We start from the raw sequence: 57,671 nt of genomic DNA, 5'->3' as shown, positions 1-57,671 counted from the left end.
GCTTTATATATCCGAGAGACTGTATTTTACCCTCTATAATTATCTCACTTTCGCCGGAAAGTATCGGCAGAGCAAAAAGCAGCCCGCTTATGAACTGAGAAGAGACATCGCCCGGTATCATGTATCTTCCGGGTATAAGCGGGCCGGAAACAACGGGACAAGCTGTGCCTTTTCCGCAAATTTTTGCTTCATGCTCCTCAAGCGCCGCCCACAGAGCGTCCATCGGTCTTTCAGGAAGCTTTCCCGATAGACTAAACCGCGCTTTGCGACTGAGCGCGCAGACAATCGGAGCGATAAACCGATAAGTGGATCCGCTTTCTCCGCAATCAAGAACTCTGTCTGTTATATTCCGGGAAACAGGAATAATACGTATTCCACCGTCTTCTATTCGTATATCCGATCCGAGCGAATTCAAGCATCGGATGGTGGCATTTATATCCTGAGAAACAGCTTCGCATGGCAAAAACAGCTCCTTTGTGCCCAGTCCGGCGCATATAAGCAGTCTGTGTACATGGGATTTAGAGGATATGGCGGAAACATTTCCGCTCAAAGCTTTGGGCTCTATGGTTATAGTCATGGTTTTACCGCTCCAATCCAAGCCGCAGAAATTCCTTTGCTTCCAAAAGCGAAACGCTTTTAAGCTCGCATACTCCAATATCCCGCGGAATAACAAGCGTCAACCGGTCTGAACTCCTTTTTTTATCGGAAAGTACAGCCGCAAAAAGCGATTCCGTATCATATTCGGTCGTAAGCGGAAGGCCGTATCGTCTCAATGAGTTTTCTGTTTCATCAAGGCAGGACACGGGACAAAGCCCTTTTTTTACACAAGCTTTAGTTATAACCATCATGCCGATTGCGACCGCGTTTCCGTGAGGAATCATATATCCGCTGCATTTTTCCACAGCGTGGCCAAAGGTATGACCGAAATTCAATATCTGACGTTCTCCCGCTTCACGTTCGTCAGCGCAGACGATATCACGCTTTATTTCAACGCAGCGCGCAATGATATCTTCAGATGTGTCGCCCGTAAAATCTCCGAGCGATGTGATAAGAGCCGCGTCGCGTATGATTCCGTATTTTATGACCTCGGAATATCCGTTTGAAAGCTCGTTTTTCGGGAGAGTGGACAAGGTCTCAGGGTCGCAGATTACCATATCCGGCTGATAGAAAGCGCCGGCGAGGTTTTTCCCTTCGTCAAGATCGATCGCCGTTTTCCCTCCGACGGACGAATCCACATCTGCCAAAAGCGTGGTCGGTATCTGGATCAAACCAATCCCGCGCATATATGTCGCGGCGGCAAAGCCCGCGAGATCTCCCGTGACGCCGCCACCCAAGGCAAAAACGGTGTCCGTGCGGGTCAGCCTGCTTTCAGCCATGAAATTTAACAAACCGATATATGTCACTGCATTTTTGAACTGTTCTCCGGCAGTAAAAACATATTTTACCGGTTCAAAACCTGCCTTCCGGAGAGAAGTGTCGAGCATATCGGAATAAAGCAAATTTACATTGCTGTCGGTGACGATCACGGCTTTACCCGGTACACGGACCTCTGCGGCAAATGTTCCGGCATAGAGTAAAAGTTTTTTTTCGATTCTGACTTCATATTTTTTAGAGGGCGTTTTGACAGAAATTATTTTCATTTTCCGTCGACCTCTTCTTTCTTTTTACGTCCTTCATCTAAAAGCCTGCACATTGTATCCGTGTCATCTGAAGCAAGCGCATTTCGATACTCATTGAGAGACGCGATTATAATATCCATCTCATTCAGCAGATTATCTTTGTTTTCATAGAATAATTCAGTCCACATGCCCGGGTTGAGCCATGCGACACGCGTAAGATCCTGATATGAACCGGCGGAAAAGCCTTTGTGTTCGAGTGCGGTCGGGCTTTTTATATACGCATTTGATACAATATGCGCAAGCTGAGAGGTAAAGGCGATAAGCTTGTCATGCTTTTCCGCGGTCGTAACGGAAACCGAAGCAAAGCCGGCAGGCATTACGGCTCGCTTGATGCGTTCAAGCAGATCAATGTCTTCAAATGTACGCGGTACGACGACCATACAGGCGCCTTTAAACATATTCTCACTGCTGTTTTTGAATCCCCGGCGATGCGTACCCGCCATAGGATGACCGCCCGCGAATTCAAAGCCAAATTTCACCGCCAATTGGAATCCAACCTCGCAAATCCTTCTCTTTGTCCCGCAGCAGTCCATTACAAGCGCGGATTTTGAAATAAACCCCGCGTTTTTATCAAGCCAGACCGCGGCTGATTTCGGCGAAACCGCTATCATGATCAGGTCGCAGGAAATAAGTTTTTCTGACGTCAGCACACCGTCAATCGCTCCGGATATGCCGGCGAATTCCTGAATGGAGCCGTCAATATCATAACCGAAAACCGCCGCGCCCGCTTTCTTGTATGCTTTCGCAAGAGAGCCTCCTATCAGACCGAGCCCAACAATACCGATTGTCATTCTGCCAGTGCCTCCCTCACTTTTCGTACCTTACATGCTATGTGATCGAACTGATCCGGAGTGACGGACTGCGCTCCGTCGCATAACGCGTGTTCGGGATCGTTATGCACCTCAATCATCAATCCGTCCGCGCCGGCCGCGGCCGCGGCGACCGCCATTGTTTCCACAAAACGCGAAATGCCTGTCGCATGGCTCGGATCGACGACAACCGGAAGATGCGTCAGCTCATGAAGAGCCACGACCGCGGACAAATCCAGAGTGTTTCTGGTATAGGTTTCAAATGTACGGATGCCTCTCTCACACAGAATGATGTTTTCATTTCCGCCTGCCATTACATATTCCGCACTCATAAGAAGCTCCTTGAGCGTATTTGCGAGGCCGCGTTTAATTAAAACAGGCTTTTTTGTCCTGCCAAGCGCTTTAAGCAGATCGAAATTCTGCATATTCCGCGCGCCGACCTGTACTACATCAACGTTTTCGAAAAGCTCAAGATCGTTGATGTTCATTATCTCTGAAACAATAGGCAGCCCGGTTTCTTTTTTCGCTTCAAGAAGCAGGTCGATCCCTTCCGCGTGAAGCCCCTGAAAATCATACGGCGAAGTGCGCGGTTTGAAGGCACCGCCGCGCAAAAGGCCTGCGCCTGCGCTTTTTACTCTGTTTGCAATCTGGAGAATTTGTTCCCGTGACTCTACGGAGCAGGGACCGGCTATTATCTGAAAGTTACCGCCGCCGATCTTTACACCCGCTATATCAATCACGGAGGGATCCTCATGAAATTTGCGGTTTGCTTTTTTGAACGGTTCGCTGATGCGTTTGACCGTATCAATAATTGAAAGGCTTTCAAGTAAACCGATGTCCACCTTGCTGGTATCTCCGATCAAGCCTATAATTGTGTGAAATTCTCCCTGAGAGATATATGTTGAGAGACCCATTCCTTTGAACCACTGGCAAAGGCTTTCCATCTGTTCCTTTGTGGTTCCGTTTTTCAATACTGCAATCATTTCTTTCTCCTTTCAGAAATAAAAATCGGCTGTGCAGTGATTCTGCACAGCCGCGATTCTTTTCAATCATTATTAGAATCTATCTTATGGCAGTACAAATCACTTCTTTCGGTTGTCCCAAAAGAAGTAATAAAAGTATACAGTTGCCATATTGAGCTTCTTCATAATAATGCGTTTTCTCCGCTTGCTATTTTGTAATGACATCAATTTTATAAATGCATCCGTCATTATAGTATATGCTGCGGCAATTGCGCCGCAATAACTAATAAGGGCAGTATAACATACGGTTTATCGCTTGTCAATAATTTTTTTGAATTCAATTAAATAAAAAAACGGGTAATTCCAAAAGTAAAATCCACAATGAAATTTACTTTGGAAATCTTTACTGAAAGCGCCCGAAGACCGAAAGTATGATATATTGCAATTATTTAACTTTTATGATATACTGTCCCGTATAATTATATACGGAGGAATGTAAATTTGTGCGGTTTTGCAGGTATATTTAATAATAACGGACTCGGTGGCGCTGAAGAAACAGCTTTGGAAAAAATGTCAGAAACGATTTCATACCGCGGTCCTGATGAAAATGAATGTGTTATGCTTGATAAGATCGCTTTCGCTTTCAGAAGGCTGTCTATAATCGACCTCGCCGGCGGCACTCAGCCGTTTTTCCTTGAAAGCGACGGGATTTGGGGCGTTTTCAACGGTGAAATATATAATTACCGCGAATTAAGAACAGAGCTTTCCGCAAAGGGGCGTTCTTTCCGCACTAATTCCGAAATTGAAGTAATATTGACGCTTTACGCAGAAGAGGGCGATTCATTTATCACAAAGCTGCGCGGAATGTTCGCGCTGTGCTTTTACGAGACGAAGACCGACCGGATATTTTTAGGACGCGACATGTTCGGTATAAAGCCGCTATTTTATAATGAATCCTCGTCCGGTATCACCTTCGGAAGCGAAGCGAAGATATTTCGTTATGCCCCCGCTTTTTCGGGCTATAAGATAGACAGCGCTCTGCTGCAGCATTATTTCACATTTCAGTTTGTTCCGGAGCCGGACACCCTCGGCGGAATAAAATCGCTTCCGGCGGCGTCATATCTTGTATACGATTCCTCAAAACCCGAAGCGCAAAAGCTTTCAATAACGCGTTATTTTGACCCGATGTTCAGGCCTGACAAATCAAAAAGCTTCGAATATAAAGCGGACGAACTCAGGGATATCCTCGAGACCTCCGTTAAATACCATATGATCAGCGACGTTCCCGTTGGCACATTCCTGTCAAGCGGAATTGATTCTGCCATTATTACAGCCATATCAAGCAAGCTCAATCCCGGAATAAAAGCCTTTACGGTCGCCTTTGGCGTAAAGGAATATTCGGAAATTGAAGACGCGGCAAAAATCGCGCGCCATCTTGATGTCGAGCACATAAAGCTCGTGGCGGATGTGGAGGACTTCAAAGACGCATTTGAGGATGTCGTATACCATCTTGATTCCCCGGTGGCCGATCCGAGCACGGTGGCGATATATCTGATCTGCCGCGAAGCGTCAAAGCACCTGAAGGTCGTTCTTTCCGGTGAGGGAGCGGATGAGCTGTTCGGAGGATACAGAGTCTACGCGGAGCAGAAATGGTCGCGCAGGATTTATTCGCTGCCCGGCTTTTTGAAGAAATTTTTAAAATTTCTTGCCGATTCTCTGCCGGAAAACGTCAAAGGCAAGCAGCTTCTGATTCGCGGAACAACGCCGATTGAAGATCGTTACGTCGGAAATGCGTTTATATTCACCGAGGAGCAAAAGCGATCATTTTTAAAGACTTATGATGAAAATGTACGGTTTTCTCAGCTGACGCGTCCGTATTATGAAGCCGCCCATGCCGCTTCGCTGCCGCCGATGTCGGAAATGCAGTACATAGATATGTATACCTGGATGCGCGGAGACATTCTTGTAAAAAGCGACCGGCTGGCTATGGCGCACGCGCTTGAGGTAAGAGTGCCGTTTCTTGACCGTGAGGTTTTCCGCGTTGCATCATCGCTGTGCGAGAACGAAAAGCTTAAGAGAAATACAACCAAATATATTCTAAGATACGCGTTCCGCGATTTGATCGACGAAGAGACCTTTATGCGTCCGAAGCTCGGATATCCGGTTCCCGTAAGAAAATGGCTCCGTAACGAGCTTTACGGCTGGGCGCGTGAAATACTCGAAAGCCCGTATGGCGACGAATACATCGTCAAGTCAGAGGCTTTGAAAATGCTCGACAAGCATAGGGACGGAACAAAGGATAATTATCGAAAAATATGGACGATCCTCGTCTTTAAAACCTGGTATAAGCTTTATATTTCGGACGAAGCGTATAAAAAAGCCGGGAATGACGCGGAAAGCCGGCTGGTAAAAATACCAACTTAAACAGAAAACGAAACAACACGAAAGGAATAATTTAATCAGATGCTTCAGGTAAACAACATTTCAAAATATTACGGCAAAACACTTGCCAATGACAATTTGAATTTCCATCTGAATGACGGACAGATAGGAATTTTGCTCGGCCCGAACGGCGCTGGAAAGTCGACGCTTATTAAATGCATTGCCGGTCTTTTGCGCTTTAATGGCAGCATCTCGGTAAACGGTTTCGGCAATAAAACTCTTGAAGCAAAACGTCTTCTCGGTTACATACCGGAAATGCCCGCCATTTACGATCTTCTGACAGTGTCGGAGCATATCGAGTTTATAAAACGCGCATACAGAATGCCGGATGACGGCGGTTATTCCGCTTCATTATTGGACAGATTTGAGCTTTCAGATAAAAAGGACAAACTCGGCAAGGAGCTTTCGAAGGGCATGCAGCAAAAGCTGTCCATATGCTGCGCTCTGACCCATCGTCCGCGCGTCATAATTTTCGACGAGCCGATGGTCGGACTGGATCCGCACGCCATAAAAGAGCTCAAACAGGTTTTCAAGGAGTTAAAATCCGACGGCGCCACTATTTTAATATCGACTCATATGATCGACAGTGTTGAGAATTACTGGGACGTGACTCATATCATGTTAAAAGGCAGGATTGCCGCGCTGCGAGTCAATTCAGAGGCGGGCGCGGACAAAGATCATGAAATTTCTTTGGAAGAGCTTTATTTTCAGATAACCGAAGGCACCGGTTCCGCCGCGCGAAACGACGGAACAGTAACGGGGTGACGAAGTGAAAGACGCTTTGTTTTATCTTGTAGTTACAAGATTCAAAAATAAATTGCTGGAAATACTGCGAAATCCTAAGAAGCTGATATACGCCATAATAATGATCGCATTAATGGTTATGGTAATTGTAATGCCGACATCAAGGGAAAACGGGGAAAGCCCGCGCGATATGCGTGAGCTCGGAGCCGGAGTGGCGGTTGTATGTACTCTGATCTTTTATTTACTTATTAAAAACGGCTTTGGCAGAGGCGGCGGGATTTTCACAATGCCGGATGTAAATCTGGTTTTTACCGCTCCGATAAAAAATCGCAGCGTTTTGTTTTACGGTCTTGTCCAGCAGATGGGAACATCCCTTTTGCTCGGATTATTTATCATATATCAATATGCCTGGATGCATAACGTATATGGTATAACGCCAATACAGTTGATTGCAATACTGCTTTGCTATTCGGCTACGGTATTCGTCGGTCAGCTTTGCGCCATGACTATTTACGCCATGACCTCCTCCGATGATAAACTGCGCCGTAAAATACAAATTGTTATATATTCACTTCTCGCGTTATATGCCGCTTACGGAATAATAACGCTTTTAAGCAATCCTTCGTCTCCCCTCACCGGACTTGGAACATGGGGAGGAAGCATATACGCATATCTCTTCCCGGTTTCAGGGTGGCTTGCCGGAGCCGTTTTCGGTGTCTTGGCTTCGTCTGTTTATGCGGTGATCGCGGGAGTCGGAGCGACTGTAATTTTTATTGTCGGAGCGTTGGCAGTCTTTTCAACCGCGCAAAGCGATTATTATGAAGATGTAATCAGTACGGCGGAAAACATGCAGAACGCCATACTCGCAAAAAAAGAGGGAATGATCGGAGAAGCTGTTCCCCGAAATATAAAGCTCGGCAAAACAGGCATTGGATCGGGAGAGGGCGCAGAGGCATTTTACTATAAACACAAGCTTGAAAACCGGCGCGGACGCGTGTTTATCCTTGATTCTGTTACCCTTATATTTGCCGTTGTGACAATAATATTCGCCGTCATTATGAAGGAACAGGGCATAATCGCCGTATTTTCTTTCTCCACCTATATGCAGATCTTTTCCGCTTTCAGCGGAAGATTTCAGAAGGAATTGTCGAAGCCGTATATATACCTCGTGCCGGAGCCGCCCTTTAAAAAGCTGCTCTGCGCAATTCGCGACAGCCTGCTGGGAGCAGTGGTGGAAGCCGTCGTCGTATATATACCGGTTTCTGTCATACTTGGTCTTTCACCGGTGGAAGCATTGTCTTGTATTGTCGCCCGCATATCGTTTTCTTTTATCTTTATTGCCTGTTCGATCCTCGCTTCCCGCGTCTTCGGATCGGGAACAGGCGCGGTAGGAATGATGATGTTCAAAATTTTTATGATGCTTGCCATAGCGGCGCCCGGCATTATTCTTGCCATTGTGCTTTCATCACTCAGCGTTGTGATAGTTTCAGCCACGGTGACTTCATTTGCCGCGATATCGCTTATTAACTTTCCGATTGCGCTCGGCGTTATGTTCTTATGCCGCGATATGCTTCAATACGCGGAAATAAACGGATAGGAAAATAAGGAGTGTCGCTCCTTTACAAGCCGGGGATAATTTTACTCGCTATGTAAAAGTTTTGAATTTACGATAATTTTCTTTTAGGGAAATAACAGAGAATAATTGCCGGAGGCGCATTAAGCGTTTCCGGCAATTATGATTTCCTGATAAGTTCGGTAAAAGTAAACCTGAGTTGTTTTACTGCTTCCCGTTTAAAGACATTTTTTGTACATGGTTCCATCTCCGATATACAATTTCCGCAATCCATGAGCTCGGAATTATCTTTCCGAAAAAGGCAAGAACTCGGTTCAGACCGCCCGGTATATAAATGCCCTTTCCGGACAGCGCGCGGTCGAGAGTTTTACGTGCGACGATTTCAATAGGGTTTGTGGTGGCGCTGCCCCAGAAGCCCTGCGCGGCAATGCCTTCCATTGCTTCCTTTGTTGTGACCATTCCTCCGGGGCAGAGAGTGAGCACATTGACATTCTGGCTTTTCAGTTCCTGCCGCAGTGATATCGCAAAATCAAGAAGAAACCGTTTGGACGCGGCATAAGTCGCTTTCAGGGGCATTGGAAACATAGAAGCAAGACTGGATACAAACACTATTATAAATTGTCTGTCCGGTCTGCGGCGCTCCAAAACAGAATGGGTTATGCGAAGCGTCGCCGCATTGTTGAGTGATACGATCTTTACGAGCTTTTCACGTTCGCGTCCCGCAAAGCTTCCTTCAAAATCCAGACCGGCAATGTTTAGCAGCATATCAAAGCGAATGCCTTGGCCGTCAATAACCTCCAGCAATTCGTCAACGCTTTGAGAATCGGTAAGATCACAGGCTTTCGTGGCGACTGTGGCGCCGAATTGCCGCTCCAGTCCGCGCTGGATGCAAAGCAGTCCGTCGTTGTTTACATCTGTCAGAAAAAGCTTGTATCCGCGTCGGCTGCATTCGGTGGCAAGAACACGTCCGAGACCACCGGCCGCGCCGGTAATAAGTACATTCATGTCAGTCCTCCTTCACTGTAATTAATTCCGCAAAGGCGTTCGCTAAGTGCGAACAGTCGGTTTGCATTTTCAGATGTAACCTGTCTGCTGTAAGTTTGCTCTTTACATAGGTAATAATAAAGTCCGTCCGGAGGTTCTTTCTGCGCGCAAAGAAACGCATAAGTTTCTGCGGGTACCGACGGCGGTACACCATGATGCTTGCGCAGTGTCCATATGAAATTGACAAGTCCGCCGGTTTTCTTGTTGCCAATGTCGGTGTTTACAAGCCCGGGATCAACTACATAAGCATGAATACCGGAAAGCGCGTAACGGTCATTCAAGCCTTTTGCGAACAATATATCGCAAAGCTTTGATTGCTTATAAGCAGTCAGCGGATTGTAGCCGTGCCGGAGCATTATATCATCCCAATGCACTTTTATTCCCTTATGGGATCCGCTTCCGGTCATAAATACCCTGCCGTTCGTTTCCTGCAGGAACGGAAACAGCTTATTGGTTAATAAAAATGCGGCAAGGTAATTAAGCGCGAATTGCTGTTCATACCCCTCGTCCGTAGTCGTATACCAGCTTCGGACACAGCCCGCATTGTTTATAAGCGCATATAATTTACCATTGCAGTTTGAATTAATATATTCGGCGATTTTTTCAGATAACTGCAAAATTTCTTTTTGTTGCATAAGATCAGCTTGAAAATAAGTAATATTTGCGGCAGGATTCTCCGATAATATTATTTCTTTTGCCCGCTCGCAATTTTCTTTGCTGTGGCCTACGCCGATAACCATGAATTTCTGCCGGGTTAAAATACGCGCGATCTCCAGACCGATACCGGAGGTCGCTCCGGTTATAATAATTGTATTCATTTATTCACCTCTGAAAGCTTGAGCATTAGGTTTATATGATAAGGAGGCTACTGTACAAACCAGCCCCAGGCGTGCCAGAAGCCCAAAGCGCCGGAGGAGAGCATTGATACAATCATACCTAGGACAAAGCATGAAGCGAATATTGCAAGAGAGAAAAGCGTAATGCTTCTGATACGACGCTTGGTTTTTGTACAAAGCTGAGGATGGATCGCAAGCGGAGGCAAAGCTGCGTTCCCGGAAGCGAGGGATATGGCGTTATGATGAAAGCGGACATAAGCACGTATGATCTGACGTACAAACAAGGCAAAGTAAATACATCCCGCTGCCGCAAGCACAGCCAACGCGGCTAAGGAGAGGGCAAAAATCAAACCGCATCCGTAGGGCATGACGGGAATAAGAGAATAGATATTGAATCCGCCGAAAAGACAAATTGAAATCGCGGCGAAAGACAGAGAAACAGAGGCCAGAATCGCTTCCCATGCAAAAAGTAAAGCAATAAATATTCCTGCAAAAATATCTGCGAAAGCCAATCCGATAATTGTCGGGATTTTTTTACTGTAATTTTTCTCCGCTTTTGAATTGCTTTCGAACTGGGAGGCCAATGTTACGGGATTACCCAGTTTTGCGGAAATTTCTTCTTCGGAAAAACCGTCAGCGATTTTAAAAGCAAAATGCTGTTCATACTCAGAAATGATATCATCGGTTTCTGCAACATTGTTCTTTTTAAGCTCACTCATGAGCATATTCAAAAATTCATTCTTTTTCATTTGTATTTTCCTCCAAAAAATTTTCAATTGTTTTTGCAAACTTCAGGTATTCATCCCGGCCATTTTCATATGTTTCCCGCCCGAGCTTGGTCAAGGCATAATATTTACGGGGAGGGCCTCCGCTTTCTTCCTGCAGATAGGTGGAAAGCAGGCCGTCGCTTTTTAGTTTCCTTAAAATAGGGTAAACCGTGCCGTCTGCTATGTCGATGTGATCGGACAGAAATTCCGAAATCTCATATCCGTAACAGTCATGCTTTTTTAACAGTGACATTACGCATAGCTCAAGCACACCCTTTTTATATTGTGTGTTCACGTATACTCTCCTCTTTCAAAATCAGTAGCGGCTAATGATTACTATTACATTATATTCAGTAGTATGGAATTTGTCAATAGCTTTTTAAATATTTTTTACTTTTCTTTTATGCTGTACTTCATGAACTCTATCTCTATTTTTTTAATCCATAAAAAAGCTCATTTGGAAAAAACTCAAATGAGCTTTATGAGAATATTGCGGGACTTTTCTCAAAGGGTCATTAAGAGGGGATTACGGAATCCATATATTATGTATCGGGGTACTTATGTTTTGTTAATCTGTGGGAATAAACTCAATGCCGATCTCATGTGCAGATTTTTCAGCAGCTGAGCCTGAAGGAGCATAAATTATATAATTATTTATATATTTATTATTCCAGTCATTAAAATAAATGACTGTATCTTTTCCGGATACAAAAATGTAAATCTTTTTATTAACATCAAAACTTGGATGATATATGGGAAGATATGGCATTATAAAGAATTTCAAAGAAACGGGCAGTCGATACTCATTAAGGCCGGAATTACCGAAAGAAGAATGCGAGCATGATTCAAGAGACTTATTAAAAATGAAATTCTTGAGAGAAATGCAACCCCAAAAACATTTATTAGGCAGCGTTTTTAAAGCAGAAGCGGAAATATCAACGCTTTTCAACGATTTACAATCTTCAAATGCAGATTCTCCGATGGAAACAAGAGATTTAGGAAACACTATGCGTTCTATATTATTATTGTCGTAAAACAGACTTGTCGGTATGCATTTTACTCCCTCCGGAATGATTATCGATTTTTCTTTAGTTGGAAATGACAATAGATTTCCGGCAAAAACGTTATACTGATTAGAATTTTTCATGTCTTCAATAAACTTAGTGCCTTCAAAAGCAGATATATTAAGATACGGGATTGAATTGGAGAAATTTATATCATTTAGTTTTTGGCAATTAAAAAAGCATCTATACTCAACATACATTAATGATTTGGGCAATTTTACGGATTCAAGAGAAATGCAGTCGGAAAAACTTTCATGTCCGATGCTTCTGATTGAATCTGGAAAATCGAGCCTTTTAAGTGAAGTGCAGCCGGAGAAAGCAGAAGAGAGTATTTCAAGCGTTTTCTGGCCAAACTCTATCTTTTCAAGAGACGTACAATCATGAAATGAGAAGTCATAAATACACCTTATTCCATCAGGTAAAGAAATTTCTTTTAGGGAAGAACAGAATTGAAAAGCTGATTTCCCTATATAGATTATAGATTTTGGCATTTCAAAATCCTTGAGCTTTGTGCAACCGTTGAATGCACCATCTGCGATAATAACAACTCCATCCGGGATTTTTACTGATTCAAGATTTGAACAACGTAAAAAAGAACATTGACCTATAAATCTAACATTATTACCAATTATTACCTGTTTTATTGATTGATTATCCGAGAAAGCTCCATATGAGATATACTTTACATTATCCGGTATGACAACCGTCTCATCCGCACCTTTATATTGGCAGAGAATCCCGTTCGCGGATGTTATAAAATCATTATCGGTCTGTTCGTTTAAACCCCAGGGAGCGTCATTGTATCTAATAAATGATGAAGTAGCAAGATATTTATATGAATCTATATTCATTGGATGTTTTAAAATATCAATATCTCCTACAACAAATTTGTGTGTTAAGGGGAATTTTGATACCGTAATATTGGCATGATAAGAAAATGCAAATTCTCTGATTATTTCTATAGAAGAAAGATCAATCGACCGGAGCGAAGTACAAGAAGAAAAAGCATATTCATCGATTTCTTTGAGCTTTTCACAATTTATATTTATTAGATTACAACAGCCCAAGAAAGCTTCGGGGCCTAAATATTCACAGCTTTCGGGGAGTGTGATGGTTTCGACGGTATATGGATATTTTGAAGAGACAGTGCAACATATTTTTTTAATCCCTTCCGGCATCAACATATTTTTACTATAAGAAACATTTGATTTAATTAACAGTCCGTTGCCTGCTATGACATAAAAACCTTTCAATGAAGAATACCATGGTGTATCTGAAAATGCGTCTGCACGAAAAACATCGAGCTTTTTCGGTATGGTTACAGATGAAAGAGACGAACATGAAATAAACGCTTGGTGACCAATGTATTGGAGCGATTCAGGCAGATTGGTTGACTTAAGCTTACTGCATTCTCTGAATGCGGAGTTTCCGATTTTGAGAAGGCCATCCGGAAGGACAACCGACGACAGTTCTGTTCCGGAGAAAGCAGATTCTTCTATATATTTGAGTGATTCCGGAAAAACAACGCTTCTGACCGGTTTATTAAAAAAAGCATAGCTCGCAATACAGGTTATGCCTTCCGGAATGACAACATCTGAATCGTCACCATTGTATTCCATAAGCACGTTTCCGGCAATCGTAAATTCTTTCAATTTTACAGTTCCAGTTAAGTATTTTCTAACTTTATATTCACATATAAGATTCTTTAATGTGTATGGCAAAACTATTTCTTTGTAATTACAGCCATTCATGTTGTAAAACCCAAAGTTTTTGATTCCTTTGCTGAGAATAATTTTTTGGGATTGCTTTCTGGGATCGAAAACTTGCGGAAAAAAATCACGCATTCCGGTCACGGGAAGTCCATTGAATAATGCGGGGATTACTACTGTGTCACTCAATCCCATATATTCAAATACTTCTACGTGTTTTTCATATACTCCGAAAATCATATCATCCTCGACGACAATATCATAAAGTGCGATATCATCCGAAATATCTAAAAAATCCGGAATAACCTTAAGCTTTTGCTCCATATAACCCGACATGAAGACGCACATTAGAATAAGCAGGATAAAAAGAAGCATTGCAGGAGAGAGTGCTATGAGGCTTTTTGTATTAAGATCATTGAGACTTTTCATTGCGATGTTCCTTTCTTGTGTTTTCTGATAAATACGTTTGTATACAAAAATTGTGTAAAAAAGTGCCGGAACAAGTTTAAAATATAAATTTTCGAGCGGTAGACATGGCTATAATAATGAAAGGGAAATGCGATTTGATTTATTATTAACTCGGTAATTTAATAATTACCGCTTAAAGACAGAAAAGGTTCTTGGTGTATTGGCTTCTCTCAAAACATTATGTTGTCGTTTTTATAATTGCTATTTATATGTTTTACATCTGTGGCAGTAAAATAAAACATAAAAACATATTTGGTCATATTTACCGCACTTCTTCAATTATATATTATATAACAATTATATGCCATATGATAATTGTAAATAATATGCAAAAATTATCTTTATCCCACATCAATGGCAAAGCATAATCGCAAAAATTCACTATAAGAGGGCGATATCGGCAATTCTTTTTGCGTTTGATTGAATCGCTTTATTACTTTAAAAATTTTCAGATTTTGCGAAAAAAAGACAAAAAAACTTCGGAAGAAACATTATAATGGAAAATATCCTATTGCAAAACAGGACATTCTGTGCTAAGATATATTGAGTTGATGCGGTGTCGGTGCGCTATTCCGTTGCCGCAGAATACTGATCGAAATCGGGTAATTTTATGCGAATTACGGATATAACCGGTGAAATCGCAAACGGAATATGGAATTACGGCCCTCCTTTTCCGGAATATCGGCTTATGCCGCTTCCGGAGGTCGATTGGGTCAAGCAAAAAGTTTATTGCGAGATATTCGGCGGGCTTCATTCCCAAACGGGGACATACCTTGAAACTCCCGCTCATTATTTCGGCGCCGCATCGTATCCTCTGATGGATGTTCCTGCGGAAAAGCTGTGCGGCATTCCTCTCACGCTGATAATGCTGGGTATTCCCGACACAGGGGGCTCCCGCTTCGGGATATCCGCCGAAATGCTTGAAAACGCTGTACGCAGGGAGAGAATTCACGAAAATCGAGCGATAATCGTCGGATGTGGCTGGGGAAGAAAATGGTTTGATGCGGATTACCTCTCCGCTTCTCCGTTTTTCAAATACGACGCAGTCGAGTGGCTTGTGTCTAAAAAGCCGTTTTTACTGGGCAGCGATTTGCCGCGCTGGGAAAATCTCGAAAAGCCGGAAGGCTTTTTTGACATGTTTTACCGTGCGGATATACTGATGCTTGCTCCGTGTGTAAATCTCGAAAACATCCGGGGAAATAATCACAGCCTTACCGTTCTCCCGCTGAAAGTAACGGGAACAAGCTGCGCTCCGTGTCGTGCGATTGTCATGTCGGAAGATGAGGGCAAAACAGCAAATGACAGATAAAGTTGTCACAAAACAAGACATTGTATACGGGCTTGAAATGGCCGATATAACAAAAGGCGATATTTTGCTCATCCACAGCGCGCTTTCCGCCGCAGGATTTGTAGAAGGCGGAGCCGACGCGGTTGTCGACGGCTTTCTTTCGGTTGTCGGAGAGGAAGGCACGGTGGTCATGTCGACGCTGACCGGATGGTTCGCTCCGTTTGATCCCGATAAAACGCCTTCCGCCGTCGGAAAGATATCCGAGGCCTTCAGAAAGCATCCCGGTGTCAGACGCAGCCTTCATCCGGTGCATTCTGTCGCCGCGTGGGGAAAATACGCCGAATATATAACCTCCGGTCACGAGCTTTGCGGTACCGGCTGCGGCGAAAACACTCCGTATGAAAAGATACATGCCCTGGGAGGCAAGGCTGTGCTTTTCGGCGTTGATAACGACCGCGACACTATTATGCATTCGCTTGAAGAAGCGATTGACGCGAAATACCTGCGTGAGCTTGATATTCCCGCTCCGACCTACCTTACCGGGGAAAAAACCTTTACTTTAAAGAAGTTTCCTCCTGGTCATCGCGATTTTCTGTCCGTGACGCCGCTTTTGCGCCGCCGTGGTCTGCTCAAAGAATCTGTCGTCGGTTCTGCGTGCGTAAAAGTTATCGATATCAAGGGTATGTTTGCGCTGCTGATGCCGATTCTTGCCGAGGATCCCCTTTTGTTTATATGCAAAAACGAAAACTGCAATTCCTGTAATTGGTCAAGAAAGCTGTATTCCGGCGAAGAAATTGACCTCACAAGCTACGAAAAAAATCACTGTGATGATATAAACTGCGAAATATGCGTGATTTGAAACGCGGACAGTCGTAAATATTTACGGGAGAATGCAATATTATGGAGGTTCCGGAGGACTATAAGCTGTTAAGGACGGTTGATCTGCAGAATGACAAAAAGGCCGCCCTTCTCGTGAATTTTGCGGCAATCGGGATATCGGTCGTTATGATCGCAGCCGCAATATTGATAAGGGGAATTAAAGAAACAGCTTATATTTACTTTACCGTCGGAAAAGCCGTCATATTTATATTTTCCATTATCGCGTATATGGTTCTGCATGAGCTTACGCACGGCATTTTTATGCGTTATTACAGCGGAAAAAAGCCGAAATACGGCTTTACCGGGTTATATGCCTTTGCCGCCGCCGATGCTCTGTTCAAAAAAAGGCAGTATATCGTCATTGGCTTATCTCCGATCGTCATACTCGGCGTATTGATATTGGCGCTGAATATATTTTTACCGCAATACTTCTGGAGTATTTATATCATACAGATATTGAACGTTTCGGGAGCGGCGGGAGACCTTTATGTTATGGCGCTGTTAGTCGGTATTAAAAGTGATATACTCGTTTTTGATACCGGGACGGCAATGCGAATCTATTCTAAAACGGAGCAATGAAAGCAAATGTATAATATCTCCGCGGATTTTACCGCTTCATGCCGCGCCGGGCTCAGGCAGGCAACGGAAAAATGCGCGTCGCTCGGCATATTCGATATTGACTGCGGATATGACATAGGGGCGTGTCCGCTATATGAGGCGGACGGAAATACCATAGAGGACATGCGCTGTATTTTAATAGACAGCTGTGCGCGGATAAATTCAATAACACTTCCGGAGCAACCCCTTTTAAAGGATGAGCTTAAGAAATTTTGCCGTGCCGCACATCTTCTCGGCGTACGTTCTGTCATTTTGCCAGCCGGCAACTTTACCGATGAAGACAGACTCGGTTATATAAAATCGGTCTGCAGAGCCGCCTCAAGCTTCGGAATAAAAACGCTGTTTGAAAACCGCGCCGATTCTCTCCTGTGCGACAATGCCGCTATGACTGTTTTATGCGCTCTTGCGGAAGACGGCGACATAGGCTTCGTTTTCAATCCGTTTGAATTTGTCAAAAAAAATCATCACCCGTTTTTCCATATGTTTTACACAAGCAGCCTTAAAAACAATATTGCGATGTTACGGATCAACGATGGGCTTTACAACGGCAGCCCCACGCCGCTGTGCGGCGGAAATGCCGAAATCAAAGAAATGTGCTCGATTTTGCTCGCAAGGAGCTATGACGGGTATTTTTCAATTTGTCCTTATTATCACGAACAAAAGCACGGGCAGGGCGAAGACAGATATCCGGATACGCTCCGCGAATTCAAAGCCATGCTCAAGATGTTTTAAATAGCAAAACACATATTTATGGCAATCTGAAAATAACCATGATATTATACGATATGTCGACATATATAAGAAATGGTTCTGCTTCTGTTTTAGCAGAAGAGTATAATTCATATTGCCATGACAATAAATTAAAAAACACCTGCAAAAAGGAGGTGCGAAGTTTTTTAACATGGAATTATATGAAATATTGATATGTATTGCCGTTGCCGTCGCAACGATGGCTATCGGATTTTTTGTCGGAGTGACCTACAGAAAGCGCATAGCGGAGGCGAAGATCGGTTCCGCCGAGCAGCACGCAAACCGCATCGTTGAAGAGGCGGCAAAAGCCGGCGAGCAAAAGAAAAAAGAAGCTCTTATAGAGGCAAAAGAAGAAATTCTTAGAAACAAAAACGATGCAGAGCGGGAGCTCAAGGACAGACGTCTTGAGGTTCATAAGCTCGAAAAGCGCATAGTTGCAAAGGAAGAAAACCTTGACAGAAAGCTCGACAATCTTGAAAAGAAGGACGAGCTTATCAATAAAAGAATCAAGGATATCCAGGATAAGGAAGCCGAGGTTGAAGAAATCAAGGCAAAACAGCTCAAGGTTCTCGAAGAATATTCCGGGCTGACCGGCGAACAGGCAAAAGCGTACCTTGTTGAAAAGTACGAAAGCGAAGCCAGACACGACGCCGCCGTCAAGCTTGTTGAAATAGAACAGGAGCTCAAGGATACCGCCGATGAAAAGGCAAAGAATCTCATCACTCTTTCGATTCAGCGCTGCGCGGCCAGCCAGGTTACGGAATCAACCGTTTCCGTGGTTGTACTGCCCAACGATGATATGAAGGGACGTATAATCGGCCGCGAAGGACGCAATATAAGAACAATTGAAACTCTGACCGGAGTCGACCTTATAATCGACGATACACCCGAAGCTATAACGCTCTCAAGCTTTGATCCGATGAGAAGAGAAATTGCCAAGCTTTCCATAGAAAAGCTGATTTCCGACGGACGCATACATCCGGCCAGAATTGAGGAGGCCGTTGATAAATCACGCAAGGAAGTTGAAGCCATAATTAAACAGGCCGGAGAGCAGGCAGTGCTTTCGGCCGGTATTCACAGCATGAATTCCGAAATGATAAAGCTTCTCGGAAAATTGAAATACCGCACAAGCTACGGTCAGAATGTGCTGACACATTCTCTCGAGGTATCTTATATAGCCGGAATGCTTGCTGACGAGCTTGGCGTGGATTCTATGCTTGCACGCCGCGCTGGATTGCTGCATGATATCGGTAAGGCGCTAAATCACGAGGTTGAAGGCTCACATACACAGCTCGGAGTTGAGATAGCCAAAAAATACCGTGAAAACAAAGATGTAATTCATGCAATTGAGGCGCATCATAATGATGTCGAGCCTCAGACGATCATCGCCGTTCTCGTTCAGGCGGCCGATGCTATTTCGGCAGCACGCCCTGGCGCAAGGCGCGAGGATCTCGAATCATATATCAAGCGTCTTGAAAAGCTTGAGGAAATCGCAAACTCCTATGAAGGCGTTGAAAAGTCTTTTGCCATTCAGGCCGGCAGAGAACTCAGGCTCATGGTGAAGCCCGAAGTGGTGAACGACGAGAATATGGTGTTCATTGCGCGAGACATAGTTAAAAAAATAGAAAACGAGCTTGAGTATCCCGGACAGATTAAGGTCCATGTGATAAGAGAAAGCCGTGCCATCGAATACGCGAAATAATCCGTTTCGTAGGTTATTAAACAGCAATTCAATATTATTGTTTTACAAGAGAGAAAAGCCCATATACCAAAGTCTTTTCTGTCTATAAGCGGTAATTATTTTATTGCCGGGTTAAAAAAAGGCAGATCTCACGGTCTGCCTTTGTGATTTAAAATGATTTGAAAGATTGAAATGAGTATAATAAAAATTCTTGCAATCGGAGACATCGTCGGTGAAGCCGGCCTTAAATTCCTTTCAGATACACTTGGTTTCGTAAAGAAAAAATACTCCGCTGATTATATTATCGCCAATGGTGAAAATTGCGCGAAATACAACGGAATGGAATGTGCCGACGCAGACGCAATGTATAATGCCGGAGTCGATATGATAACCTCCGGCAATCATATATGGCATAAGCGTGATATTTATCGTTATCTTGACGACAAAAACGCGATATTGCGTCCTGCAAATTACCCCGGAGACTGCCCCGGGCACGGTTGGGCAATAGAAAACGCATGTGGCATGAGGATTCTGACAATGAATCTGATGGGCGTCGTCTTTCTCGAAAGCCTTGCGTCGCCGTTTGAAACTGCGGATGCCATATTGAAATCCGCGCAGGGTGGATACGATCTGTCTATTCTGGATTTCCATGCTGAGGCCACGTCGGAAAAAATCGCCCTTGCTCGGTATTTAGACGGAAGAGTTGATGTCATATTCGGCACACATACGCATGTACAGACAAACGATGCCTGCATTCTGCCGGGCAAAACAGGATATATAACGGATATCGGAATGACCGGAGTAAAGGATTCCGTGCTGGGCGTTGATTCCAAATGCAGCATAACACGATTTTTGACAAAAATGCCTGTCAGATTTGATCAGGCGGAAGGAAAATGCCGGATTTCCGGAGCTTTGTTCTCTTATGATACAGCATTGAAACAAGTCGTTTCTGTTCTTGCAATCAATGAAGAATAAAATTTATTGAAGTCTGAAATAACACAGGCTTCATGTCCGAGCTGCTGCCGGACAGAAAGGCAATAGATATGACCAAGATACCCAAACCACTGCATGGCGTGATTCCGCCAATGATGACGCCTCTTGACAAAAACGAAAATATCGACGAAGCGGGAACAAAAAGGCTGATTGAACGCTGCATCAACGGCGGAGTGAGCGGAATATTCATATTAGGCACCATGGGTGAAGGGCAGAGCTTGATTGACAGAGAAAAGAAGAAATTTATCAAAATCTCGCACGACGCCGTCGCAGGACGCGTTCCGTTGTTTGCCGGAGTGTCAGCCGAAAGCCATCGAAAAGTGATGAAAAATGTAGAAAACGCAATAGAAGCAGGCGCTGACTATATAGTTGTGCTTCCTCCTTATTTTTTCTATGCTTCCTGCCGCGATGAAATAATAAAATATTATAAAGATATAGCTAAATATTCTTCGATTCCTCTGGTGATATACAACAATCCGGTTATGACCGGCAACAAGATCGATCTTGACGCCTTTAAAGAGCTAAGCGAAGAAAAAAATATAGTCGGAGTAAAAAACAGCAGCGGAGATTTTGATTTTCATATGATGCTCCTACGTGAATTCGAAAACAGGAACGATTTTTCTGTTTTCTCGGGAGTTGAGACAATGTGTGATGCGTCAATGATGATGGGCTCCGACGGAATCGTTGCCGGAATGGCAAGCCTTACGCCAGAAATTTTTGTTGCATTATACAATGCGGCAATAGCCGGGGATTTCAAAGAAGCACGCGAAATACAGAAAAAGCTGCTTGAAATAATGAACGGGATATACCTCGATGGCTATTTCGCATGGCAGATAGGACAGAAGTATGCGCTTTCTCTGCTCGGAGTCTGCGAGCCATATCATTCCACCGAAACCCGCGATCTCACGGCGGCCGAAAAGCTTCGCATAGCCGAAACTCTTAAAAAATTCAACATTAAATAATTTAATCCAATACATAAATAGGAGGGGCAGACATGTCGCTTGAAGTAATGAAGCGGTCAGCTTCCGATAATAAATATCTCCATCGCGATTTTCATCTCTTCATGAATCGTGGGCTTTTATATCTTGAAAAAAATTATGGCGAAGGGCATGTGAAGGAATATCTGACAAGATTTTCAAGGGCGTTTTACGCTCCGCTCAAAGACGATCTGAAAAAGAACGGTCTTTCGGCAATAAAGACGCATTACGAAAAGATATTTGAAACAGAAGAATGCCCGGATGCGCTCAGTTGTTTTCTCTCAAAGGCTGAAGACGAGCTTGTAATCAAAATGGCCTATTCGCCGGCGATTAAGCATATCAGAAAAAGCGGGGAAATACCGGCCGAAAATTATTTTGAAGTCGAAAAGGCTGTCAATGAAGAGCTGGTTTCGGGATTGCCGTACAAATTTGAGCTTAGAAAATATAACAGCGCGGACGGCTGCGCGGAGCTTTATTTCAAGGAGGTAAAATAACATGATCTCCTGCACTGAATTCATTCCCGCATACAGTGAGCTTTTCAAATACATAGAATCTATTGACGGCTTTGACGGTGTTCTGAAATACTGGAATCACCTCGGTGAGACGGGACTTAAGAATCTGGACGAAAATGTCCGAAGATACGGAATAATGGGCTGTTATAAATACTGGAGCGGAACTCTCAATGAAGAAGCGGCCGATTTCACTATGACCGTCGATGAGGAGGCCGGGGATTTCACGATTGACATGCATTATTGCCCTTCCAAAGGCCGGCTTCTGAATCTTGATTACATGGAACCGTATCCGAAATATTGCTATCACTGCGATATATTGTATCGGAGGGTGCTTGAACCGCTCGGGTACAAATACGATTATGATTTTTCCGGCATAGACAAGGCAAAATGCTTTTGCCGTATAACAGCTCCCGGCAAATGGGAAAACAAGGAATAACACGCGGGGACGCTACCTTAAACCCCTGCCAAAGGAACTTTTATCGCGGAAAAGTCCCTTTAGAATCCTCAAAAAGCTTAAATTATATCCATTATGCATTTAATCATAACTATCTTATTGAAAATATAAGCCATACATATAAAGCCGCGTGATGAAAATGATTAAAGGTTTTTGGAGATTCTTAAGAGCTTTTTACTTAAATAAGATATCAAATATTTCCCCTGAAATCATACGAAACCAAACGGAAAAGAAGTTTCAGACATATAAAGCCGCGCGATGAAAATGATTGAAGGTTTTTGGGGATTCTTAAGAGCTTTTCACTTAAATTAGATATCAAATATTTCCCTTGAAATCATACGAAACCAAACGGAAAAGAAGTTTCAGACATATAAAGCCGCGTGATGAAAATGATTGAAGGTTTTTGGAGATTCTTAAGAACTTTTTACTTAAATAAGATATCAAATATTTCCCCTGAAACCATATGAAACCAAACGAAAAAGCAATTTCAGACATATAAAGCCGCGTGATGAAAATGATTGAAGGTTTTTGGAGATTCTTAAGAACCTTTTTCCTTAAAAAAGGTTCTTAAGCGTTTTCTGATTTTTGGAGAATAATGGAGTGAATTGTATGAGCGCTGAATTTGATAACAAGCTGGCGGAGTACGCTCAGCTTCTTGTTTCTGTAGGACTGAATATTCAAAAAGGTCAGGAGCTGTGCATCAGCTCTCCGATAGACCCGAAGTGTGCAGAATTTGTACGCATGTGCGCGCAAGCGGCATATGATCTCGGAGCCAGCGAGGTTAATGTAGATTGGAACGACGAAAAGCTTGGGCGAATGAAATACCTTCGTGCTTCCGACGAGGTTTTCGATAAATTCCCGCAATGGAATGTCGACAAGCTTATGACTCGCGCTAAAAACGGAGCCGCTCTGCTTGCGATTGCCGCAAGCGACCCGGAAATGCTTAAGGGCGTGAATTCAGACAGGATTATGCGCCGGACACGCTCCTCCGGAAAGGCGCTTGAGGAATATTACGCGCTGGAATTTAAAAACGCGTTTGCCTGGTGCGTTGCTTCCGTTCCCGTTCCCTCATGGTCAAAAAAAGTTTTCCCTCATCTGAGTCCGAAAAAGGCTGAGGAGGCACTGTGGGACTCGATATTTAAGGCTGTAAGAGTGGACGGAAGCGGAAACGCCGTCACGCTCTGGAGGGATCATATAGATAGGACGGCCCGCCGCGCGGAAAAGCTTAATTCATATGCGTTTGATTCGCTGCATTATACAAATTCGCTCGGAACAGATCTCGTCGCGAAGCTTCCGCAGAATCATATATGGATTGGCGGAGCTGAAAAAACCTCAGGAGAAAAAGAGATTCCGTTTGTCGCCAATATTCCGACTGAGGAAATATTTACCGCGCCTATACGCAACGGAGTAAACGGCATTGTTTATGCCTCCATGCCGCTTTGCATAGACGGAAACGTGATCAGGAACTTTAATTTCGTGGTCAAGGACGGTAAAATTGTTGAGGCGCACGCCGAAGAAGGCGAGCAAATCCTTAAAAACGCAATTTCCGTTGATGAAGGAGCGTCCTATTTCGGAGAGCTTGCGCTTGTTCAATATGATTCCCCGATAAGAAAAATGGGAATACTGTTTTACAACACGTTGTTTGACGAAAACGCGAGCTGTCACATAGCATTCGGAGAGGCATACCCGTGTATAAAAGACTCTGCGGGGAAATCCAAGTCGGAGCTGATCCCGCTGGGATTGAACGACTCCATTACGCACGAGGATTTCATGATCGGAACCCCGGATCTGAGAATCATCGGAACGACAAAATCGGGAGAGAAGATCACCGTCTTCGAAAACGGGAATTTTGCCTTTTAGAACAATTTATTATAAAGGGCAACATAAATTAAATATGGAAGATTAATATGAAAACCGTTATAGGAATAGATATAGGCGGCAGCACGACTAAGATATGCGGATTTGATTCCGGTCGTAATCTCATAGCTCCGCTGTTTGTAAAAGCAAACGATCCGACAGCTTCGTTTTACGGCGCATTCGGAAAATTTACACAGAAAAACAGAATAACTCTTTCCGATGTTGAGAAAATAATGATAACAGGCGTCGGATCGTCCTTTGTCGAAGATGAGATATACGGAATCCGGACAGAGCATATCGAAGAATTCACCGCAATCGGGCTGGGCGGTCTGTACCTGTCAGAGATAGAGAACGCAATAATAGTCAGTATGGGAACAGGTACGGCGACGGTTCGCGCCGATGCGGCGACCGGGACGATTAATTATCTCGGCGGCACCGGGATCGGAGGCGGCACGCTTGTCGGACTGTCAAAGCTGCTTTTAAATATGCAGGACATAGAACATATATGTCTGCTGGCGGAAGACGGAGAGCTTGGGAAGGTAGATCTCAGAATTTCGGATATTACCCGAAAAAACATAATTCCGACCATGCCAAAAGAGATGACGGCGGCGAATTTCGGACGCGTCAGCGATATAGCGACAAACGCCGACATCGCGCTCGGGATAATAAATCTCGTATTCGAAACTATTGGCATGATTGCGATATTCGCTTCGCGCCAATATGGAATCAACGAGATAGTACTTACCGGAAATCTCACGCTTGTCAAACAGGCATCGCAAATATTCACACAGCTCGGAATCATGTTCGGGAAAAAATTCATTATTCCTCAGGGCGCGCAGTTCGGGACGGTGATCGGCGCGGCGCTGAAGGCGTTCAAGTAATTATTCAAAGGCAAATTCGATAAAAATTTAAGAAATATCTTGACAGAATAATAAGAGTTATTGTATAATAGGCTTTAGCATGAGATATTTTGTTTTTGAATTATAATTTTACCGGGTGAATTGTGCCGCGTCGATCATCGCGGCAGGAATTGATCCTCAATATAAAGGAGGTGCCGCATATGAAAAGAACATATCAGCCGAAGAAGCGTCAGAGAAAAGTCGAACACGGCTTTCGTAAAAGAATGAAGACCTCAAACGGAAGAAAGGTTCTCAAGAGACGCAGAGCCAAGGGAAGAGCACAGCTTACTTATTGATCGGATAAGCAGGCAAAAGGAGTTTATCTTGTATAAAACCGCCGTCCGGGATGAGCCGCGCATCGGAATCGGTGCGGCAGGCTTTTCGGCACAGGTGGTTTTTCCTTTTTATCGGAGAAAGTCTCATTAAATGAAGCTTTACACAATTAAAGAAAATCGCCTTTTCGGCAGAGCCTACGCAAAAGGGAAGTCCTCTCCGCAAAAGCATATAGCAGTATATATGTTGCCGTCAAAACCGAAATTTAAAACGAAATACGGCATAACCGTAAACAAAAAGCTGGCGGGCTCCGTTGGCCGCAACCGCGGGAAACGCCTCATAAGAGAAGCATACCGTGCGCTTTATCCCGAAATCGAATCAACGGGAAAGTATTACATATTGATTTTTGTCGCCCGTACACGGCTGTTCAACAAAAACGTCAAAACCGGGAATGTTTTATCAGACATGCGAACAGCGCTGCGTGAGCTCGGAATATTGCCTGCTGAGAAAATATGAAACACATTTGCGTTTTTTTAATACGCCTTTATCAAAGGTTCATATCGCCGTATATAGGTTCGCATTGCCGTTTTACACCAACCTGCTCTGCATACGCTGTCGAGGCATTTGAAAAATACGGTTTTTTTAAAGGCTTTTATTTATCCGCATGGCGCGTCCTGCGCTGCAATCCGTTCGGAAAAGCGGGATATGATCCCGTACCGTAATTACATCCTTAAAGGTAAAGAGATTATATATGGGATTTATAAGTCAAATATTCGCGTATCCGCTTGAGTGGATATATTCGTTCATAAATAATTACGCTATCGCGCTTTTAATTTTCGCGATACTCGTAAAAATATTGCTGTTTCCTCTCGGAATAAAGCAGCAGAAGAACACAATTAAACAGGCCAAGCTCCGCCCGAAAGAAATGGCGATACGAAATAAATATAAAGGGCGCGATGACCAGGCCACAAAACAAAAAGTAAACAATGAAATAATGCAGCTGTATCAGGACGAGAAATTCAGTCCTCTTTCCGGTTGTCTCCCGCTGATTATTCAGTTTCCTATCCTTATCGCGCTTTATGACGTTATAAGAAAGCCTCTGACATATCTCATGCAGCTTTCAGGCGATACAATAACAGCGCTGGGAAAAGTATATACCGATTTGATCGTTGCATCCGGCGGAACTGCCCCGAAGGTAATCGACGAAATGCGCCTTATTACCGATATAAAAGCCCATACTACGCAATACGGAGCCGCAATGACCTCCGGAGGCTTTACTCTGTCTGATATTCCAAATCTTTCATTCCTTGGATACAATTTAGGAGACATACCGTCTCTTTCAAACCTCAATTTATTACTGTTAATACCCGTGCTCGCGCTTATCAGCGCATTTATCAGCCAGTTTTTAATGAAGAAGTATTCGTATCAGCCTCCGCAGAACGAAGCCGACAGCTCTCTGAAGGTGATGCAGTACGGAATGCCGTTTATTTCGCTCGTTATCGCGTTTCAGGTTCCCGCTCTTGTCGGTCTTTACTGGATATATCAGAATCTTTTAAGCCCGGTACAGCAATATATTCTCGCAAAGATGTATCCGATTCCTAAGTTAACAGATGATGAAATAAAGGCCGCAGAGCGCGCATACGGCAAACAGGAAAAGATTGCGAAGGTCGCGAAGCAAGCTGTAGATTCAAAAAATCGTAAATCGCTCGTATATGACGACGATGATGATACAATTCCTTCCGGCGGCGAATTAAAAAGCGCTTATGAGGATGATGAAAAAGAACAAGCGAATATGACAAGCGGCATTATATCTCCGGCTCCTCTCAAGGACAGCAACAAAGCAAAGAATAAATCAAACGATAAAAAATAAAGTATATAATTTTTGGAGGGATATTTTTTGACAAAAGAAATCACGGTTTATGGAAAAACCGTAGAGACCGCGCTTTCTGCGGGCGCGGCGCAGCTCGGAATCCCTGAGGACAAGCTGAAATACGAAGTACTCGAACAGCCGAAAAAAGGCTTTCTCGGATTCGGGAATACCGATGCCAAGCTGAAAATTACGTATGAAGAAGATCCTGAGCAAAGCGCGAGGTTCTTTCTTGAAACCTTTTTAAAGAACATGGTCTTTACCGATGTTGAAGTCACATGCAAAAAGAGCGAAAACGGTGACATAAACTTTACTCTTAACGGCGAAAATCTCGGCTTGATCATCGGACGCCATGGCGAAATTCTTGATTCGCTTCAATATCTTACGAATCTTGCGGCAAACAGACAACAGGAAAATTTTGTACGAATTACAGTTGATGTTGAAAATTACCGTGAAAAAAGAGAAGAAACTCTCAAGGCTCTTGCCAGAAAGATCGCGGCGCGTGTAAACAAGACAGGAAAAAGTGTCAGCCTTGAGCCGATGAATTCATATGAGAGACGAATAATCCATTCAGAAGTGCAGGACATAGAGGGCGTTATAACTTTTTCCGTCGGCTCAGGGGATGAAAGAAAAATTATTGTCGCTCCGGAGCAATACCAACAGAAAAAAGATCAGCGTGTAGCAAAACCGGATAAAGAAGAGTCTTTACAGAATTCTGCCGTATCCGACGCTCCTGCTGAAACAGCAGATCAACCGGCAGCCGCAGACACGAAAACACAAGAGGTTTCTGTTAAAGTCGTACCCGATATCAGTGCGTTGGGCGAGATAGAAGAATATTCAGAAAAGCCTCATAAGTTCGAAAAACCGCGCGACTTCGGACGCGAACGCAGCGGCAATAACGACCGCAGAGACGGCGGAAGAGGAAATAATAACGGCAGAAATTCCGGAAGGCCAAACAATAACAGAGGCGGAGGACGCGATTTTAATAAACGCGGTCCTAAACCTGTGTCTGTAAATGTTACGGCTCAGACACAGCCGCCTGTCGAGGTTTCAAATGCTCCGGTTGTCCCTCCGTTCCCGAAAAAGATACGCCGCCCTGTCATGAATCCAAATATAAAAGTGACTGACGACAGAACAATTAAAAGTGACACAGAAATCGCCGGCGGCTCTCCAAAGGTATATGAATATAATCCGCAAAGACCGCCCAGAGAAATCAAAAAAGCAAAGAGTATAGACGAATTGAATCTTGCCGATGTTGAAGATACGGAAGAAGTAATTCTTAAAAAATAAACATAAAGGCTCGAAACGGGGCGCGGTGCAGCTTAAGCTTTGCGCCGCCGCTCCGTAATTTTTTATAATTATGTCAGATACGATATGCGCGATTTCCTCCCCGCGCGGAAAGGGAGGAGTGGCTGTAATAAGGATATCCGGAGACGGAGCTTTCGAAACGGTCCAAAAGCTTTTTAAATCAAAAAGCGCAAAAGAGCTCACCGATTATCCGCCTCGCACCGCGATATTCGGTGAAATAACCGATCCTGAAAACGGAAAGACGATTGACAGCGGAATATTTACGCTTTTCATGTCTCCTCACAGCTTTACTGGGGAAGACACGGCAGAAATTTCATGTCACGGCGGGATATGTGTGACAGGAATGGTTCTTGACGCGGCGCTGAGAGCGGGCGCAAGACATGCCGAAGCCGGCGAATTCACCAAACGGGCATTTATAAATGGAAAGCTTACGCTTACGGGCGCGGAAGGAATTGCCGATTTGCTGGACGCAAAATCAGAGACGGCCGTATTGCTGTCCGGCGCAATTGCGCGCGGGCGGCTTAGCCAAAAGCTTAAAGCGATGACTGATGAAACAACTGAGCTGGTCGCTTCTCTGTTTGCATATATAGATTACCCCGATGAAGATCTGGAGGATATGCCCGACTGTGAGCTTGAACAGAAGATAAACACGCTGATAAGCGAGTGCGACAAGCTGATCGAAGGGTATAAAACCGGAGAGGCGGTAACCGAGGGGGTTCCCGCGGTTATCGTGGGAAAACCGAATGTTGGAAAATCCTCGCTTTTTAATCTATTGCTCGGAGAAGACAGGGCGATAGTTACAGATATACCGGGCACAACACGGGATATACTCGAATATCCGGTAAAAGCAGGGAAAATTATATTAAAGCTTTGCGACACTGCGGGAATCAGAGAAAATTCATCAGATCGAGTGGAAAAGATCGGTATGGAACGCGTATGGCGCACAATAGAAGAAAAATCTCCGCTTGTGTTTGCGCTTTTCGATATTTCGCAGCCGCTTGACGCGAACGACAGAATAATTTCAGACAAGCTGATTTCTATTAACAAACCGGAAAAAATTATTCCGGTATTCACAAAATGTGATCTGGCACGAATCGCCGATAGTAAAAGCATCGTCGATATATTCGGTGAAGCGGAATATATTTCCGAAGATGATGATAAGTCCGTCCGGCACTTAATTGCGCGCGCGGAGAAAAAATATGCCGAAGAAGGTTTTAACGCTTCCGACGGAGGAGTCATCACGAACATCCGGCAGAAGAACAATATCTCCGACGCACGTGCTCTCATATCGGAGGCTCTGGAATGTCTGCAAACCGGCAAAAAGGATATTTGCGGCATTATGCTTGAAAACGCGCTGTCAAGGCTGTATGATATTGACGGAATACGCACCGCCGGAGAGATAGTCAATCGGATATTCTCACGTTTCTGCGTCGGAAAATAATTTATAAATATTAAACAATTGAGTTTTACGTCCTTGTATTCTCCCTAGCGGCAGGACGGTAATAACCCAATACTAAGAAGAGAATCGTTTATGGAAGACAGCTATAAAAATATTGTTTACGACGCCGGATGCGCCGATGTTATTGTAATAGGAGCTGGCCACGCCGGAACCGAGGCGGCGCTTGCTTCCGCGCGTACAGGCGCCGATACAATATTATTCACTTTAAATCTCGATGATGTATGCAATATGCCGTGCAATCCCTCAATAGGAGGGACGGGCAAGGGTCATCTTGTCCGCGAAATAGACGCGCTCGGCGGCGAAATGGGAAGAGCGGCGGATGCCGTATGCTTACAGTCGCGTATGCTTAATATAAGCAAGGGGCCGGCAGTTCATTCACTTCGTCATCAGTCAGACAGAAAAAGATATCACGAATATATGAAATCAGTGATAGAGAAAGCAAAAGGACTCAGACTTATACAGGCCGAAATAGCCGAAATTACAAGAATATCAGATACTCCCGGTGAAGATAAAAACGAAGAAGGGTATTTCGTAACAACGCATCTCGGGGCAAGATACCGTTGCAAAGCGGCCGTAATCTCAACCGGAACTTATCTTGATTCAAATATAGTCGTCGGAGACGCGTCATACAAGGCCGGCCCGAACGGAATGCGATCCGCGATGCTTCTTACGGCATCTTTAAAAAATCTCGGCGTTTCGATCCGCCGATTTAAAACAGGCACACCTGCGAGGATCCACCGGGATTCGATAGATTTTTCAAAGGCTGAGGCGCAAAACGGCGATATTCCGCCGGAGCCGTTTTCATCTGATACCGACGAAGACAAATTTGCAGAGATAAAGCAATATCCTTGTTATACTGTTTATACAAACGAGTTTACACACGGCATAATTCGTGAAAATATAGGACGCAGTCCGCTGTATTCCGGAAAGATAAAAAGCACCGGTCCAAGATACTGCCCGAGCATAGAAGACAAAATAATGCGTTTTCCGGACAAAACGCGCCATCAGCTTTTTTTAGAGCCGATGGGAGAGGATACTGCCGAGATATATGTTCAGGGATTAAGCTCGTCTTTGCCGGAGGACGTTCAAATGCGTGTGCTTCATTCGATTGAAGGACTTGAGCATGCGCAGGTAATGAGAAATGCGTATGCGATCGAATACGACTGCAGCGATCCTACTCAGCTTTATCCGACGCTTGAATTCAGAGAGCTACCCGGGCTTTTCGGCGCGGGTCAGTTCAACGGAACGAGCGGATATGAAGAGGCGGCGGCGCAGGGGATTATTGCCGGCATAAACGCCTCATGTCTGGCACGAGGCCTCGAACAGATCCGTCTCACGAGAGATTCGTCATATATAGGCACGCTGATCGATGACCTTGTAACGAAGGGGACGGAAGAACCCTACAGAATAATGACTTCGCGCTGCGAATACCGTCTGCTTTTAAGGCAGGATAATGCCGACAGAAGACTTATCGAATACGGCCGCGCTGCCGGCCTTGTTTCAAATGAGAAATACGAAAAAAAGCAGAAGCTTTTTTCGGAAATAGACGCTGAAATAGCCCGCGCGGAATGTACTTTTATCCCACCCTCCGAAGAGCTATCGCGCTTATTGGAAGAACACGGCTCTACGGCTGTAAAAACTGGAATTCGGCTTTCGGAGTTGCTGCGCAGGCCTGAGCTTGATTATGAGGCGCTGACGGCTGTTGATACGACGCGCACGCAAACAAGCCGCAGTGTATTGCGCAGAGCCGGTATAGAAATAAAATACGCGGGGTATATAAAACGCGAACGCGCCGAAGCAGAGGCGTTTAAAAAAATGGAAACGCGCCTTATTCCCTCGGAGATAAATTATTCTCAGATTAAAGGCTTAAGGCTTGAAGCCACGCAGAAGCTCGCGAAATTCCGCCCGGAAAGCCTTGGCAGAGCGTCGAGAATATCCGGAGTCAGCCCGGCGGATATAACCGTGCTTATTATTTATCTGTCGCAGCACTCGCACGGAAATCTGTAAAATATTCCTCGGTATCTCCAGAATAATAAAATATAAAGTTATGGAGGACGACATAAATTGCTTGACGCATTCTGCGCTTCGGCGCTCCGCGCGCTGTCGCCCGTTGAGTTGAATGATGATATGATGAGATCATTTTCGGCTCTTTATGACCGTGTCAAAGAGGTCAACGGTGAAATTAACATAACGGCAATTGACGGAATGTGCCCGGTTGTCCTGCGGCATTTCGCGGATTCGCTGTCGCTTTTATCAGTCAAAGACTTTTGTCAGTCAAAAGCGCCTGTTGTATGCGACATCGGCTGCGGAGGCGGCTTTCCTGGGCTTCCGATAAAAATTGCGAAGCCCGATATGTGGCTTTCCATGATAGACAGCACGGAAAAAAAGCTGAAGTCTGTAGAAACTACCGCCCAAATTATCGGTATCAATGATATTTCATTCTTTCCGCGGCGTGCCGAGGAAATTGGGAAGGCTTCGCAATTCCGCGAAAAATATGATTTTGCGGTTGCCCGTGCTGTCGCGGGACTGAATGTTCTTTCCGAGCTTTGCCTCCCGTTTGTAAAACAAAGCGGATATTTTCTCGCTATGAAGGGGGCGCGCGCCGATGAGGAAATTGCGGTCTCGCAAAAGGCGATAAAAATGCTCGGCGGAGAAATTATCGAAAAGCTGCGCGTCGATATCAAATATGAGGATGTAATGAAAGCCGCAGGTGAAAACGCGACGGCAGATGAAGCAGACGAACTTAAAAAATTTTGTGACATGTCGCGTTATATCATAATAATCAAAAAGACAGCTCGCACTGATCAGAAATATCCGAGGCAGTATTCCAGAATATCTAAAAATCCGCTTTGATCTGTCATTCTATTGCGGACAGACGGTATTTGTGATATTATAAAAATATGTCAAACTGGATATGATCGGAGCATTTACATTTTGCTACCGCTTTAAATAATTATTTAATGCCGTTTTTAATAACAAAGGAGTGATTTACGTATGTTCAGCGCCAAATCAGCGAAGGGAATATTGTTTTTTTCTCTTTTCCTGATGCTTGTCCTCGGGACGGCATTTTATATAGTTTTGAATATTTACAAATCGAATCCCGTCAACGAAATTTATAAAACGACAGGAAACAAAATTTACAGTCAGGGCATGCTCTTTGCAAAAAATGAAGCCGGAGACGGCGATGATACCTTGCTTAAAGCCGATGCTATATATTATAATATCAACAGTGGAGGAGGCTTTTATAACGTCTCTCCGATAAATGTCGATATGTCCTCCTTTGGCATTGAAGGCGGAAGGCTCGATTATTTCAGGTTTGTAAACGATACGAAGACATGGCTGTTTACGAGATGCTTTTCTGACAGCGCTTTCACTTATGACGATACTTTGATGTCATTATATGCGGACTATGATCTCGTCTATTGCGCGCCGGACGGCAGGAAATATATAACGAATGACGGCGGCAAGGGAACATTTTCATCAGTAAGCCCTCTTATGAAGGGATGCGTTAATATCACGGATATATACGGCGAAAAGATATCCGCCATTTCACCTGATGGCTTCACCGCCGCCGGAATAACCGGAGAAGTATTGAATATCGAATTCCGCAGCGCAAAGCAATCAGACGAATTGTCGGGTGAAAAAGCCTTTATATTAGCTGATTATAAATTAAATAACGCGAAGCTTATCCGTTTTATAAACAACCGCTGTATTCTGATATTCGCTGTTGATACGCAGGGAAAACAGGGTTATCATGTATTCGATGCCGTTAAAGGTGAAATGGCTGCGTGTCAGGTCCCGGAAGATACCGAAGCGACGCAGGTCGTTTATGCCGATTATTATCAGGCATACCATAAAAAAGCCGATGCCAAAGACGAAAAATATATTTATAGCCGCTTTTTTAACGTGGTTCTCGGAACTGAATATGCCGTCAAATTGGACAGGAAGCAATATGAATCGGCGGAGCTTTGCGCCGTAAGCCCTAATGCGGAGCGTGTGCTGATTACAGCGAAAAAGGACGGAAAAACCGTCACTGTCTGTTCAAATGTAAATAAGAACAACATGAATGGCAGGCAGCTCGTACTTGACGAATACTTCGGACTTACGGATGCCGAATCTTATTCAGATATTTATTTTTTGCACGATAATGTGATCTGGGTTAATTTTAACGGAGCCGAAGGTAAAACCTCCAAGGCATATAAGCTTAATTTTTAAATCAAATCCGCATGACGCACTTAGATAATGCGTGCGGAAAGGGAATTTTAAAATGAATAATAAAATTGATTTTTTACCTGTGCTTTTAGGAAGCGATCAAAACGCATACGGAATGGCACGCAGTTTTCATGAAGCTTACGGAATAACCTCGGTGGCAATCGGAAAAGGACAATTACCCGCAACGGACAATTCAAGGATTGTCAAAGTCGCAGTAGAAGAGCCAAGACTTGAGGAAGACGAAGTTTTCGTTAAAACTCTGCTTGATTATGCTGCTTCTGTTGCTTCCGCCGGAAAAAAGCTGCTGCTCGTTTCCTGCGGCGATAATTATACAAAGCTGCTCGCACGCAACCAGGATAAGCTGAAAGGAGCATATCTATTCAACAGCACCGACTCAAAGACATACGAAAGGCTTTCTATAAAAAAGAATTTTTACGATGTTTGCGACGAATTCGGCTTTGATTATCCGAAAACAGTCGAATGTGATTATTCAAATTACAAGAATATAGAGACTCCTTTCGAATTTCCGATAGTAATAAAACCATCAAACAGCGTGGCGTATTGGAACTGTTCTTTCCAGGGCAAAAAAAAGGTGTTTATCGCTTCGTCAGAGCCTGAATTCCGTGCCATACTAGACGCCATATATTCCTCCTCATATAAAGATACTCTTGTGCTTCAGGAGTTTATTCCCGGAAACGACGACGCGATGCGCGTGGTCAACTGCTATTGCGGTATGGACGGAAAAGTGAGACTTTTAGTAATGGGCAATGTGCTGCTTGAGGAGCATACGGCTCAGGGAATAGGCAGCTATGCCGCCATAATTCCCGGCCGCGATGACGCTCTCGCGGCTCAGATAATCGGATTTCTCGAAAAGATCGGATATACCGGATTTATAAACATAGACTTAAAAAAAGACTGTCGTGACGGAACCGGAAAATATAAATTTTTCGAAATGAATCTCCGTCAGGGTAGAAGCAGTTATTTTGTCACTGCGGCTGGATATAATCTCGCAAAATTTCTTGTCGACGATGTTGTGTACGGTAAAAAGCAAAAGCTTGTCATAGGTGAAGCCGGAGGATGCCTGTGGTCTATAATTCCCGCGAAGGTCATATATGCCTTTGTGGGCAATGAGGAGCTGAAGGCTCAGGCAAAAGCTCTCGTGAAAAGCGGCAAGCATATAAAGCATCTGCTGTACAAACCTGATATGACGCCTAAGAGGTATTTATATTTTATTATTAATCAGCATAAATACATGAAAAAATATAAAGAAAACTTTCAGAAGAAAGGGTACGATATAAAAAAATGAGGACACTCGGCATAATAGGAGGGCTTGGCCCGATGGCAAGCACATATTTTTCCGAGCTTCTCATTTCCCTTGCCGATGTGGCGCGAGATCAGGATCACCTCGACACAATAATGGTGAACCGTCCGTCAACTCCCGACCGCACCGCTTACATACTCGGGAAATCCTCCGAAAACCCCGTGCCTGTGATTATCGGAGCCGGTAAAACACTGAAGGCTGCCGGCGTCGAAGCGATCGCAATACCATGTGTGACAAGTCATTATTTTTATGATCAGATCTGCGAAGGAATAGGGCTTCCGGTTATCAGCATGCTTGAATGCGTTGCTGACCGGCTTAAAAGCTCCGGAATAAACCGGGCGGGCATTATGGCGACAACCGGGACGGTCACTACGGGTTTATTTCAAAAAGCACTGGCGCGGCGCGGAATCGAATGTGTGGTTCCGTCGGAAAAGAGCCAACAGAGAGTTATGTATGTGATATATGACTGCATCAAAGCCGGAAAGCCCGCTGATATGCCCGCGTTCTTTTCGGTATGCGAAGAATTGTTTGAGGCCGGAGCCGGCAGTGTTATTCTTGGTTGTACGGAGCTGTCAGTTGCCAATAAATCAATTGGGCTGGGAGGCAGATATACCGACTCGCTCGAAGAACTTGCGCGCAGCTGCCTTATTCGGTTCGGAATAAAAACGAAAAACAGAGCATTTGATTAAAACCGCAGGACGCTTAAGGACCCTTTTGGAAAAGGGTCCTTAAGAATCCCCTAAAACTCATTTAAGAATGGTAATAGGCAATTTGTGAAGCAAACGGTTCAAAACCTTTTGGAAAAGGGTCCTTAAGAATCCCCTAAAACTCATTTAAGAATCGTAATAGGCAATTTGTGAAGCAAACGGTTCAAAACCTTTTGGGAAAGGGTCCTTAAGAATCCCCTAAAACTCATTTAAGAATCGTAATAGGCAATTTGTGAAGCAAATGGTTCAAAACCTTTTGAAAAAGGGTATAAAGAATCTTTTAATAAAAATATTTAAATAATGACAAGGAGCGGTTATCGCAATGAAAACAAAGTCTCCGTTTACATTCAAGAGAAAAAAATGCCCTAACTGCTCCCGACGAAACTTTCTTTCCGCAGAGACATGCGTTAAATGCGGATGCCCCTTTGAGGACGAGTATACGCTTATGAAAATTCTCGAAAGAAAAGTGAAAAAACTTGATAAGAAAAAGGACATGACAAGGGAATAACTCTAAAAGAATGAAATATACAGTATTTCATATCGCACTTTTTTCCGAGGTGTACTTTTTAGGGAAAAAGCATATATTTCCGAATGAATCGCAAACTGCCAAAAAGATCTCATCGGCAGTTTTCGAGCATTCGGATAGTTTTTTATTAAGCCGATTCATATCAATGCCGCACATACGCATTTTTTCGGCGTCGATTTTGCCATCGCTAATGATTTCCGTCCATATCGATTCTTCCGGTACGGAAATTGACAGATCGTTCGGTGTCGACGGGCGTTCGCCGGCCTTTGGCAGCGCGCTAATTTTGCCGTTGGTTTCCAAAACCACGGAATTAAGCTTAGAAATATCAAAGTGCCCAAGGACACGAAGTGCTCCGACGAGCTCGTCTGTATCAATATGTGCTTTCTTCATACGGTTTTTATATAACACACCTTTATCCATTAATATTATCGGACAACCTTCAATAATATTGCGGGCCTTTTTGCTTTTGTTTGTCAGAATCGCACAGGCGAGAGTAAAAATTCCGTATAAACTCATTGCTATGACATTTCGCCATATATCATTGCCTTCGGCTATAGAAAGCTGAGCCGCGAGAGAGCCAATGGTTACGCTGTTTATATAATCATACAGACTCATGGAGGATACCTGGCGGTATCCGATCAGCTTTGATATTAAAAAAAGAATTATCAGGGATAATAACGTAGTCAAGGGTACCAGATACAGTTTCATAAAAAATACTCCCCGGATAAAAAATTCAGAAAAACGATCTCTGATTTATTTTTCCGCGGAGTATTTTTAATATACATTGCATGGTTAATATTTCAAAAGTGTTCCTCCGGCATCGGCGGAAGCGCGGAGCGATTCCGCGAGACGCACTGAAAGAGCCGCCGATTCTGGTGGGTTAATCGTATTTTCAGCGCCTGATGTTATAATACTGCGGAAATAGTCAATTTCGGAATAAAACACCTCAGAATTATCAAGCTCAGGCGAAAAAGCTTCACCCTGAATGGGATACACTGTAACCTTTGTGCCTTCACAGACTATTGTCGCTTTTTCGGCATTGACGCGGTAACCTGAGGAGAAAGGGAACGACGGGGAAAGAGACCAGTCTCCCGTGGCTTCAACAGTCAGAGACAAATCAGATGAACCGCGGGAGTATACAAGGCGTGAATGCACAAGGTCATAATCAGCATAAAATCCGGATGACGAACAAGAGATTTGATCCGGCTCCCCGAATAAAAACCTGGAAAAATCGAGATCGTGAATATGCATATCCAAGAGGCATCCACCGCTCTTTTCGGGCTGAAGAAGCCAGTTTTTGAATCCCCAAACGGGAGGACTGCTGAGACGGTAGAAAAATGCGCTCTTGATTTCGCCGAAGGTCTTTTCGCATACAGCGGTTTTCAAATAACGGTAATGAGGCATAAAACGCACGCACTGGCCGATCATGAGCTGTTTGCCGCTTTTGTTTTTCGCGTCAAGCATTAACTGACATTCTTCATATGTACGCGCCATCGGTTTTTCACAGAGGACATTTTTACTTTTTCCCAGCATCTCACAAGCAAGACGGCAGTGAACGGGTGTAGGGACGCATATATCTATGATATCCGGATCTTCTTTTTCCAGCATTTCGTCGAGAACAGAGTATTTGTTGAAATTATGCGTCGAAACAGTTGTGCTTGAAATGTTCAAAGCAGTTGAATGGGTAAACTGCTCCAGGCTTGTGTCGCATACGGCGACAAGCCTGATATTCTTCCCGTTATTTGAGAGAGCGTCATATGCAGCTTTATGCAGTTTTGCAATCGCGCCGAAACCGATCATTCCTACTTTAAGCAAAAATATCACTCCTTTGTTTGTTAAATATTTCACTCTGTCGCAAATATACATCGGCGGCAAATCAAAGCTGATTTGCCGCCTTTTTAAACAAAAATATTTTTTGGGAATCAGACTCCGGAATATGCGGAAAAGCCGCCGTCCACCGGGATGACGGTTCCGGTCACGAAGCCGCTTGCTTTGTTGTCACAGAGCCAGAGGAGAGCGCCTATGAGATCTTCGGGTTCGCCGAAACGTCCCATAGGAGTGTGGGCAAGAATTTTTTCGGTTCTTGCGGTGGGCGTTCCGTCTGTGTTGAAGAGAAGCGCTTTGTTTTGCGCGGTCGAGAAGAAGCCGGGAGCGATAGCGTTTACGCGGATGCCGGATTTTGCAAAGTGGACGGCGAGCCATTGAGTGAAGTTGGAGATGGCGGCCTTCGCGGCGGAATAAGCGGGAATTTTTGTAAGCGGACGGAATGCGTTCATGGAAGAAACGTTTATAATGACGGGACCGTCGCGCTTGATCATATCCTTTGCGAATACCTGAGTCGGCAAAAGCGTGCCTATATAATTAAGGTCAAAAACAAAGCGGATTCCGTCCGGATCGAGATCAAAGAAAGTGATAACTTCCTTGAGGTCGTTGTTTGCATCGGAGGGATCGTAATACTCCATGCTGGTGGTGCCCTTGGGGTTATTTCCGCCCGCGCCGTTGATGAGGATATCTATGCCGCCGAATGCGTTGTCGATAGTCTTCTTCGCGGCTTCAAGGCTTTCTTTTTGTAAAACGTTGGCGGAAACTGCGATTGCTTTTCCTCCGGCGGCGATGATTTCGTCGACGGTTTTCTGCGCAGCCTCCAGCTTTAAGTCAAGGACGGCGATGTTGGCGCCGCATTCGGCAAGCGCCTTCGCAAAGCAGGAGCATAAAACTCCGCCGCCTCCGGTTATAGCAGCGGATTTTCCTGAAAGATCAATTTTAAATGGTACACTCATTTATGTTTTCCTTTTCCTTTCGCGGGAGTCGCCCGCTTGTTATGATAAGTTTCCGATTACCACCGCGAGAAATTTACATGGCTTGTCGCCAACGGCTATCATTCCGTGACGGTGGGAGGAATCGTAATAAATCGTATCGCCCGGATTGAGAATCTCAGTATGTCCTTCAATGACCACCTTAAGGCTGCCTTCAAAGATCATGTCAAATTCCTGGCCGCGGTGAGTAGAGAGCGCAACCTCCGCGCTTTCCCAGTTTTTAACGGGAGGTGCGGTGACGACAAAGGGCTCTGCAATGCGATTTTTGAACAGAAAGGCCATATTCTGATAAGAAAAGCCCTCTCTGCGTTGGATTGGCAGACCTTCTCCTCTTCTCACGACGTCATAAAGTGAAAGACGGGTGCTTTCTCCGGTGAGCAGATCGGTTATATCTACGCCGAAACGCTTCGCAAGCTTGTATAAGAAGGTAAAAGAGAAATCGTCTTTTCCGCTTTCAAGATACAGATATTTTTCGGGTGTCACATCGCATAAGCCGGCGAGTTCATCGACCGGTATATCGAGTATTTCACGCAGTTCTTTTATCCTGCGGGCAATTTGTATTATATCGTCTGGCATTATATGGCTTCCTTTCGGTTGTTTTTCGGAGCATTATTACCTATGCCGAATAGCTCGGCTATTTCGGCGGGCTTATCCGCTATGAAATCGGGAACTATGTCCGGAAAGGCGTTTCTCAGGGCGTATCCCCAGCTGACCCAGATTTTGTGCATGCCTGCGTTTACGGCTGTATTCATATCAACCGCGGAATCACCGATGAAAACGGCGGAATCCGGCGTTGCGCCAAGTCTGTGGCAGATATAAACGGCTCCTTCCGGCTCTGGCTTATGAGGAATGATAATGCCCGATTTGTTTTTGACGTTGTATCCGAGGACAATGTCGAAGGTATCCGGAATGAGCTTATTGATGATGTTGTTTGCGAAAGAGTTTTCTTTATTTGTGAAGACCGCCAGCTTATAGCCTTTTGCATTAAGACCGCGGCACAGCTCCGGTATTCCGTTGTATGCGGATGTTTGGTCATTGTGACAGCGGGCATACACTCCTAGATAATGCCGATATGCGCGGTCTACAAATTCGGCATCGCGCATATCGGCAGGCAGACAGCTTTCAACAAACCGTCTGCCGCCGAAATTAATGGCGCTTAACACCTCTGAAAGAGATCGCTCCGGAAGCCCGAATGAGCGCAGCGTTTCGTTTATGGCTGTACGGAGATCGGGAAGGGTATATGCAATGGTTCCGTCAAGATCGAAAATAACAACTTTGACGGAGAAAATATCTATCTGGTACATTTATCTAATTTCTGTTTTATAATTATTTTTTGGATTAAAAACCGAACTTTTCTTTTTTTGCTCTGAGAAAATCAATGGCCGTCTGAATGTCCTTTTCAGGCGTTTCGCCGACCTCGCGTTCGATAGTGAGGAATCCGTTGTATCCGATGCTGTTGAGCGCCGGAAGATATTCGTCGAAATTTACCCCGCCTGTTCCCAGCGGAACTTCAAGATATTTGTCGGGGCTGCCGAGGTTTATGCCGTCCTTGGCATGGGTGTGAACGATGTATTTTCTGAGAGTATGGACGGCCTTTGCGGGATCATCCTTTACGCACATCACGAGATTGGCGGGATCGAGGTTTACTCTGACGCCCATTGCTCCGAGACTCTCAAGGAATTCAAAGAGAAGCGTCGCGGGCTCCGGTCCGGTCTCAACGGCGAAGCAGCTTCCAATGGAATCGGCATATTCGGCCAGATCTCTGCAGGCCACACGCATAGTCTCTCTGATCACGTTTTCCTCCGCGGGAACTTTTCCGATATGAGTGGTGACAATATTGCAGTCAAGCTCTTTGGCAAGATCCAGTATCTTTTTCGATACGGTGATAAGTCCGGGATTCTTCTGTGCGTCGGTAAAGCCATGACCAAGGTCGCCGCATATGGCGGAGAAAACAAGACCGTTGGATTTGACTATATCCTTGACTTCCGCGATTTTGGCCGAAGTCATATTGTCAGGATACAGCTCTCCGCAGGATGCGTATGCCTGAATTCCGTTTGCACCAATTTTGGCTGCGCTTTTTACGCCTTCGGCAAAGCCTTTACGGAAGGATTCTACGATTACACCGATTTTCATTGACATTGTAATAAACTCCATTCGTTTTTTTAGAGGGAAACGCTCAACTCATCTATGCTTTTTATAAAGGAGTCGAAATAATGATCCATAAAATATTGTAACTCACAACAGTCCATTGTGTCAATATTTTTGCGTATATATTGGGCGGCGGATTCAAATTCAGGGTTTCCGCGCGAAAGCTCCAGACGGCATTTTATATATGCGCAGAGCTTATCGGCCGCTTTAATTATAATATGCTCTTCAGCCCCAGGATTGGTGAGTGCGAGATAATACGGCCTGCTGAGGTCGTCAAGGAGCGACAGCATTGAGGATTCCGCCGTCTTTTCTATTTTTTTATACGCGGTTTTTATATCGTCGTTGAAATACTTTACAGGTGTCGGAAGGTCTCCGGTTATTATTTCGCTGACATCATGGAACATTGCGGAGGTCGCGATCTTCTCGGGATCGTATTGCTTTGAAAACCGGGTATTCCCGATAACGGCGAGCGCATGAGCGACGAAAGCGCATTCGAGGGAATGCTCGGCAAGGTTTTCAGAGCGCGTATTATACATCAGTCCCCAGCGCTTAATGTTTTTCATACGGAAAAGCAGCGCCAAAAAATTCCCTTCGTCCATCTGAGCCTCCGGGCAAAAATTTCTTCAATATATTCTATCACAAACAAGAAAGGATTTCAAGATTAAAGGTGAAAAATGTTGAATGGTCAATGATGGATGGCATATTAAACAATAGTTTATACTGAAATATAATTGATTTATAAACTCTTATGTGATATACTTTTATAAATAGTGTCATTAAGAATTTACGGCAAAATGTAATTAAATATGATATTTATAAGACTTTATAAAGACTGTTTTAAAAATTAGGAAGGCATTATATGAATGGAGAAATGTATCAAATATCTTGTATAACCGCAGCAGCTAAGCATGCTCTTCAAAATAAAACAGATATATTATATATACCAGAAAAATATATAAACAAGATTAAATTTCGTTTTTTGTTTTTAAAGAGAATTTTAAAGATGAAATCCCCTGTTTTTTACAATCTATCAGACTGGTATGCGCATAATGTAAAAAATGGATTAAAAGACATCAAACTTGTTATGCCAATTTTTGTTGGACATCGAGAAATTCTAGGATTTTCTAATACGACAAAAGCTTCTATTGCGTGTTTTTATGAGAATTATGCAGTTAAATACTTTACTGCCTATTGGAAGTTTGATTCAGCCAAACAAGTATGGAATGTTTATTATACAGAAAATACATGGTCTAAAGCACCAATTGAAAAGTTGTACTTTTCAAACAATAAAGATTCATTTCTTAAGGTGCTTACAGAAATTAAAGCATTAGCTGTGCAACTTGAATGTAATTTTTTTGCGGATGTTTTTGATAGCGCCCAAAATATCTTACTCGGTAGCAAGGAATATACAGATACAAAATATAATTTTTCGCTTCCTATAATACCTGAAGAAAATCTTCACCTTTTTGAAGCTGCAAGTATGGCTGATGTATTTGGAGCTATGGGTTCATGGAATGATAGCCCTCGCTATATAGCACACGAAAAGGGGTTGGACACAGAATACGAAGAATTATCCGATAAATTATTAGAAAATATTAGACATGCTATTTTGTATGCAATAAATGAATGGTGAGTTAAAAAGAGCTGTAGTAAAGCAGCTTTTTTAGCATATGCGAATTATAAAAAAGGTCAAGGGGAATCGCCCCTTGACCTTTAATCGATTTTACGTTATTTTTTCTTTTTCACAGCCAGCGTCACGCCGATTCCGACCAACGCGACCACTACGACGCCGATAATAATATAAAACCATACGGGAATGCCGTTGTTCTGAGAATCAGGGGTTTCTGGATTTTCAATCACAATAACATCCGAATTTTCCTTGGTGTCAGTCAAGGTGAGCTTCGGGTAAAGCTGTTCTTTGGTTCTTGATTTTGAGAGAGTGCGGATTGTGACGAGATGATCAGAGGTTTTCGCACCGTCCGGGGATGTCGCCGTCAGCATAAGCTCATATGCGCCGAGAGTGGTTGTTACTCCGGTAAAATAAATCGCATTGTCCTTGATTTCAAAGCTCTTTGCGTCGCCGTAATTCTGCTTTATTGAATATGTATAAGCAGGCAGCTTGTAAAGAGCGTCAATCGATTCGCTGATCGCGAAGATGTTTGCGACGAAGTCTCCCGCTTTCGCGTCGTTCTTAAGATCGTGCGAAAGAGTCAGATTCGTTATATCCGATTTTTCATTTTGATACAGGAAGTCAAGCTCCGCACCGGATGCGCTTTCGTATGAAAGCGGCAGTGTGAAGGTATATCCCGGCTTTATGTCATAATTATAGCCCTTTGATATGTCTGTGCTGATATAGCTTCTTATCAATGTCACGTCGCCGATATCGAGAATGTAATTATTCCCGCTTTTTTCTGCGCCGAGTATCTTATAGCTGGCGTTACGGCTGCCGTCGTTTTGTATATATATATAACGTCCGGTCAGCTCGCTTGCTTCGATATCCTTGTCAAATGAAACGGTTATGGAGTTTGACTCGGAGATTTCCTTTGTAAAATCCACGACCTTTCCGGTATATTCGGCGGTAAGCTCTTTTTTGTCCATAAGCACGGCGTCGTTGGCATATGTCACGACTTTGCCGCCGCGCATACTGTATACGCCAAAGAAGCCCTTGAATTCAAACAGTCCGTCGACATTATATACGGCGTCCTTGTTATAGGAATAGACGATATAATCTACACGGCCGTTCTTGAACGTGACCTTCACGGCACGTACGTCGTTTGAAGATACCTCTTTCCCGCCTGAGGTGACGGGAACGATTTCGCTCTTTTCAATATAGCTCGTTTTTGAATAGGGCTCGATTACCGAAACGAAAAGCGTATCGTTTTTAGATTCGTTCGCGAGTACATAGTCGAGCTGGCTGGGATTGCCGTCTTTATTGCGCGGAGGAATACCGTTTGCGAGGACAACGCTGTCAAAGCTGCCGAGCATGGTGAGCTTCAGGTGGACATCGTCCGCCGTGGCGGTCGAGCGTGTATCCACAAGGCTCCAGTCAAAGCTGACAGTCTTGTCGGGATCTGAATCAGTGCGGACGTTCTTGAGCCACTGATATCCGCTCATGGAAGAGCCGGCTCCGAAAACGCCGCTTTTTGACAGAAGCGTTCCGATGTAATCACCCGCGTCGTTTGTCTGAGCGGTGAATTCAAGTCCTTCTGTCACGACATTGGAGGATTCGCCGGGATGGAAGCTGTATGTATGCTTGTTTCCTCCGACAACGCGGAATAGATCAACCGCGTACGAGATGTTGTCGTCATAACGAATCAGAGCCGATGTCCTATTATAGACGCTTGCGGCGGAATATGCTTTTTTGGATGCGTCAACATTGATCAGCTTTACAAAATCGCTGTCATCGTAATGCTTTGGCTGTGCGGCGATAAGCCCATCCTGCATTCCGGTATCGTTGACGATAACTGTGTTATGGCTGACGGTGTTCCGCACCCAGTATAACCGATGCGGTGTGTCATCGCAGAATTCGGGATAACCCAATTCAGGCATCAGGTCCATATCAAACGCGTACAGACCGATATTCAAGGTATCGAGATGCCCGTGACCGCTGTTGCGCCCGTAATACATATAAAGAGAGGTTTCGTCATTGCCTGAGTCGGACACTGATGAGGAAGCGCCGGATTTTATAACGGTCAGCCCGGTTATAATGAGCTTGCCGAGATTGTCTGCGCTGTTGGGTACGAAGGATATTACATGATATCCTTTGGTCAGATTGATTGTTTTCTTAAAGTATATCTTTGATTCGCTGTCAGATTCACCCGGGAAAGGAACCTTAAGCTGCAGGATTCTGCCGTCGACGTATGTGTCGTATGTTCCCGCTCCGGCGACCTTCTCGGAGCTTATCAATATATCATAAACGGCGGTTACATTGTTTAATATAAATCCTACTGAAAGGGTATCGTTTACGGAAGCGGGAGTAAATTCGATTTTTGTGTCGTTTTTTACGACATTGCTCATTGCTTTTAATCCGATTACGGCAATTTCATCGATTTTATACTGCTTTGTCTTTGAGTAATCAGTATCACCTCTTTCAACAGCATTATTTATGTTGCGCAGAGCGGTAAAGCCGTAGCCGGTGAGATTGACGCTTGAAAAGGTCAGCGGACCGGCGGTCTTGACGACATCAGTTATTTCTTTTTCAATATCGTTTGGATTGCTGTCCCAGATATCAAGGTGAATGCCGCTTATATTACCACCGTAAACCCAATACAGGATCTGCGCGTAAATCGGCTCGCGGTAAACCTTATAGGCATCGAGAATATAGCTGCTGTATACATATTTACCGTGAGAAGCGGTTGAACCGGTGTCGCCTATGTTTGGTGTGAAATTATCTCCCAGCACAAGCGGAAGCATTGCCGCGAACATCTTTTTAAATTTGACATTTTCAAAAAGATCATAGCTTATATCGGTTCCGTTAATTTTGTATCCCCGAAGCATGTCGGCCGCCTCAAGGTAGCTGCCGAGCCATAAGCTGTTATATCCGGGAGATGATTCATCCCCCATGCCGTCACGGTCGATATCATTTATAAATGTCGCGCTTATATTTAGCCCCGTTGTAATCGAGCTCGACGGTTTAAAAGCGAAATCAAGCCATTCCTTTGAAAGAACAGGATCATCGAGGACAACAGCCGCAAGAATAAGCACACGCTGGTGCATGCCGTTGTTGCCGTAAATATTCTGTTTCTTGACTTCGGGAAAGATCTGTTTCACAATGCCGTTTTCAATATTGACCATTATATCCTTGTATCCGGCTATTTTGCCGTTGGACTTGGATTTGATGAAATCAAGTGCCTCTTCGCTCATATTCGGAAACGCGTCAAAAAGAGCGTCGTAGGCATAGATGAATTTGTCCACAAGCCCCGGCTCCCATATGCTGCCGATAATTTTTCCGTGATCGCCTCCGCTGTGACGGAAGCCGTCCGCCCATTTCTGGTCAAGAAGATTATACGAAGGATAAAGATCAGCTATCCTGTTGAGGAGCACTATCGCGGCATCGGCGTATTTCTGTTCGCCGGAATAGAGATAGGCGTTATAAAAGCTGTTTAGCATGTTGGTGATGATACCGCCGTGCCATACCGCCCAGTGAACATAATAAGCGATGAAGAAATATTTTTCTCCGTTCGGAGCTATATAGCCGTTTCCGTCGTCAACGCCCCATTTTTCTCCCTTTTCAGGATAAAGTGTATTTACCAGAAGGCTTTTATCGGCGTCTGCCTGATGAAAAATACCATTTTCGTCGAGCCCGGATTTATAATACGCTCCAAAGTCGTTCGTCGGAAATTTCATTCCGCAGCTCGGACAGGTGACCTTCCAGGGATCGTTTATGACATCGTATGTATACGGATAGTTTCCGTATTTATCGATATCGAGTCCGCAGTTGAGACAGCCCTTCGGTTGATTTACCGCGTAAGAACGATGAATCTCCTGGCTCGGTACATAATCCCATATTTCTGAATATGTAAAGCCAATATATTTATCGGCTTCTGCCTTCGCGGAGCTCAGAATGGATGAAGCCCATGAAATTTCGGCTGCGTTTTTACGCGCATTAGCCACCTTTTCAGTTGTAAAATAAGTGGCTCTTTTTTTAAGCGGCTCCGCTGACTCCGCTGAAGCCGCAATAATACCGGCCGGCAGCAGCGGCAGCAGCATAACGGCCGCGAGGGTCGCGGATATTGCCGCTTTTAACACTGTTTGTATATATTTTCGCATTTCGTTTACCTTTCCGTATAGATTGTATGTATTGTTCGATAAAATGACAAAATTAATTGTATCATCTGCGCATGCGTGTGTCAACATTTATTTGATATAACTTGTAAATATAACTGTAAAGGAGTATAGCTTTTCATGCCGCATCCCTGCAAAATATACAGAAAAGATTGCTTCTATTTCATGATGTTTTGCTTTGTTTCGTGTATGGACATACGGAACAAAGCATCATATAATGTACGGTAAAAAAAATTTATAGTAAATTTATAAAAAAAGTGAAAACAGGGATTGACTGAAAGCAATATTTGATGTATAACTTGCTCGTGAAAGTACGATTGAAACCGTATATATACAGCGGCTTTGCGGACGGGGGATCGTCTGCCGCGGCAAAAATTATTTAAATATTCCCCCGAGAAACGGACATTTGAAATGGAAGAAAATACTTCCGAAGTTCCTCTCCTCCCTGACGGGAAAAAGGTAGGTATAATTTGTAATCTTAAAAAGGGAGGCGTGGTATCGACCGCCGACGAGGAAGCCGAATATGACAACCCCGAAACGGTTTACGCTATCCGTTCCGCTTTGATCGGACACGGAATAGAAGCCGTTGTATGCGAGGCGGACACAAGCCTTCCTGAAACGTTGAAAAAACAAAATATCGGGTTCGCTTTCAACATCGCGGAAGGAAAATGCGGCAGAGGCCGTGAAGCGCAGATCCCCGCGCTTCTGAATATGTATTCAATACCCTTTACCGGTTCCGACGAGACCACGCTTTGCGTCGCGCTTGATAAGGCACTTACGAAACGCGTTCTGAGCACCTACGGCATAAAGACGCCGAAATACGCGGTCGTCTATGGAAAGATGCCCCGTGTTAAGCTTAAATATCCCGTAATCGTAAAACCCAACGCTGAGGGCAGCGGAAAAGGAATATCCGATGTCAGCATCGTCGGGTCCGACGCCGAACTGAAAGCCTTGTGTGAAAAAAATATCGCGCTTTACGGCGGTGAAATGCTTGCCGAGGAATTCATCTCCGGACGGGAATTTACCGTCGGCGTGCTCGGTAACGGCAAAAATACTCGCGTGTTCAGACCGATGGAAATCGTGTTTGACAGATCGCGCACAGGTGATTTCAACGTATACAGTTATAAAGTAAAGCAAAACTACAAGGAATATGTAGAGTACGAATGTCCATCCTCTCTTGACAAGAAGACAGAGGATAAGATGATGAAGATCGCGGCCAAGGTATATGCCTCTCTCGGATGCCGCGATATGTCGAGAATGGATTTCCGGCTTTCTGAAGACGGAGAGATATTCTTCATCGAGATCAATCCGCTTCCCGGTCTCGCTCCGGGATACAGCGATTTTCCCATGCTCTGTGAATTCTGCGGCATGGATTATGACACGCTTATTTACGAAATCTTTCTTGCGGCCGCAAAGAGATATGGCTTTGTAGGGGAGGCGCGCAGATAATGGACAAAAAGCTCATTGACTACGCCGAAAAATTCCCCGGTTGGTACGACTGGAAATGGCAGTTCTCACACAGAATCACGACCGTAGAGGGATTGACTAAATATTTTGTTCTTTCAGAAGATGAAAAGAATGATATATCGAAATGTCTTAAAAGCTTCCGCATGGCGATAACGCCGTATTATGCTTCTCTGATGGATAAAAATGACCCGAATGATCCGGTCAGAAAACAGGCTGTGCCTTCAATTGAAGAAACATACCCGTGCGATACCGATCTTGCCGATCCATTGAATGAGGACGGCGACAGCCCCGTACCGCATATCGTGCACAGATATCCGGACAGAGTGCTGTTCCTCGTCACGCTTAAATGTTCGATGTACTGCCGTCACTGCACCCGCCGCCGCACGGTCGGTGAGGAAGACCGCATAATCACCGAAAAAGAGCTTAACCGCGCCGTTGAATACATCAGAGAGCATAAGGAAATACGCGACGTTTTGATTTCAGGCGGAGACCCACTTGTTATGAGCGATGAAAAGCTTGAGCATATTATTTCCGCCGTCCGTTCCGTCGATCATGTAGAGATTGTCCGCATCGGTACGCGCGTTCCCGTCGTAATGCCGATGAGGATTACGCCGGAGCTGCTCGCAATGCTCAAAAAATATCAGCCCATCTGGATCAACACGCATTTCAATCATCCTAATGAAATCACCGCGGATTCCCGCCGGGCATGCGAAGCGATTGTCGACGCCGGCATCCCGCTCGGAAATCAGAGCGTCTTGCTACGCGGAATCAACGACAATGCCGAAACGATGAAAACTCTGCTACTAGGTCTTGTGAAAATGCGCGTACGCCCGTATTATCTGTACCAATGCGACCTGAGCTGCGGAATTTCTCATTTCCGTACAAGCGTACAGTGCGGAATTGACATAATTCACGCCCTGACAGGCAATATATCGGGTTATGCCGTTCCGAAATTTGTTATTGACGCCCCCGGCGGTGGAGGAAAAGTGCCGATAAATTACAATTACGTAAAAGAATTTTCGGATAATGAAACGGTAATGGAAAATTACCGCGGCGATATTTTCAGGTATCCCGCCGGGAAAAAGAGCAGGTAAGCATCAAAATCATTAATATAATAAAGCTAATGCAGGGGCGGTATTTACCGCTCCGTTTTTATATTTATGAAAATTGCTATACCCGAGATTTACGTGCTGAACGTTTTTTGCTAAATATGTAATTTACAAATATGCGACAAATTTTATATAAAAAGTGAATTAGGGGTTGAATTATTTTACGAAATTGATATAATTGAAATTAATGGGAATCATGAGTTGCAGGTGTATGTTATTATTTATGGAGGGTTGCATAAGTTGTTTAGTAAGATTTAATTGAAAGCTTCAACCGACAGTAAGGCGAAAAATAAGAGTTATTTAGAGAGATTAAAATGAAAAAATATGAACAATTAGTGGGACTACTACCAATAATTTATCCTGTATTTTATATAAAGAAAGATAGAGCCGGTAATGAATTTATATTTCTTGATGAAGGCAGACAACAAGAAAATATTTTAATTGAAATTTCAGATAAAACACAATGTGAAGCTGTAGAAAACCATTTTCATTTGTTCGATAGAGTAAGCAAAGAAAACAAAGTGGCGGTCAAAAAAATATGTGTTTCAATTGCTAAAAATTTGCTTCAAACTTTAACACAGACTTTCCCCGATAAAAAGTTTATTGTTTACTTACAGATAAATAATAATGATTCAATAATACGCTTTCATCAAATATGGAATGAAGAACCGCTTTATTTTGATGTAAAGCAACTTAGAAATAAAGACGGAACAGAAATATTTGAATATAAATATGAACCAGGCCCTACATAATAATAATCGGGAGGTTATTATAAGTTTTAATGCTGCGATGTATAGGAAAACGTTCAACTGCGCCTCATTGTGTAGATTTGCTTTCGAATGAATATTCATAAGAAATCTACAAAAGAAAATATACAAAATATTATTCTACAAGATTTATGGCATATGATGAGAAAACTACGCTTAAAAGAGAGTTATAACTATGCTAAATGACGTTATATCAAGAAATTATGCTGCTTTGGATGCAATTGACGAACACGAAGTCTATCAAGCCCAAACCCTGTTTAGAGAAAATGCAAAAAGATCCCCATGTTTCATGACTATAAATAATTTAGGCGTATTTCATATTTTCGAAGGCTTATTAAAATCTGACAATAGCGGTCATGGCGCAACGAAGTTAGGGATAAGCTATCTCAAAAAAGCAGAGAATTATCAAAAGTCAAATCTTACTTTGCTTGCATATGGATTTGCAAACTTTGAAACAAAACAATATGGAGATGCATACGAGAGATTCAAACAAGCTTGCGAACTTAAGGAAGATTATAACACCGTGTATAACTGCGGGACATCCATTTATATGACCGGTTCTTACCACGACGCTGCAATTTGGTTTAATAAAGCATTAAGCCTATGTAGCAGCGATGATTATTATGATACATTCATATCATATCTGTTTTCGTTGCTTTATAGCAACAAGAAGGAATTTCTTTCAACATATAAAAAATTGCTTACTATGAATTATGAAAATATGGAGTGGGAAAAATTCATTTTTTCATATTTTGCTGATGATTTGCATCTGACTGAAAACCTGATTGAACCAGTGTTGAAGAATTACTGTGTCGGCCATATTGAAATGTCAATTATCTTCGATTGTTTATATAAGTTCGGTAAAGGAGAGAAGTCGATAGAATACTTACAGAAATTAGTGGAGTATTTCGAGGGATTTGAGTATAATACCCAGCCTGAAATTAGCCATATAAAAAGAGCGTTCGCTCAAGCTGACTATCGAATAAAGTTAATCACCGAATATAGGCATAGTATATCTATTATAAAACAATGCTGTTATTATGGTTGTAAAAACCACAATCCACTGTAATTGGAATCAAGAATTTAAAGCGATTATGATAATATTAGCATTCAACAGAATGTTTGTAATTCCCAAAGAAAATTCCACTGTGGATTTTACTTTGGGAATAAACATGTCTATAAATTTCATAAAATTTACTTGACATTTAACCGTATATGTGCTATCATCTTTGAGCACGGAAAAATGTCAAATGAATATTGCGGAATTGTGTAATGGTAGCACGACAGACTCTGACTCTGTTTGTCTGGGTTCAAATCCTAGTTCCGCAGCCAAAAAGAGTAATCATCTATTGATAGAATGCTTCTATCGGTAGATGTTTTCTTTTTATTTAAAAACACCGATGTAATTTCGCAAGCAAAGTCAAGAAATTTAATTTCTTTTTGTTATAATGAATGCGGGAGGTGAAAACCTGATGGACACAAATTCAAATCCGAGCCAAGAGAAAATCGATGCCGTAACGCGTATGCAGCATTATATTTCCGAGCATATACAGGAACCAATTACGCAATATAAGCTTGCGCAGGCAGCCGGATATTCCGAATACTATGCCGCGAGAATATTCAAAGAATTAACCGGAAAACCGCCTTTTGAATATATCAGACGGCTTCGGCTTTCGCAGTCCGCGATTGTTTTGCGTAATGGAAAAGCCAAGATCATTGATGTGGCATTTGATTATGTTTTTGACTCGCATGAAGGATTCACAAGAGCTTTTACAAAGGAGTTCGGCATATCTCCGAAGGAATATTCGAATAACCCCAAGCCGTTAAGGCTCTTTATGCCGTCAAATTTAAACGATTTTTACCTTCTTAAAAATAACAGAAATGAGGGAAAGCTTATGAGCCAAACATCGAATGCTATTTTTGTTCAGATTGTCGATCGCCCGGCAAGAAAAGTAATTATGAAACGAGGGAAAACAGCCACCCACTACTTTGAATTCTGTGAAGAGGTCGGCTGTGATATATGGGGCATATTGTGCGGTATAAAAGGCGCGCTTTATGAGCCTGTTGGCATGTGGATGCCGAAAAACCTTCGTCCGGAAGGAACCTCGTTTTATACGCAGGGCGTTGAAGTACCGCTTGATTGGCAAGGTGAAATTCCCAAAGGTTTTGAAACGATTGAGCTTCCGCCCTGTAAAATGTTGATTTTTCAAGGTGCGTCATATGAAGATGAAAAATTCAATGAGGCCATTAATGATTTATGGAAACAAACCGAAAATTATAACCCCGAAATTTATGGTTTTACCTGGGACGATGAAATTGCCCCAAAGTTCCAGCTTGCTCCAATGGGCTATCGCGGTTATATTGAGGGCAGACCTGTAAAAGAGCTGAATAAATAATGATCAGCAATAATCCGCAAGCAAAGATTAAATCTGCTTGCGGATTATATGTTTTTATGGTAATATAATACAAGAGAATTATTATTACGCAATGATACTAATTATACGAGTTGTTTTAATAATCCAACAGGTAAAGAATTTATAATGAGAGGTAAAGAGATGATAAAAACCTTATCAATAGCTTTTGCTTTGCTCCTTATAATGTCATTGAGTTCCTGTAATTATAGAGATATCACCGCTGACATACAAAATTCAACGGAAGACAACGAAAAAATTACGACTGCGATTGAAGAAAGTGATTATTTAGATTGTACAAATACTGTTGAAAGTGATAATATAATCCCATCGGAGGAAGAAATTAAACAGGCATATATGTCTGCCACAGAAGCAAGCTTTTGGTTTTATATAAATGCTTTACCTACCGATCGAAATATTTCAGCCGAATATAACGGCGAACCGGATTATTATAGAGTTACAGAATTTGAAAACCTATCGGAGCTTAAAAAAGCTCTTGAATTATTGTTCAGTAATGAAGTTATTGATTCTTTCTTAAATAGAAATATCTATGTTGAAATAAACGGATATTTATATACTCTTGATATGGGGAGAGGAACAGATCCGGCAAAGGGAAAAGAAATATATTCGTTTAAGCATGTCAGCCCGATTAAAATTATTCTTAATGTTGATGTTGAGATTCGTGATATGGATTCGGATTTTAAAGTTATTGGATCAAAGAGATATGAATTCCCTTATGAATATAAAAACGGAAAATGGGTGTTTACGGATTTTCCGATAATTTACTGATAAATGTTTATAGGAGTTATTTAAGATGACAGAATATATGAAATTTCTTAGAAAGCATATTGGACACGCTCCCGCTATTCAATGCGGTGCAAGTGTTATTGTTGAAAATGAGAATGGTGATATTCTTTTACAATTACGAAAAGATAATAATTGTTGGGGATATGCAGGGGGAGCTGTAGAAATTGGTGAATCAACTGAAGAAACAGCAAAAAGAGAACTTTATGAAGAAACAGGATTAATTGCTGATGAAATAGAGCTATTTTCTGTTTTTTCGGGTAAAGAATTGCATTATGTTTATCCCAATGGTGACGAAGTTTTTAATATTGATATTGTATATATATGTAAAAAGTATCATGGAACAATAAATATTGAAAACGATGAAGTAAATAATTTGATGTTCTTCTCTATTGATAACCTTCCGGATAAAATTTCTTCGCCTGTTATTATGCCAATAAAAAAATATATTGAAATACGAACAAAATTAATATAATAACACATATCTACTTAAAATAATCCGCAAGCAAAGATTTAATCAGCTTGCGGATTATATGTTTTTATGGAACCCTGTATTACCCTTGTCTGGATATTACATTATATTCCCCGGCGGGAGCCTCGAAGATTAAGCCGTTTTTATTCGCAAGTCCCGATATCGGAATAAAATCCGTATCCGGCAGCGGAATGGAGTTGATCGTAACTTTACTTTCATCGGTTACGCCGACAAGATCAAATCTAACAGGAACCGGCGTGGAAAGGCGATAGCAAACAGCATTGTTTTCGATTGACCATTCCGCGTTGATTTTTCCATGAGGAGAATTAAACGATGCCTGTACAAAGCTCATTCTCATCTGCCCTTCAGGTATTTTCTCTGCCGGGCGCAGATCCGGACGGGGGCAGTAAACGAGCTTTTTAAAACCCGGTTCATCTTCACACGGAGATATGCCCGCCATAAAAGCGAACATCCATTCTCCTACCGCTCCGTATGCGTAGTGATTAAAGGAATTCATGCTCACATCCCCGAAGCCGCTTTTAAGCGTATATGAGTTCCATCTTTCCCAAACCGTCGTCGCGCCCTGCCGGACGCTGTAAAGCCATGAAGGGCACTCCGTCTGCATCAGCAGAGAATATGCTTCGTCATCAAGACCGTTTTCGCTAAGCGTCATGTTCAGTATTCCTGTGCCGACAAATCCGGTCGAAAGCACATACTTGTTTTCGGCAATTTTTTTCTTCAGCATTTTTACAGCCTTCCCATTTTCGGAGTTGTCAAGAAGGCCGCATTTGATTGCCAGCAGATATGAAGTCTGTGTTTTAACGCTCAGTTCACCGCCGGAAAAGTATTTATTATAAAATTCGGATCTCAGTGTTGAAAACAAAGATGAATAATGTTCTTTTCTCAGGGCGTAAAAATCGCGCGCTTCGCAGTTATCGGCTTTTTCGGAAAGAACGGAGCACATTTTTGACATAAGCAGCGTGTCATATGCGTACATGCAGTCGGCTATATAGCGCTTGTCTGTCTTCTCAAAACACAACCAGTCGCCGTAAGCGGTTCTCGGTCCCTTCGGTTCAAGCGAGGCGAGCAGTGACATATATTTTTCCATTGATGCAAAGCATTCGGAGATAACAGTTTCGTCACCGTAAAAAATATACATCTTATACGGAATAATTATCCCGGCATCTCCCCAAGCTGCGTTTGCTTCGTTTCCGCTATTCGTGAAAACACGCGGGTTTACATCACAGTATCCGCCTTCTTCACTCTGGGAATCACGCATATCGCGCAACCATTTTCGGAGGAAGCTCAGCACATTCGCATTATAGGCGGCTGCTCCGCAAAACATCTGCGTGTCCCCTGTCCATCCGAGACGCTCGTCTCTTTGAGGGCAGTCGGTCGGAATTGACAAATAATTACCGCGCTGTCCCCAAAGGATATTCGAATATAGCCTGTTGATTTCACCGTTGGAGGTCACGAGAGAAGAGACCTCACGCGTGTCGCTGCCGAGGACTTCTCCGATTAAAGTTTCTATATATATGTCGTCACTGCATTCGATTTCGATATATCTGAAGCCGAAAAAGGTATGGGTAGGGAAATATTCTTCACCGTTATCATTACCGGAAGCGATATAGACCGCTTTTGCAAGTGCTGAACGGTAATTTTCAACATATATGCTGCCTTTGGGTCCGTCGTTTCCTCTTGAACGCATGCCGGTATCGTTCAGCAATTCTCCGAAATAAAATATTACTTCTGTTCCTCTGCGGGCATGCAGCTTTATTCGCGGTCGCCCGACAATATTCTGGCCGAAATCAATAAGCAGCGTTTGAAAAGGGAAAAGCGAAACCGTTTCGCATCCGCTTCCCGTACGAGCGCAGACAGTATTGATTTCACCGAAATCTGTTCCGTTATCTTTCGTCCCTGAATAGCATATCGCGCTCAATGGTTTCTTTGATAAAGCCGGACGGGCAGTTATTCTCGGATATTCATCGCTGTTATTTAACGCGCCCGTATACGGCTCGATAAGCTTTGCGGGCGTCCAATCTATATTTGACGCCATTCCTCCCGGCGCAATTCTGGCATCATAATATTCTCCGTCCCAGATATCAGCTGTCAACACAGGCCCGGCAATCGCAGCAAGCCATCCTGAGGAAGTAGAAAGTGAATATTTTTCGCCGCAGGAAACGATTTCGCCGTCCGCGTAGAAGGCACATTGCTTGTTTCCGTAGAAGCCGAATGAAATTCTTCCGTTCCACCATCCGTTTGAAACGCAAGCGCAAACTGTATTTTCACCGATACATAAATACGGAACGAGGTTATATGAATAATAAAAGAGCCTTTTGCGATAATCTGTCCATCCGGGCTTTAGCTCGTCAAAGGTTTCGGAGCCGTTTTTTTCGACAGTGCCGACGCGTCTGCCGTTGACAAACAGATCAAATATGCCAAAAGCAGTTGCGGAAATAAAAGCGCTTTCGGGTATGGCAGAAATACAAATAGTTTTTTTAAACAGGTTAATACCGTTTTCGGGAAGAAGCTTTTTACTTTTTGAGTTTTTTTCTATATTGGTCCATGGATTACCGAATTTTTTTTGTTCGGATTCCGGTATTGTGATAAAGCATGAGATGTCCGGCGTGTTCATTTGTAATTCCTTTTCAGTATTAATTTATCATTGATAATATATTCGGAGCTCCGCCATGATGAGTTTTAACCTGGTTAACCGGTTTCCGTAAAATAGTAGGGCGCGGAAGATCCGCGCCCGTAAAATCAGGTTATTTGCTTTTCTTTTTCTTATGTGCGATGACTGACAAGACAGCCGCTATAACGGCAATAACCGCAACTGATCCGATTATTATCCATTTCAGATTGCCGTTATCCGGGGTCGTTTCTGGCTTATCGTCGCCCGGCTTTTCTCCGTCGGAAACCGGTTTGTCGTATACAAAATCAACATATGTTTTTCCGTCCGCGACGGTAAAGGTCATGACATTGTTTTCATCGACTGTGTACTGAGCCGTTTCTCCGTTGAGCTTGAGTCCGATGAGCTTGTATTTGAGGCTGTCGGTCGGGACGTAAAGCTTTATGGTTCCGCCCTTCGCACAGTCGATTACGCTTCCTTCGTCAGATTCGAAGGTGAAGGCCGCGGATGAAGGCGAATTGCTTTCATAAAGAGTTTTGCCGTTGTAAACAAGCGATTTTCCTTCGGTTACGACATAGCCTAAAGT

At 43.5% G+C, this 57,671-nt stretch carries 53 protein-coding genes and 1 tRNA gene (1 of these 54 running past the window's edge); 35 read left to right on the top strand and 19 right to left on the bottom strand.

Going from position 1 to position 57,671, the window contains the following annotated elements; genetic code table 11:
* The 4 genes in view from aroA to aroF are tightly spaced (at most 4 nt apart) and all read right to left on the bottom strand, a layout consistent with a single transcriptional unit that may run on beyond the window.
* Nucleotides 1–577: the 5' portion of a 3-phosphoshikimate 1-carboxyvinyltransferase gene (aroA, locus tag VB118_10575; GenBank protein ID MEA4833042.1), read on the bottom strand. It extends 698 nt beyond the left edge of the window; 577 of the gene's 1,275 nt are visible here — the first part of the coding sequence; the start codon lies at nucleotides 575–577; the stop codon falls past the left edge of the window.
* Between the two features lie 4 nt (nucleotides 578–581).
* Nucleotides 582–1,640 (bottom strand): 3-dehydroquinate synthase, encoded by a 1,059-nt coding sequence (gene aroB / locus VB118_10570; GenBank protein ID MEA4833041.1) that lies wholly within the window; start codon nucleotides 1,638–1,640, stop codon nucleotides 582–584.
* Nucleotides 1,637–2,470 (bottom strand): prephenate dehydrogenase, encoded by an 834-nt coding sequence (locus VB118_10565; GenBank protein MEA4833040.1) that lies wholly within the window; start codon nucleotides 2,468–2,470, stop codon nucleotides 1,637–1,639. The genes aroB and VB118_10565 overlap by 4 nt, the downstream gene beginning before the upstream one ends.
* On the bottom strand, nucleotides 2,467–3,471 hold the full coding sequence (gene aroF, locus VB118_10560) for a 3-deoxy-7-phosphoheptulonate synthase (GenBank protein ID MEA4833039.1): 1,005 nt from the start codon (nucleotides 3,469–3,471) through the stop codon (nucleotides 2,467–2,469). Before aroF ends, VB118_10565 begins: the two co-directional genes overlap by 4 nt.
* Nucleotides 3,472–3,951: 480 nt before the next feature.
* On the opposite strand from aroF, the gene asnB reads away from it, so the two are divergent.
* From asnB to VB118_10545, 3 genes are read left to right on the top strand one after another with little or no spacing between them, the layout of a single operon-like run.
* Entirely contained in the window at nucleotides 3,952–5,874 is a 1,923-nt protein-coding gene (gene asnB, locus VB118_10555) for an asparagine synthase (glutamine-hydrolyzing) (protein MEA4833038.1), read from the top strand.
* 39 nt (nucleotides 5,875–5,913) lie between these two features.
* Nucleotides 5,914–6,657 carry an ABC transporter ATP-binding protein gene (locus VB118_10550; protein ID MEA4833037.1) on the top strand — a complete coding sequence of 248 codons (744 nt, stop codon included), beginning with the start codon at nucleotides 5,914–5,916 and terminating at the stop codon, nucleotides 6,655–6,657.
* Nucleotides 6,658–6,661: 4 nt separating this feature from the next.
* Entirely contained in the window at nucleotides 6,662–8,233 is a 1,572-nt protein-coding gene (locus VB118_10545) for a putative ABC exporter domain-containing protein (GenBank protein ID MEA4833036.1), read from the top strand.
* Between the two features lie 180 nt (nucleotides 8,234–8,413).
* Here VB118_10545 and VB118_10540 read toward each other — a convergent pair whose 3' ends face one another.
* The 5 genes from VB118_10540 to VB118_10520 all read right to left on the bottom strand — a co-directional run bounded on the left by VB118_10540 (nucleotide 8,414) and on the right by VB118_10520 (nucleotide 14,058).
* Nucleotides 8,414–9,214, bottom strand: a complete 801-nt coding sequence (locus VB118_10540) for an SDR family NAD(P)-dependent oxidoreductase (GenBank protein MEA4833035.1) — start codon at nucleotides 9,212–9,214, stop codon at nucleotides 8,414–8,416.
* Entirely contained in the window at nucleotides 9,211–10,071 is an 861-nt protein-coding gene (locus VB118_10535; GenBank protein ID MEA4833034.1) for an SDR family NAD(P)-dependent oxidoreductase, read from the bottom strand. The genes VB118_10540 and VB118_10535 overlap by 4 nt, the downstream gene beginning before the upstream one ends.
* Nucleotides 10,072–10,118: 47 nt before the next feature.
* Nucleotides 10,119–10,838 carry a DUF1700 domain-containing protein gene (locus tag VB118_10530; GenBank protein MEA4833033.1) on the bottom strand — a complete coding sequence of 240 codons (720 nt, stop codon included), beginning with the start codon at nucleotides 10,836–10,838 and terminating at the stop codon, nucleotides 10,119–10,121.
* Entirely contained in the window at nucleotides 10,825–11,151 is a 327-nt protein-coding gene (locus VB118_10525) for a PadR family transcriptional regulator (protein ID MEA4833032.1), read from the bottom strand. Before VB118_10525 ends, VB118_10530 begins: the two co-directional genes overlap by 14 nt.
* A 273-nt stretch (nucleotides 11,152–11,424) precedes the next feature.
* Complete coding sequence (locus tag VB118_10520) at nucleotides 11,425–14,058, bottom strand: leucine-rich repeat domain-containing protein (protein ID MEA4833031.1); 2,634 nt, start codon at nucleotides 14,056–14,058, stop codon at nucleotides 11,425–11,427.
* A 649-nt stretch (nucleotides 14,059–14,707) separates the two neighbouring features.
* Between VB118_10520 and VB118_10515 the strand changes: the two genes are divergently transcribed.
* The 23 genes from VB118_10515 (at nucleotide 14,708) to VB118_10405 (ending at nucleotide 36,660) form a co-directional block, all read left to right on the top strand.
* The gene (locus VB118_10515) at nucleotides 14,708–15,406 is read left to right on the top strand and encodes a cyclase family protein (GenBank protein MEA4833030.1); all 699 of its coding nucleotides are present in this window, start codon (nucleotides 14,708–14,710) and stop codon (nucleotides 15,404–15,406) included.
* The gene (locus VB118_10510) at nucleotides 15,396–16,244 is read left to right on the top strand and encodes an AAC(3) family N-acetyltransferase (protein MEA4833029.1); all 849 of its coding nucleotides are present in this window, start codon (nucleotides 15,396–15,398) and stop codon (nucleotides 16,242–16,244) included. The genes VB118_10515 and VB118_10510 overlap by 11 nt, the downstream gene beginning before the upstream one ends.
* Nucleotides 16,245–16,285: 41 nt before the next feature.
* Nucleotides 16,286–16,843 carry a DUF3267 domain-containing protein gene (locus VB118_10505; protein MEA4833028.1) on the top strand — a complete coding sequence of 186 codons (558 nt, stop codon included), beginning with the start codon at nucleotides 16,286–16,288 and terminating at the stop codon, nucleotides 16,841–16,843.
* A 6-nt stretch (nucleotides 16,844–16,849) separates the two neighbouring features.
* Complete coding sequence (locus VB118_10500; GenBank protein ID MEA4833027.1) at nucleotides 16,850–17,614, top strand: hypothetical protein; 765 nt, start codon at nucleotides 16,850–16,852, stop codon at nucleotides 17,612–17,614.
* Nucleotides 17,615–17,783: 169 nt separating this feature from the next.
* Nucleotides 17,784–19,334: a ribonuclease Y gene (rny, locus tag VB118_10495; protein MEA4833026.1), complete on the top strand. Its 1,551-nt coding sequence runs from the start codon at nucleotides 17,784–17,786 to the stop codon at nucleotides 19,332–19,334.
* Between the two features lie 171 nt (nucleotides 19,335–19,505).
* On the top strand, nucleotides 19,506–20,288 hold the full coding sequence (locus tag VB118_10490) for a TIGR00282 family metallophosphoesterase (protein MEA4833025.1): 783 nt from the start codon (nucleotides 19,506–19,508) through the stop codon (nucleotides 20,286–20,288).
* Nucleotides 20,289–20,320: 32 nt separating this feature from the next.
* On the top strand, nucleotides 20,321–21,268 hold the full coding sequence (locus VB118_10485) for a dihydrodipicolinate synthase family protein (GenBank protein ID MEA4833024.1): 948 nt from the start codon (nucleotides 20,321–20,323) through the stop codon (nucleotides 21,266–21,268).
* Between the two features lie 32 nt (nucleotides 21,269–21,300).
* Nucleotides 21,301–21,777: a hypothetical protein gene (locus VB118_10480; GenBank protein MEA4833023.1), complete on the top strand. Its 477-nt coding sequence runs from the start codon at nucleotides 21,301–21,303 to the stop codon at nucleotides 21,775–21,777.
* A gap of 1 nt (nucleotide 21,778) precedes the next feature.
* A complete protein-coding gene (locus tag VB118_10475) occupies nucleotides 21,779–22,231 on the top strand; it encodes a hypothetical protein (protein MEA4833022.1) in 453 nt (150 codons plus the stop codon).
* A 627-nt stretch (nucleotides 22,232–22,858) separates the two neighbouring features.
* Nucleotides 22,859–24,109 carry an aminopeptidase gene (locus tag VB118_10470; GenBank protein MEA4833021.1) on the top strand — a complete coding sequence of 417 codons (1,251 nt, stop codon included), beginning with the start codon at nucleotides 22,859–22,861 and terminating at the stop codon, nucleotides 24,107–24,109.
* A gap of 47 nt (nucleotides 24,110–24,156) precedes the next feature.
* Nucleotides 24,157–24,987 (top strand): type II pantothenate kinase, encoded by an 831-nt coding sequence (gene coaW, locus VB118_10465; GenBank protein MEA4833020.1) that lies wholly within the window; start codon nucleotides 24,157–24,159, stop codon nucleotides 24,985–24,987.
* Nucleotides 24,988–25,166: 179 nt separating this feature from the next.
* Entirely contained in the window at nucleotides 25,167–25,301 is a 135-nt protein-coding gene (rpmH, locus tag VB118_10460) for a 50S ribosomal protein L34 (GenBank protein MEA4833019.1), read from the top strand.
* A 130-nt stretch (nucleotides 25,302–25,431) separates the two neighbouring features.
* Nucleotides 25,432–25,794 (top strand): ribonuclease P protein component, encoded by a 363-nt coding sequence (locus VB118_10455; GenBank protein MEA4833018.1) that lies wholly within the window; start codon nucleotides 25,432–25,434, stop codon nucleotides 25,792–25,794.
* Nucleotides 25,791–26,000 carry a membrane protein insertion efficiency factor YidD gene (yidD, locus tag VB118_10450; protein ID MEA4833017.1) on the top strand — a complete coding sequence of 70 codons (210 nt, stop codon included), beginning with the start codon at nucleotides 25,791–25,793 and terminating at the stop codon, nucleotides 25,998–26,000. The genes VB118_10455 and yidD overlap by 4 nt, the downstream gene beginning before the upstream one ends.
* 29 nt (nucleotides 26,001–26,029) lie before the next feature.
* A complete protein-coding gene (locus VB118_10445; protein MEA4833016.1) occupies nucleotides 26,030–27,148 on the top strand; it encodes a YidC/Oxa1 family membrane protein insertase in 1,119 nt (372 codons plus the stop codon).
* A 27-nt stretch (nucleotides 27,149–27,175) separates the two neighbouring features.
* On the top strand, nucleotides 27,176–28,435 hold the full coding sequence (gene jag / locus VB118_10440; protein MEA4833015.1) for an RNA-binding cell elongation regulator Jag/EloR: 1,260 nt from the start codon (nucleotides 27,176–27,178) through the stop codon (nucleotides 28,433–28,435).
* A 70-nt stretch (nucleotides 28,436–28,505) separates the two neighbouring features.
* Nucleotides 28,506–29,894 (top strand): tRNA uridine-5-carboxymethylaminomethyl(34) synthesis GTPase MnmE, encoded by a 1,389-nt coding sequence (mnmE, locus tag VB118_10435; GenBank protein MEA4833014.1) that lies wholly within the window; start codon nucleotides 28,506–28,508, stop codon nucleotides 29,892–29,894.
* Nucleotides 29,895–30,005: 111 nt separating this feature from the next.
* Nucleotides 30,006–31,919: a tRNA uridine-5-carboxymethylaminomethyl(34) synthesis enzyme MnmG gene (mnmG, locus tag VB118_10430; protein MEA4833013.1), complete on the top strand. Its 1,914-nt coding sequence runs from the start codon at nucleotides 30,006–30,008 to the stop codon at nucleotides 31,917–31,919.
* A gap of 57 nt (nucleotides 31,920–31,976) precedes the next feature.
* Nucleotides 31,977–32,765: a 16S rRNA (guanine(527)-N(7))-methyltransferase RsmG gene (gene rsmG, locus VB118_10425; protein MEA4833012.1), complete on the top strand. Its 789-nt coding sequence runs from the start codon at nucleotides 31,977–31,979 to the stop codon at nucleotides 32,763–32,765.
* 141 nt (nucleotides 32,766–32,906) lie between these two features.
* Nucleotides 32,907–34,127 carry a hypothetical protein gene (locus tag VB118_10420; protein ID MEA4833011.1) on the top strand — a complete coding sequence of 407 codons (1,221 nt, stop codon included), beginning with the start codon at nucleotides 32,907–32,909 and terminating at the stop codon, nucleotides 34,125–34,127.
* Between the two features lie 52 nt (nucleotides 34,128–34,179).
* Complete coding sequence (locus VB118_10415; GenBank protein MEA4833010.1) at nucleotides 34,180–35,430, top strand: ATP-grasp domain-containing protein; 1,251 nt, start codon at nucleotides 34,180–34,182, stop codon at nucleotides 35,428–35,430.
* A complete protein-coding gene (locus tag VB118_10410) occupies nucleotides 35,427–36,134 on the top strand; it encodes an amino acid racemase (GenBank protein MEA4833009.1) in 708 nt (235 codons plus the stop codon). The genes VB118_10415 and VB118_10410 overlap by 4 nt, the downstream gene beginning before the upstream one ends.
* A 340-nt stretch (nucleotides 36,135–36,474) precedes the next feature.
* Nucleotides 36,475–36,660, top strand: a complete 186-nt coding sequence (locus tag VB118_10405; GenBank protein MEA4833008.1) for a hypothetical protein — start codon at nucleotides 36,475–36,477, stop codon at nucleotides 36,658–36,660.
* 27 nt (nucleotides 36,661–36,687) lie between these two features.
* On the opposite strand, the gene VB118_10400 is transcribed toward VB118_10405, so the two are convergent.
* The 7 genes from VB118_10400 to yfbR all read right to left on the bottom strand — a co-directional run bounded on the left by VB118_10400 (nucleotide 36,688) and on the right by yfbR (nucleotide 42,241).
* Entirely contained in the window at nucleotides 36,688–37,386 is a 699-nt protein-coding gene (locus tag VB118_10400; protein ID MEA4833007.1) for a DUF421 domain-containing protein, read from the bottom strand.
* A gap of 84 nt (nucleotides 37,387–37,470) precedes the next feature.
* The gene (locus VB118_10395; protein MEA4833006.1) at nucleotides 37,471–38,493 is read right to left on the bottom strand and encodes a Gfo/Idh/MocA family oxidoreductase; all 1,023 of its coding nucleotides are present in this window, start codon (nucleotides 38,491–38,493) and stop codon (nucleotides 37,471–37,473) included.
* Nucleotides 38,494–38,600: 107 nt separating this feature from the next.
* Nucleotides 38,601–39,458, bottom strand: a complete 858-nt coding sequence (locus tag VB118_10390) for an SDR family oxidoreductase (protein ID MEA4833005.1) — start codon at nucleotides 39,456–39,458, stop codon at nucleotides 38,601–38,603.
* 39 nt (nucleotides 39,459–39,497) lie between these two features.
* A complete protein-coding gene (locus VB118_10385; GenBank protein MEA4833004.1) occupies nucleotides 39,498–40,070 on the bottom strand; it encodes a cupin domain-containing protein in 573 nt (190 codons plus the stop codon).
* Complete coding sequence (locus VB118_10380; GenBank protein MEA4833003.1) at nucleotides 40,070–40,798, bottom strand: HAD family hydrolase; 729 nt, start codon at nucleotides 40,796–40,798, stop codon at nucleotides 40,070–40,072. Before VB118_10380 ends, VB118_10385 begins: the two co-directional genes overlap by 1 nt.
* Before the next feature lie 34 nt (nucleotides 40,799–40,832).
* On the bottom strand, nucleotides 40,833–41,633 hold the full coding sequence (locus VB118_10375) for a sugar phosphate isomerase/epimerase (protein ID MEA4833002.1): 801 nt from the start codon (nucleotides 41,631–41,633) through the stop codon (nucleotides 40,833–40,835).
* A 23-nt stretch (nucleotides 41,634–41,656) separates the two neighbouring features.
* Nucleotides 41,657–42,241 carry a 5'-deoxynucleotidase gene (yfbR, locus tag VB118_10370; GenBank protein ID MEA4833001.1) on the bottom strand — a complete coding sequence of 195 codons (585 nt, stop codon included), beginning with the start codon at nucleotides 42,239–42,241 and terminating at the stop codon, nucleotides 41,657–41,659.
* 260 nt (nucleotides 42,242–42,501) lie between these two features.
* Here yfbR and VB118_10365 point away from each other — a divergent pair, with 260 nt between their 5' ends.
* Complete coding sequence (locus VB118_10365; protein ID MEA4833000.1) at nucleotides 42,502–43,275, top strand: hypothetical protein; 774 nt, start codon at nucleotides 42,502–42,504, stop codon at nucleotides 43,273–43,275.
* A 95-nt stretch (nucleotides 43,276–43,370) separates the two neighbouring features.
* Here VB118_10365 and VB118_10360 read toward each other — a convergent pair whose 3' ends face one another.
* Nucleotides 43,371–47,411, bottom strand: a complete 4,041-nt coding sequence (locus VB118_10360; GenBank protein MEA4832999.1) for a heparinase II/III family protein — start codon at nucleotides 47,409–47,411, stop codon at nucleotides 43,371–43,373.
* A 426-nt stretch (nucleotides 47,412–47,837) separates the two neighbouring features.
* Here VB118_10360 and VB118_10355 point away from each other — a divergent pair, with 426 nt between their 5' ends.
* The 8 genes from VB118_10355 to VB118_10320 all read left to right on the top strand — a co-directional run bounded on the left by VB118_10355 (nucleotide 47,838) and on the right by VB118_10320 (nucleotide 54,459).
* Entirely contained in the window at nucleotides 47,838–48,875 is a 1,038-nt protein-coding gene (locus VB118_10355; protein ID MEA4832998.1) for an ATP-grasp domain-containing protein, read from the top strand.
* A complete protein-coding gene (gene ablA, locus VB118_10350; GenBank protein ID MEA4832997.1) occupies nucleotides 48,875–49,987 on the top strand; it encodes a lysine 2,3-aminomutase in 1,113 nt (370 codons plus the stop codon). The genes VB118_10355 and ablA overlap by 1 nt, the downstream gene beginning before the upstream one ends.
* 329 nt (nucleotides 49,988–50,316) lie before the next feature.
* Entirely contained in the window at nucleotides 50,317–50,754 is a 438-nt protein-coding gene (locus VB118_10345; protein ID MEA4832996.1) for a hypothetical protein, read from the top strand.
* 190 nt (nucleotides 50,755–50,944) lie between these two features.
* On the top strand, nucleotides 50,945–51,838 hold the full coding sequence (locus VB118_10340; protein MEA4832995.1) for a hypothetical protein: 894 nt from the start codon (nucleotides 50,945–50,947) through the stop codon (nucleotides 51,836–51,838).
* 189 nt (nucleotides 51,839–52,027) lie between these two features.
* Nucleotides 52,028–52,101: transfer RNA gene (locus tag VB118_10335), tRNA-Gln, on the top strand.
* Between the two features lie 140 nt (nucleotides 52,102–52,241).
* Nucleotides 52,242–53,165, top strand: a complete 924-nt coding sequence (locus VB118_10330; GenBank protein ID MEA4832994.1) for an AraC family transcriptional regulator — start codon at nucleotides 52,242–52,244, stop codon at nucleotides 53,163–53,165.
* 159 nt (nucleotides 53,166–53,324) lie between these two features.
* Nucleotides 53,325–53,969, top strand: coding sequence for a hypothetical protein (locus tag VB118_10325; protein MEA4832993.1), 645 nt, complete (start codon nucleotides 53,325–53,327; stop codon nucleotides 53,967–53,969).
* A gap of 25 nt (nucleotides 53,970–53,994) precedes the next feature.
* The gene (locus tag VB118_10320) at nucleotides 53,995–54,459 is read left to right on the top strand and encodes an NUDIX hydrolase (protein MEA4832992.1); all 465 of its coding nucleotides are present in this window, start codon (nucleotides 53,995–53,997) and stop codon (nucleotides 54,457–54,459) included.
* 79 nt (nucleotides 54,460–54,538) lie between these two features.
* On the opposite strand, the gene VB118_10315 is transcribed toward VB118_10320, so the two are convergent.
* Both VB118_10315 and VB118_10310 read right to left on the bottom strand, forming a co-directional pair.
* Nucleotides 54,539–57,091, bottom strand: a complete 2,553-nt coding sequence (locus VB118_10315) for a family 78 glycoside hydrolase catalytic domain (protein MEA4832991.1) — start codon at nucleotides 57,089–57,091, stop codon at nucleotides 54,539–54,541.
* Nucleotides 57,092–57,221: 130 nt separating this feature from the next.
* The coding region (locus VB118_10310; GenBank protein ID MEA4832990.1) for a hypothetical protein at nucleotides 57,222–57,671 on the bottom strand (450 nt) is incomplete at its 5' end.

Source organism: Oscillospiraceae bacterium (assembly GCA_034925865.1).
In the GTDB taxonomy this organism is placed as follows: Bacteria; Bacillota; Clostridia; order Oscillospirales; family SIG627; genus SIG704.
The sequence above is the reverse complement of the archived record's forward strand: the minus strand, read 5'-3'. Positions and strand labels throughout refer to the sequence as shown.

Excerpts from the sequence above, each read along its gene's own strand:
- aroB (MEA4833041.1), bottom strand. The coding sequence starts at position 1,640 with ATGAAAATAATTTCTGTCAAAACGCCCTCTAAAAAATATGAAGTCAGA.
- VB118_10565 (MEA4833040.1), bottom strand. The coding sequence starts at position 2,470 with ATGACAATCGGTATTGTTGGGCTCGGTCTGATAGGAGGCTCTCTTGCG.
- aroF (MEA4833039.1), bottom strand. The coding sequence starts at position 3,471 with ATGATTGCAGTATTGAAAAACGGAACCACAAAGGAACAGATGGAAAGC.
- VB118_10550 (MEA4833037.1), top strand. The coding sequence starts at position 5,914 with ATGCTTCAGGTAAACAACATTTCAAAATATTACGGCAAAACACTTGCC.
- VB118_10540 (MEA4833035.1), bottom strand. The coding sequence starts at position 9,214 with ATGAATGTACTTATTACCGGCGCGGCCGGTGGTCTCGGACGTGTTCTT.
- VB118_10535 (MEA4833034.1), bottom strand. The coding sequence starts at position 10,071 with ATGAATACAATTATTATAACCGGAGCGACCTCCGGTATCGGTCTGGAG.
- VB118_10530 (MEA4833033.1), bottom strand. The coding sequence starts at position 10,838 with ATGAAAAAGAATGAATTTTTGAATATGCTCATGAGTGAGCTTAAAAAG.
- VB118_10520 (MEA4833031.1), bottom strand. The coding sequence starts at position 14,058 with ATGAAAAGTCTCAATGATCTTAATACAAAAAGCCTCATAGCACTCTCT.
- VB118_10515 (MEA4833030.1), top strand. The coding sequence starts at position 14,708 with ATGCGAATTACGGATATAACCGGTGAAATCGCAAACGGAATATGGAAT.
- VB118_10510 (MEA4833029.1), top strand. The coding sequence starts at position 15,396 with ATGACAGATAAAGTTGTCACAAAACAAGACATTGTATACGGGCTTGAA.
- VB118_10505 (MEA4833028.1), top strand. The coding sequence starts at position 16,286 with ATGGAGGTTCCGGAGGACTATAAGCTGTTAAGGACGGTTGATCTGCAG.
- VB118_10500 (MEA4833027.1), top strand. The coding sequence starts at position 16,850 with ATGTATAATATCTCCGCGGATTTTACCGCTTCATGCCGCGCCGGGCTC.
- rny (MEA4833026.1), top strand. The coding sequence starts at position 17,784 with ATGGAATTATATGAAATATTGATATGTATTGCCGTTGCCGTCGCAACG.
- VB118_10490 (MEA4833025.1), top strand. The coding sequence starts at position 19,506 with ATGAGTATAATAAAAATTCTTGCAATCGGAGACATCGTCGGTGAAGCC.
- VB118_10485 (MEA4833024.1), top strand. The coding sequence starts at position 20,321 with ATGTCCGAGCTGCTGCCGGACAGAAAGGCAATAGATATGACCAAGATA.
- VB118_10480 (MEA4833023.1), top strand. The coding sequence starts at position 21,301 with ATGTCGCTTGAAGTAATGAAGCGGTCAGCTTCCGATAATAAATATCTC.
- VB118_10475 (MEA4833022.1), top strand. The coding sequence starts at position 21,779 with ATGATCTCCTGCACTGAATTCATTCCCGCATACAGTGAGCTTTTCAAA.
- VB118_10470 (MEA4833021.1), top strand. The coding sequence starts at position 22,859 with ATGAGCGCTGAATTTGATAACAAGCTGGCGGAGTACGCTCAGCTTCTT.
- coaW (MEA4833020.1), top strand. The coding sequence starts at position 24,157 with ATGAAAACCGTTATAGGAATAGATATAGGCGGCAGCACGACTAAGATA.
- rpmH (MEA4833019.1), top strand. The coding sequence starts at position 25,167 with ATGAAAAGAACATATCAGCCGAAGAAGCGTCAGAGAAAAGTCGAACAC.
- VB118_10455 (MEA4833018.1), top strand. The coding sequence starts at position 25,432 with ATGAAGCTTTACACAATTAAAGAAAATCGCCTTTTCGGCAGAGCCTAC.
- yidD (MEA4833017.1), top strand. The coding sequence starts at position 25,791 with ATGAAACACATTTGCGTTTTTTTAATACGCCTTTATCAAAGGTTCATA.
- VB118_10445 (MEA4833016.1), top strand. The coding sequence starts at position 26,030 with ATGGGATTTATAAGTCAAATATTCGCGTATCCGCTTGAGTGGATATAT.
- mnmE (MEA4833014.1), top strand. The coding sequence starts at position 28,506 with ATGTCAGATACGATATGCGCGATTTCCTCCCCGCGCGGAAAGGGAGGA.
- VB118_10420 (MEA4833011.1), top strand. The coding sequence starts at position 32,907 with ATGTTCAGCGCCAAATCAGCGAAGGGAATATTGTTTTTTTCTCTTTTC.
- VB118_10415 (MEA4833010.1), top strand. The coding sequence starts at position 34,180 with ATGAATAATAAAATTGATTTTTTACCTGTGCTTTTAGGAAGCGATCAA.
- VB118_10410 (MEA4833009.1), top strand. The coding sequence starts at position 35,427 with ATGAGGACACTCGGCATAATAGGAGGGCTTGGCCCGATGGCAAGCACA.
- VB118_10405 (MEA4833008.1), top strand. The coding sequence starts at position 36,475 with ATGAAAACAAAGTCTCCGTTTACATTCAAGAGAAAAAAATGCCCTAAC.
- VB118_10400 (MEA4833007.1), bottom strand. The coding sequence starts at position 37,386 with ATGAAACTGTATCTGGTACCCTTGACTACGTTATTATCCCTGATAATT.
- VB118_10390 (MEA4833005.1), bottom strand. The coding sequence starts at position 39,458 with ATGAGTGTACCATTTAAAATTGATCTTTCAGGAAAATCCGCTGCTATA.
- VB118_10385 (MEA4833004.1), bottom strand. The coding sequence starts at position 40,070 with ATGCCAGACGATATAATACAAATTGCCCGCAGGATAAAAGAACTGCGT.
- VB118_10380 (MEA4833003.1), bottom strand. The coding sequence starts at position 40,798 with ATGTACCAGATAGATATTTTCTCCGTCAAAGTTGTTATTTTCGATCTT.
- VB118_10375 (MEA4833002.1), bottom strand. The coding sequence starts at position 41,633 with ATGTCAATGAAAATCGGTGTAATCGTAGAATCCTTCCGTAAAGGCTTT.
- yfbR (MEA4833001.1), bottom strand. The coding sequence starts at position 42,241 with ATGGACGAAGGGAATTTTTTGGCGCTGCTTTTCCGTATGAAAAACATT.
- VB118_10365 (MEA4833000.1), top strand. The coding sequence starts at position 42,502 with ATGAATGGAGAAATGTATCAAATATCTTGTATAACCGCAGCAGCTAAG.
- VB118_10360 (MEA4832999.1), bottom strand. The coding sequence starts at position 47,411 with ATGCGAAAATATATACAAACAGTGTTAAAAGCGGCAATATCCGCGACC.
- VB118_10355 (MEA4832998.1), top strand. The coding sequence starts at position 47,838 with ATGGAAGAAAATACTTCCGAAGTTCCTCTCCTCCCTGACGGGAAAAAG.
- ablA (MEA4832997.1), top strand. The coding sequence starts at position 48,875 with ATGGACAAAAAGCTCATTGACTACGCCGAAAAATTCCCCGGTTGGTAC.
- VB118_10345 (MEA4832996.1), top strand. The coding sequence starts at position 50,317 with ATGAAAAAATATGAACAATTAGTGGGACTACTACCAATAATTTATCCT.
- VB118_10340 (MEA4832995.1), top strand. The coding sequence starts at position 50,945 with ATGCTAAATGACGTTATATCAAGAAATTATGCTGCTTTGGATGCAATT.
- VB118_10330 (MEA4832994.1), top strand. The coding sequence starts at position 52,242 with ATGGACACAAATTCAAATCCGAGCCAAGAGAAAATCGATGCCGTAACG.
- VB118_10325 (MEA4832993.1), top strand. The coding sequence starts at position 53,325 with ATGATAAAAACCTTATCAATAGCTTTTGCTTTGCTCCTTATAATGTCA.
- VB118_10320 (MEA4832992.1), top strand. The coding sequence starts at position 53,995 with ATGACAGAATATATGAAATTTCTTAGAAAGCATATTGGACACGCTCCC.
- VB118_10315 (MEA4832991.1), bottom strand. The coding sequence starts at position 57,091 with ATGAACACGCCGGACATCTCATGCTTTATCACAATACCGGAATCCGAA.